This is a genomic window from Methylobacterium oryzihabitans (assembly GCF_004004555.2).
Lineage (GTDB): Bacteria > Pseudomonadota > Alphaproteobacteria > Rhizobiales > Beijerinckiaceae > Methylobacterium > Methylobacterium oryzihabitans.
Genome location: NZ_SACP01000035.1, coordinates 1 through 55,773 on the forward strand (window position 1 = coordinate 1; position 55,773 = coordinate 55,773).

The following is a 55,773-nucleotide window of genomic DNA, read 5'->3' on the forward strand; positions in this document are numbered from 1 at the left end:
CGCGAGGTCCGGCCGCCCGGCGAGCCCGGCGGCGGCGGCGGTCACCGACGCGACGTAGCGCGGCTCCCGGTCCGGCGGCTGGGCGAGCACCCGGCCCTCGTCGTCGTCCCCGATCGCCGGGACGCGGCCGGTCCCGTCCATCAGCGCCCCCAGGAAGGCGGCGCCGCGGGCGAGCCGCTCCTCGACGATGGGCGCCAGCGGCCGGCCGAGGTCGCGCCCGAGCCGCAACGCCAGCGCCAGCATCTCCATGGTGAACGCCTGGTAGGTCGGCGACTGCTCGGCGCCGACGCCGTCGGCGAGGATCTGACGGTCGGCCTCCTCCTCCAGGATGCGCCGGCCCGCCGCCTCCCAGGCGCCCCCGCCCTGCCCGAGGAGCAGGCCGGCGAGGAACAGGCCGAGACCCTCCGCGACCCGGTGGTTGTTGGCCGAGGAATGCAGCGAGGGGAAGTCGGCGAGGTGGTGGGCGCTCGCCGCGGCGAGACGTCGCACCAGGGCGCGGTCGTCCGGCGGCAGGCCCTCCGGTCCGGCCGCGGCGGCGAGCAGCAGCACGCCGACGAGGCGCATCGCCAGCTCGATCCCCGAGACCCAGTGCACCCCGCCATAGGGCGGGTTGGCGGCCGCGAAGCTGCGCAGCAGGGCGAGCGCGACAGTCCCGGCCGCGTCGTCGCCGGCGGCGAGCGCGCAGGCGAGCGGGTGGAGCATCTGCAGCCGGGCCGGCTCCCAGACGTACTTCACGTCGCCGAACCGTGCGTCATGCCCGGGCGTTGCACTCGTCGAGCGCACGTCGACCCGGAACGAGGACATGTCAGGACCCGGCCACGTGCCGCCCCCGATCGGATCGTGCAGCCAGAACGCCGCGTCGGCCTCGCCGAAGCGGGGACGCGGCCAGTCGCGGCCGAGGAAGCGCAGCCGGCCCTCGCGCGCCCGCGCCACGCTCTCGCGCACCGCCGGCAGGCCGGCCGCGGCGGCGAGGTCGCGGCGCAGGGCCGGGAAGGCGGGCAGGGGCGCCTGCGCATCGGCCGGATCCGGTCCCCAGCCCGCCGCGAGGGCACGCCAGTGACGCTTGCGCCGCGCCTCGCCGACCCGGTGCACGATCTCGACCGGCGACATCGTCCGCAGACGCCCGGCATACCAGCGCAACCGGGTCACAGTCCCGTTCAGGCGATGCCAGCCATTCATCGAATTTCTTTCATTCCCGAAACGAGACACGACAATCCCGCATTGAGATAGGCCCGACGCCCCGCGCGGATCGAAGACCCCCAGGAGTATCGCAAAACGACACTTCCAGGGAGTTTCGAGATGGATTCCGTTTTGCTCCCTGGAAGTTCATCTGGATGACGAACGCCGATCAGGATTAACAAGCCGATGAAGATTCTCTCCGTGTTCGGCACGCGGCCCGAGGCGATCAAGATGGCACCGGTCGTCGCGCGACTGCGCGAGACGCCGGGCGTGACCTCCCGGGTCTGCGTCACCGGGCAGCACCGGCAGATGCTGGACAGCGTCCTGTCGACCTTCGGGATCGTGCCCGACCACGACCTCGCGGTGATGCGCCCCGACCAGGGATTGTCGGACCTGTTCGCCCGGGTGATGACCGGCGTCGACGCCCTCCTGGCCGAGTGGCGGCCGGACTACGTCCTCGTGCAGGGCGACACCGCGACCAGCACCGCGGCCGGCCTCGCGGCGTTCTTCCGCAAGGTCGCGATCGGCCATGTCGAGGCCGGCCTGCGCACCGGCGACATCGCGAGCCCGTGGCCGGAGGAGGCCAACCGCCGGCTGACCGCCGTGGTGGCCGACCGGCACTACGCCCCGACCGCCCGCGCCCGCGCCGCCCTCCTGGCCGAGGGCACCGCCCCCGACAGCATCCTGGTCACCGGCAATACCGGCATCGATGCCCTGCTGCGCACCGCCGAGGCGGTCACGGCGCCCGGCCCGGCGCTGGCGGCGCGGGAGGCGCGGTTCGGCTGGCTCGACCCGCAGGTCCGCACGGTCCTCGTCACCGGGCACCGGCGCGAGAGCTTCGGCGCCGGTTTCGGCCGCATCTGCGACGCGGTCGCGGCGCTCGCCGAGCGCCCGGGCGTGCAGGTGGTCTACCCGGTCCATCTCAACCCGAACGTGCGCGGCCCGGTCTTCGCGCGCCTCGGCGGCCTGCCCGGCGTGCGGCTGATCGAGCCGCTCGACTATCCCGACTTCGTCTACATGATGACCCGCGCCGACCTGATCCTGACCGATTCCGGCGGGGTGCAGGAGGAGGCGCCGGTGCTGCGCAAGCCGGTGCTGGTGATGCGCGACACCAGCGAGCGCGCCGAGGCGATCGAGGCCGGGGTGGCGCGTCTCGTCGGCACCGATACCGCGGCGATCGTCGCGGCCGCCGTCCGGCTCCTGGAGGACGCCGCCGCCTACCGGGCGATGGCGACCGGCGCGAGCCCGTTCGGCGACGGGCATGCCAGCGCCCGCATCGTCGCCGACCTGCTCGCCCAGGGTGGCGGCCCGCTGCCCCTGCGCCGCTCGATCAAGACCCGCGACTTCGTCCCCGCCATCCGCCCCGTCGCGGCGGCCGGCCTGTCGGCCTGAATCCCCTCCCCCGCCCGCTCTTCAGTTCCGGAGTTCCGTCGATGACCCTCGCCCGCAAGACCATCTCGGTGATCGGCCTCGGTTATGTCGGCCTGCCGACCGCCGCGACCTTCGCCTCGCGCGGGATCGCGGTCGTCGGCGTCGACATCCGCGAGGAGGCGGTCGCCCGCATCCGCGCGGGCGCGGCGCACTTCATCGAGCCCGACCTCGACGCGGTGCTGAGGCGGGTCGTGGCCTCGGGCCACCTGCGCGCCACCACCGTGCCCGAGCCGGCCGAGGCGTTCCTGATCGCGGTGCCGACCCCGATCCGCCACGACCGCACCGCCGACCTCTCGGCGGTGACCGCGGCGCTGGCCTCGATCGCGCCGGTGCTGAAGCGGGGCGACCTCGTCGTCATCGAATCGACCTGCCCGGTCGGCACCACCGCGAAGGCGGCCCGCCAGTTGCGCGACCTGCGCCCGGACCTCAGCTTCCCGGACACGGCGCCGGAGGCCTCCGACGTGCTCCTCGCCTACAGCCCGGAGCGGATCCTGCCCGGCCAGACCCTGCGCGAGCTCGTCGACAACCCGCGCACCTATGGCGGCCTCGACCACCGCAGCGCCGTCGCGGCCCGCGACCTCTACGCCGCCTTCGCCGCAGGGCCGAGCCGCCTCACCTCGGCGCCGGAGGCCGAGCTGTCGAAGCTCGTCGAGAACGCCTACCGCGACGTGAACTGCGCCTTCGCCAACGAATTGTCGCTGGTCTGCGACGCCTTCGGGCTCGACGTGTGGTCGGTGATCGGGCTCGCCAACCTGCATCCGCGGGTCGATATCCTGTCGCCGGGCGCCGGCGTCGGCGGCCACTGCATCCCGGTCGACCCGTGGTTCATCCACGAGGCGCTGCCCGACCGCACGCCGCTGATCCGCGCCGCCCGCGAGGTCAACGACAACAAGCCGCTCTTCGTCGCCGGGCGGATCGCCGAGGCGGCCTCGCGGTTCGCGGCGCCGGTGATCGCGGTGCTCGGCCTCGCCTACAAGCCGAACGTCGACGACCTGCGCGAGAGCCCGGCCCTGCGCATCGCCCGCGAACTCGCCGCCGACGAGACCGGCCGGCTGATGATCGTCGAGCCGCATGTCCGCCACCTGCCGCCCGACCTCGCCGCCCGCGACGGGGTGACCCTCGCCTCCCTCGACGAGGCGCTGGCCCAGGCCGACGTGGTCGCGGTGCTGGTCGGCCACGACGCCTTCCGGTCGATCGACCGGGCGCTCCTCGCCGGCAAGGCGGTGGTCGACGCCGTCGGCCTGACCCCCGGCCTCGAAGCCGCCGCGGCCGCCGCCTGAGCGGCACGCCCCTCCCCTGCCCCTCCGGCCCCGCCTCGCTTCCCCCGCCGGCACGCCCCCCGCCCCGGCGGACGATCTCCAAGGAATCCGGTCATGCGCGTCGAACTCCTCGGCCTGCCGGTCGACATCCTCACCCGCCGGGAGACCCTCGGCCGGGCGCTCGCGGCGATGCGCGGCCGGACCCGCTGCCAGCACGTCGCCCTCAACGTCGCCAAGCTGGTCCAGGCCCGCCGCGACCCCGAACTCGACCGCGACGTGCGCGAGAGCGACATCGTCGGCATCGACGGCGCCGGGATCGCGCTGGCGCTCCGGCTGCTCGGCGAGGGCCGGGTCGAGCGGGTGGCGGGGATCGACCTGTTCCAGGATCTCGTCGGGCTCTGCGCCGCCGAGGGCCTGCGCCCCTACCTGCTCGGCGCCCGGCCCGAGGTGGTGGGCGAGACCGCGCAGGTCCTCGCCCGGCGCCATCCCGGCCTCGTCCTGGCCGGCTGGCACGACGGCTACTTCCGGCCCGACGAGGAGGAGGCGGTCTGCCGCGCCATCGCCGAGAGCCGGGCCGACTGCCTGTTCATCGCCCTGCCGACCCCGGCCAAGGAGCGCTTCATGGCCCGCCACCGCGACCGCCTCGGCGTGCCGTTCGTGATGGGCGTCGGCGGCTCGTTCGACGTCATCGCCGGCCGGGTCCGGCGGGCGCCGCGCCTCGTCCAGGCCGCGGGCCTCGAATGGTTCTACCGTCTCGCCCAGGAGCCGCGCCGCCTCGCCGCCCGCTACCTGCGCACCAACGCGGCCTTCGCGGTCCTGCTCGCGGGCGCGCTGCTGCGGCGCCTCGCCCACGGCCGTCCTGTCCTCCGCCGCGCCGACCACCGGGGCTGACGTCGATGGAGCGCGCCGCCTACATCCTCTACTTCCTGGCCAACCTCGCGCCCCGGGCGCTGATGTTCGTCCTGCTGATCGTGCTGACCCGGCTGATGCCGATGGGCGAGTACGGGCTGTTCGTGCTCGTCGTCACCACCGGCGAGATCTGCGACATGGCGCTCGGCAACTGGGTGCGGGTCTTCGCCCTGCGCAGCGAGGGCGCCGGCGGGCGGGTCCGGCCGCGCCGGCTCGGCCGGCTCGTGGCGCTGACCGCCGGGATGACCGCGGTCTCGCTCGTCTTCGCGATCGGCAGCGGGCTCCTGCGCCACGACCAGGGCTTCGCCTTCGCGCTCGCGGTCTCGGCGTACCTCCTCGCCTTCGCCCCCTTGCGGCTGTCGCTGATCCTGCTGCAGATCCGCCGGATGCACCGCACCTACGCGGCGGTGGAGGCGCTGCGCGCCGCCGGCACCCTCGCGGCGGCGAGCGCCGCCACCGTGCTCGCCGGCCCGGGCTTCCTCGCCGCGACCCTCGGGCTTGCCGGGGCGACGCTGCTCGCCGGCCTCGTCGGGCTGGTGCGGGCGATGCGCGGCGTCGCTCGGCCGCAGCGGGCGCGCACCGGCTACGGCGCCGCCATCGCGTTCGGCCTGCCGGTGATGCTCGCGAGCCTGCTCGCCTACACGATCGGCATCGTCGACCGCTACGCCGTCGACATGCTGATGGGGCCTCACGCCGTCGCGGTGCTGGCGGCGGCCTACTCCCTCGCCCGCCAGCCGGTCGACCTCTTCCTCGGCCCGCTCAACGCCTACGCCTTCCCCCACCTCGTGCGCCTCTACGAGCAGGAGGGGGCGGCGGCGACCGGGCGGGCCCAGGCCGGCCTCATCGCCACCCTGGCGATCGTCGGCGGCGCGATCGTGTCGGGCCTCAGCCTGCTCGCGGTGCCGCTGCTGGCGGTGGCGCTGCCGGCCGACTACCGCGAGGAGGGCGCGGTCCTGATCCCGTGGATCGCCGTCGGCTCGCTCGCCATCGCGACGAAGTTCTTCATCTTCGACAACGCCTTCCACCTCTCGAAGCGGACCTGGCTGCAACCGCCCGCGATGACGCCCCCGGCGCTGTTCGGCATCCTCCTGTGCTTCCTGCTGATCCCTCGTCTCGGGATCCTCGGCGCCGGCATCAGCTACGCGCTGGCCTCGCTGGCGGCCTGCACGGTCACGGCGCTCATCACCCGGCGGATCATCCCGATCCCGCTGCCCTGGCGAGCGCTGGGCCGGGTCGCGGCGGCCAATCTCGGCGGCTGCCTCGCGCTGGTGGCGGTCCGCGGCGCCGTCGATCCCCTCGGCCCGGTGGCGGTCCTCGTCGGCGGCACGCTGGCCTTCGTGGTGGTCTATGCCGGGCTGCTGCACCTGTTCGGCATCGCCGTGCGGCGGGTCGCCGAGACGCCGTGGGCGCCCCTCGGCCCGGGCGGCAGGGCCGGCCCCGGCCTCACGCCGGCCCTGGCGAAGAGCTGAGGCCGCCGTGCCCCACCCCCCCGAACAGCGCGAGGTAGTCGGCGACCACCCGAGCGGTGGCGTAGCGGGCGGCCCGGTCCCGGCGCGGGCCGGGCTCGCCCGGGCGCGCGAGGGCCTCGGCGAGGGCCGCCGCCAGGGCGGCCTCGTCGCCGACCGGCACCAGGGCGCCGTGACGGCCGTCGTCGAGGATCTCCCGCGGGCCGCCGCAATCGGTCGCCACCACCGGCAGGCCGGAGGCCAGCGCCTCGACCACGACGTTGCCGAAGCCCTCGCTGCGCGACGACAGGGCGAAGACCCGCGCCCCGGCATAGGCCGGCCACGGCGAGGCGGCGTAGCCCGGCAGGGCGACCCGGTCGCCGAGGCCGAGGGACCCGGCCAGGGCCTCGAGCGCGGCCCGCTCCGGCCCCTCGCCCAGGATGACGAGGCGCGGCTCCCCCGGCAGCCGGGCGAAGGCGCGGATCAGGGTCGGAAACTCCTTCTCGGGGGCGAGGCGGCCGACCGACAGGATCACGGGCGGGCGCGCCAGCAGCGCCGCCGCGTCGGCGGCCGGCAGCGCCGCCTCGACCGGGACGGCGTTGGGGATGACGGCGATGCGCGCCGCCGCTCCGCGCCACTCCTCGACGAGGTGGTGCGCGAGCGCCTGCGAGACGCAGACCGAGCGCGCCGCGAGGCGGGTGAGGACCGGGGCCAACCGGAACGCCAGCCCGCCGAGCAGGCCGCGGCCGACGTCGCTGCGGCCGTGATAGGACAGCACCACCGGCACGCTCGCGCGGGCGAGCAGGCGCGCGAGCGTCAGCTTCACGTTCGCCGCCCCGCCGACCGCCAGCACGACGTCGAGCCGAGCCGCCGGGTCGCCGCGCCCGGCGCGCAGGTGGCCGGCGAGCGCCCGCACGGCCGCGCCGTGGCCGCGCCCGAGGGCGGTGACCGTCACGCCCGGATCGAGGAAGCCGCGGTTCTCCGGCGCGTCGAAATCGACGAACAGCCGCACCCGGCACCCGGCCTCGCGGAAGCCCGAGGCGAGCACCGCCGCGGCCCGTTCCGCCCCGCCTCCCGCGAGGGCCGGCACGTAGAGCGCGACGCGGAGCGGGGATGCGGTCACGGCAGGGCTCCAGTCGATGCCGGCCGGCCGGACGGATCCCGCCGCGGGCGTGAAGCGAAACGCAACCTCCGGACCGCCATCCTGCGTCCTCCCGGGGATGCGACCCACCCTGCCTAGACCCGCCCCGGTTGCGGAGCGATGAAGATGCGGAGCCTCCCGTGAACGCCCTCGACGTCGCCCGCGGCGCCTATGCGCGCCTGCCCGTGCGGGCCCGGCTCGGCCTCGGCCGGGTGCTGCGCCACCTTCCGGCCTCGTTGAAGTACGGCGGCACCTACCGGTCGTGGCGCCGGCGGATCGCCGCGGCGGCGGGCGACCCCGCCGGCGCGGCCGCCGCGCAGGAGGCGGCCCTGGTGGCGGTCGTGACGCGGGCGCGGGCGGCGAGCCCGGCCCATCGCGAGCGGCTCGTCCCGATCCTCGGCGACGGCCCGCTCGACGCCGCCGCCCTGCGGGCCGCCTGGGCGAGGGTCCCGGTCCTCACCGCCGCCGAGGTGATGGCGCAGGGAACCCGGCTGTGCACCGTCGACCCGGCGACGCTCGACGAATGCGCCACCGGCGGCTCCTCGGGCCGGCCGGTGAGGTTCCTGCTCGACCGCGGCCGCTCGCCGGTCGAGGTCGCCTTCGTGCACGAGGCCTGGGCGCGCGCCGGCTTCCGCCCCGGCGACGCGCGCGCGGTGTTCCGCGGCGTCGAGGTGCGGGGCGCCGGCCACATGCAGGACGAGCCGGCGCTCGGCGAGTTGCGCTGCTCGGTGTTCCACCTCTCCGACCCGGTGATGGCCGGCTACCTCGCCGAGATCCGCCGGCGCGGCATCGCGTTCCTGCACGGCTACCCGTCGGCGCTGAGCATCTTCGCGGCCTACGTCCTGCGCGCCCACGGGCCGCTGGCGCAGATCCGCGGCGTGCTGCCGACCTCCGAGCGCATCCCGGAGCCGTTCCGGGCCACCCTCGCGCGCGCGTTCCCGGGCGCGGTGCTGGCGCCGTTCTACGGCCTGAGCGAGAAGGTCGCCTTCGCCACCGAGGTCCCGGGCGAGCCCGACCACTACGTCTTCGATCCGCTCTACGGCCATGCCGAGATCGTGGACGAGGCCGGCACCCCGCTCTCCCGGCCGGGCGAGCGCGGGCGCCTCGTCGCCACCGGCCTGCTGTTTCCGGGCATGCCGCTGATCCGCTACGAGACCGGCGACGAGGCCGAGGTCGTGGCGGCCCCGACCCGGGAGAACGGCGCCCGCCTGACCGTGCGGGCGATCGTGCCGCGCCACGGCCACGACTACCTCGTCGGCCGCTCCGGCATCCTGGTGCCGCTCTCGGCGATGCTCCAGGTCGACGAGGAGATCTTCGGGGTCGGCGAGTTCCAGTTCGTGCAGGAGGAGCCCGGCCGGGTGATCCTGCGCATCGTCCCGCGCGGCGGGGCGGTGCCGGACTTCACCGGCTACCTGCTGCGGGCCAACCGCAAGGCGGCCGGCGAACTCGACCTGCGGCTGGAGATCGTCGACGGGCTGCCGACCACCGTGCGCGGCAAGCGCAAGTTCATCGACCAGCGCCTCGACGTCGCCCGCGAGGCGGCGCGCCTCGCCGAGGAGCCGGTGGTCGCCTGAGACGGAATCCGCATCGCGAAAGCGACCGCTTGCGGTCGCCGGAAGCGATCCCGCAGGGATCGCCGAGCGATCGATCGAAAATCGTATGACGAGCCCGCGCGGCGCCTGAGCGAGGCCGATTTTCGCATCGCGAATGCGATCCCGCAGGGCTCGCATTCGCGATCGATCGAAAATCGTATGACGCGGTGGCCAGCCCGGACCCGCCGGCGCCGCGGGTCGGCGTCCGCGCCGCGCCATGCCGGGCGCCACGACGGCACTTCAGGAAAAAGTCATCGTCGGCCCATGGCGGTGCCGTGTCCCCGTGCGGCCCGGCTGCCGCGTCGTCAGGCTTTCCTCAAGGTCTATGCCGGATGCTTCCCCGCATCCACCGGGTCGTCCACGCCATGTCGCCTCAGCACGGTGCCGCCCCCGAGGTCCCGGTCCGGTGCCCGGCACCTGCGCCGTCCCGGCCGGACCGGACCTCCCCGCGACCCCGGGGAACCGGAACCTCCGCCCGGCATTGCGGCGGGCGCCGACGGCCGGCAAACATGGCGGCCCCTGCAATCGGAGACCAGACGGTCATGATCCGCTGCGTGAGACTATGGACCGGTGACGACGGCAATTCCTGCTTCGAGGAAGGGCACATCGAGATCGGCGAGGGTCTGCACGGGAAGGCGTCCGGGCTGCCGATCGCGGTCACCGAACTGTCGTTCCAGGAGACGGCGTCGGGCGGCTCGTTCGCGTGGCACCAGGATCCGCAGCCGCAATTCGTCATCACCCTGTCGGGAACGCTCGAATTCGAGGTGAAGTCGGGAGCGACCTTCACCATCCGCCCGGGCGACGTGCTGCTGGCCCAGGACGACACCGGCTCCGGGCATCGCTGGAAGCTCGTCGGCGACGAGCCGTGGCGCCGCGCCTACGTCGTCTATCGACCGGACACCGAGATCCGCTTCGTGCCCGCGAGCCGGGCTGCCGCCTGACGCAACTGGAGCTGTGCATGTCCCTGGGATCGATCGATCGTCCCGACGTCGTCCTGATCGGCGCCGGCATCATGAGCGCCACCCTCGGCACGGTGCTGAAGGAGCTCGACCCGTCCCTGTCCGTCGTGATGGTCGAGACCCTGCACGACTGCGCGCAGGAATCCTCGCAGGGCTGGAACAACGCCGGCACCGGCCACGCCGCGAATTGCGAGCTGAACTACACGCCCCAGCGCCCCGACGGCACCGTCGACATCTCGCGCGCGCTCGAGGTGAACACTGAGTTCGACGTCTCGCGTCAGCTCTGGGCGCATCTGGTGCGGAAGGGCACGATCCCCGACCCGCGCGCCTTCATCCATCCCTGCCCGCACATGAGCTTCGTCTGGGGTGCCGGGAACGTCGCCTTCCTGCGCGAGCGCTACAAGGAGATGTCGGCCCACCACTGCTACCACGGCATGGAGTACACCGAGGACGGCAGGACGATCGCCGAGTGGGCGCCGCTGGTGATGGAGGGCCGCGAGGACGGCGAACCTCTCGCGGCCACCCGCATCGTCACCGGCACCGACGTCGATTACGGCGCGCTGACCCATCTGCTGGTCAGGCAGCTCGCCGATCAGACCGGCTTCGAGGTGCACTACAACCGCAAGGTCGTCGATCTCGCGAAGGGCGATGACGGGCGCTGGACGGTCACGGTCGAGGACACCGGCGACGCGACGCGCCAGACCGTCTCGGCGAGGTTCGTGTTCATCGGCGCCGGCGGCGGCTCCCTGCCGCTGCTGCAGAAATCCGGCATCCCGGAAGGCAGGGGCTACGGCGGCTTCCCGGTCTCCGGCATCTGGCTGCGCTGCGACGTCGACGCGGTGTCCGAGCGCCACCACGCCAAGGTCTACGGCAAGGCCGGGGTCGGCTCGCCGCCGATGTCGGTACCCCACCTCGACACCCGGATCGTCGGCGGCAAGCGCTCGCTGCTGTTCGGGCCCTATGCCGGCTTCTCGTCGCGCTTCCTCAAGCACGGCTCGCTCGCCGACCTGTTCACCGCCCTGACCCACGACAACGTCGGGCCGCTGCTCGACGTCGCCAAGGACAACGTCAAGCTCACGGAATACCTCGTCGGGCAGGTCCTGCAGAGCTCCAGCCGGCAATTCGCGACGCTGAAGCAGTTCTTCCCCCGCGCCGCGAAGAAGGACTGGCAGGAGGCGGTCGCCGGCCAGCGCGTCGAGACGATCCGGCCGTCCGGCCATGGCGGTCTGTTCGCGGGCGGCGAGCTCGAATTCGGCACCGAGGTGGTGGTCGCGGGCGACAAGTCGCTGTGCGCGCTGCTCGGCGCCTCGCCGGGCGCCTCCACCGCCGCGGTCATCGCGCTCCAGGTGCTCCAGGACTGCTTCGCCGACCGGCTCACCGAGGATGCCTGGCTGCCGGCGCTCAAGCGCGTGATTCCGACCTACGGCATCGACCTGAAGACCGACGCCGGGGCCTGCCGCCGGACCCGCGCCGACACGGCCGCGGTCCTCAGGATCGAGAACGTCTAGAGCGCTTCACGATTGCGATGCGATCGCGAAGCTTCTCCAGGTCTTTGATTGTGCCGCATTTTCTACGACGAACCGGTCTCCGCTTCGTCGGAAAATGCTCGAGAGCGGGGTCCACACGGTGCCATCGGATCCGTCTCCGGGTCGCTGGTCTTGCGGAAGTGTCGACGACCGGGCGGTCTCCGCCCCGTCGCAGGGCCGCATGCCCGACGAACCTGGAACCGGATCCGGTCGCACCCCGATCCGATGCCGTCGGGAGCCTCCGTCATGTCGCAGACCGTCGCCGACCTCGTCACGCGGCCCGGCACGGTTTCGGTGCCGGGGGCAGGGCCGGGCCCGACGAGCGCCCCTTCTGAAGCGGGGGCGTCGCCCGACCTCGCCGCGCATCTCGCCCTGCGCGTGGGACGGCTGCTCCTCGTCAACGGGGCCGACACCCGCAGCGCGCTCGCCCGGATGGAGGAGGTCGGTGCCCTGGCCGGGCACCGCGTCCGCGCGCTGGCCCTGCCGGAAGGCGTGATCGTGACGGCCGGCGACGGCCCGGCGGAGCGCACCCGTCTCGGCCGGACGATCCCGGCGCTGGGCGTCGACATGGCCCGGCTCGGCGCGGTCGAGGGAGCCCTGGACGAGGTCCGGGCCGGCACCCTCGACGCCACCGGCCTCGATGCCCGTCTCGATGCGGCCGAGCGCGCGCAGGGCCATCCGGGCTGGCTGGTGGCGGCCGGCGTCGGCGTCACCGCCGCCGCGCTGGCCCGCCTCTTCGGTGCGGACTGGCCGGTGGTCGCCGCCGCCTTCGCGGCGGGTCTCGTCTCGACGGTCCTGCGCCGCCGGTTCGCCGCCGGCGGGCTCAACCCCTTTGCCGCGACGCTGGCCACCGCGCTCGTCAGCGGCCTCGTCGCGGTGCTGCTGATCCGGCTCGCCCCCGGCACCTCGGCCGTGCTCGGCCTCACCGCCGCCGGGATGATCCTCGTGCCCGGCGTGCCGCTGGTCAACGGCGTGCGCGACCTCGTCACCGGCCATGTCGGCACCGCGGTGGCGCGGCTCGCCACCGGTGCCGCGACCGTGCTGGCGATCGGCTTCGCGCTGGTCCTCGCCGCCGGCCTGACCGGCGCCGCCCTGCCGGTCGGCGAGGCGCCGGGCCGGCTGCCGGTGTGGCAGGATCTCGTGTTCTCGGCCGCGGCGGCGATCGGCTACGCGCTGCTGTTCAACGTGCCGGCCCGCCTCGTGCCGATCTGCATGGCCTGCAGCATGGCGAGCCACGGGCTGCGCACCGCGCTCGCGGAATCCGGCGTCGATCTCCTCGCCGGCTCGGCGCTCGGGGCGCTCGCGGCGGGCGTCGTCGCCGGCCTCGCGGCCACGCGCTGCCGCGTTCCCGCCGTCACCTTCGCGTTTCCCGGCATCGTCGCGATGATCCCGGGCTCCTACGGCTTCCGCGCCGCGATCGGGGGCCTGCATCTGATGACGGAGGGTGCCGGCACCTCCGCGGCGCTCGTCGCCGAGACCGTCTCGCTGAGCCTGACCACCGCGGCGATGACGGTCGCGATCGGGATCGGCCTCGTCGTGGCCCTCGCGCTCGTTCCCGGGCGGCCGGCCTCCTCCCACCTCCCGCCCCACGGAGCCTGACCGATGCCCGACGCCACGCAAGACCATCCGGTGATGAAGGACCTGCCGATCGGCATCGATGCCGCCGGGATGCGGGAGGAGTTCGACTCGATGGGCCAGGTCGCGGTGCCCGCCGACAAGTACTGGGGCGCGCAGACCCAGCGCTCGCTGCAGCACTTCTCGATCGGCCACGACCACATGCCGAAGGAGGTCTACCACGCCTACGGCATCGTCAAGAAGGCGGCGGCGCTGGTGAACCGGGAGGCCGGACGGCTGCCGGCGTGGAAGGCCGACGCCATCGTGAGGGCCGCCGACGAGGCGATCTCCGGGAAGCTCGACGACCACTTCCCGCTGTTCGTCTGGCAGACCGGCTCGGGCACCCAGTCGAACATGAACGTCAACGAGGTGCTGTCGAACCGGGCGATCCAGCTCCTCGGCGGCACGCTCGGCAGCCAGCACCCGGTCGGCCCGAACGACGACGTCAACATGGGCCAGTCCTCCAACGACAGCTTCCCGACCGCGATGCACGTCGCGGCGGTGACGCTGATCGACGAGCGCCTCGTGCCCGAACTGGCGAAGCTCGCCGCGACCATCGAGCGGAAGGCCGCCGGCTGGATGGACGTGGTGAAGGTCGGGCGCACCCATCTCGAGGACGCCACGCCGCTGTCGGTCGGGCAGGAATGGTCGGGCTGGGCGGCGCAGTTGCGGGCGGCGGTGGCCGAGATCGAGCGCAGCCGCGAGGGCCTCTACGAACTCGCCCTCGGCGGCACCGCGGTCGGCACCGGCCTCAACGCGCCGCAGGGCTTCTCGAAGAACGTCGCCGCCAGGATCGCGGAACTGACCGGCCGGCCGTTCGTGACCGCGCCGAACAAGTTCATGGCCCAGGGCTCGCTCGACGCGATGGTGCGGGCCTCCGCCGCCCTGCGCGGCGCCGCCGTCGCGCTGATGAAGATCGCCAACGACATGCGCTGGCTCGCCTCGGGCCCGCGCTGCGGTCTCGGCGAGCTGAAGCTGCCGGCCAACGAGCCCGGCTCGTCGATCATGCCCGGCAAGGTCAACCCGACCCAGTGCGAGGCGATGGTGATGATCGCGATCCAGGTGATCGGCGAGGACACGGCGGTCGCCTTCGCGGGCTCGCAGGGCAACTTCGAGCTGAACGCGATGCGCCCGATCATCATCAACAACGTCCTGCACTCGGCGACCATCCTGGCCGACGGGGCGGAGAAGTTCCGGACCTATTCGGTCGAGGGCACCGACATCGACCGCGACAGGATCGGCGGCTACGTCGCCAACAACCTGATGCTCGTCACCGCGCTGTCGCCGGTGATCGGCTACCAGAACGCCGCCCACATCGCCGAGGACGCCCAGGCCACCGGCTCGACCCTGAAGGCCGCCGCGCTCAAGTCGGGCCACGTGACCGAGGCGGAGTACGACGAGATCATCGTTCCGCGGAGCATGATCGGCGAGGGCGTCGCCGGCGCCTGAGCGACGCCGACATCCGCATCGCGAAAGCGATCCGGCAGGATCGCCAGAAGCGATCATCCGGATTCCGGATGACGGCGCCGGGAGGGGGCCGCCCGGCCGGCGCCTGCGCTACAGCCCGGCATACATCCGGCCCGGGTTGAACAGCCCGGCCGGATCGTGGGCGGCCTTGAGGCCGGCCGAGACCCGCATCAGCGGCTCGGCGAGCGGCTCGAACACCGGCACCGCCGCCCGCACCGCGTCGGGCGCCCGCACCAGCGTCGCGTGGCCGCCGCCCGGCCGCAGGGCGGCGCGCACGGCCTCGGCCCCGGCATCGCCCGAGGCCGGGGTGAGAACCCAGATCAGCCCGCCGCCCCAGTCGAAGAACCAGCGCGCCTCGCGGGCGGCGGCGATCGCGGCGGCCACCGCCGGGCCGCGGCTCGGGGCGGTGGAGAGGCGCCACACCGCTCCGTCCGCCGCCGCCGCCGCGAACGGCCGCACGTCGCGCACGCCGGCCCACAGGGCGGCGGCCTCGTCGCCCTCGACCAGGGCCGGGCCCCCGAAGGCGCGCAGCAGGCGGCGCAGCTCCCCGAGCCGGTACTCGACCGAGGCGGAGAACCCCTCGATGCGCAGCAGCGTGCGCGCCTCGCCGCCGTCGATTCCCGCCGGCAGGTGGGCCGCGCCGGTGATCTCGAACGGCGAGCCGAGGGCGAGGCTCATCGCCGCGACCGCGCGCGCGTCGTCGAGGCCGGCGAGGACCAGGGTCGCCGTGCGCTCGGGGATCGGCAGCACCTTGAACGTCACCTCGGTGAGGAAGCCGAGGGTGCCCCAGGAGCCGGCCATCAGCTTCACGAGGTCGAGGCCGGTGACGTTCTTCATCACCCGGCCGCCGGACTTCACCGCCTCGCCGCGGCCGTTGATGAAGCGCACCCCGATCAGGCTGTCGCGGGCCGCGCCGCCGGCGATCCGGCGCGGGCCCGAGACGTTGCCGGCGGCGACGCCGCCGATCGTCGGCTCGCCGGCCGAGCCGAGGAGCGCGCGGTGGTCCATCGGCTCGAACGGCAGCATCTGGCGGCCGGCGGCGAGCCGCTCCTCGATCTCGGCCAGCGGAGTGCCGGCGCGGGCGGCGATGACGAGCTCGGCCGGCTCGTAGAGCGTGATGCCGCGCAGGGCCGCGGCCGAGAGCGTCGCCTCGTCCTGGGCCGGCCGGCCGAGTCCGGCGCGGGTGTTGCCGCCGACGAGCCGCAGCCGCTCCCGCCGCGCCGCCGCGGCGCTGACCACGGATGCCGCCTCGGCCTCGTCGCGGGGCTGGTAGGTGCTCATCGGGTGGGTCTCGCAGGGGGATGCCGGGCGCCGGCGGGGGCGCGCATCCTGGCGAAGCCGCCCCGGCTTGCCCAGCCCACCGGGCCCGAAAAACGCGCCGGATTCAGGCGGCCGATGCCCGCGCCCGGCGCTGGGTCTCGACCGCGCCGCGCAGGCCCGCGATGTCGAAGCGCCAGACCAGGGCGCCGTAGACCGCCGCACCCAGCCCGACGCAGGCCGGCAGGGCGAGCCACGGGTCGAGGCCGCGCAGGGGCAGCACGGCGGCGAGCATGGCGAGCGTCGCGGCCGCCGCCGCCGCGAGGTCGCGCCAGGGCAGGTGCAGCCGCCCCTTCCCGGTGAGCGCCCGCGCGGCCAGGAAGGCGGCGGCGGCGAGGAAGCCGAGGGTCTGCGCCACCGCGACCCCGATCGGCCCGAGCGGGCCGGGCAGCGCGACGAGCCCGAGCGCGTTGACGGCGGCGCCGACGACGGCGGCGACGATCACCGGCAGGGTGCGGCGGCGGATCTGGAACACCGGGTTGAGGGCGTAGTTCATCGCCGCGAAGGCGACGAGGCCGGGCAGCATCGGCAGCAGGTAGCGCGAAAAATGGCCCTGGAAGGCGGCCGGCACCGCGATCGCCTCGATCGCCGGCAGCACGGCCCAGAACCCCGCGGCGCTCGGCAGGATCAGCGCCGCCACCACCGCGACGTTGCGCGCCACCTGCTCCTCCCCGGCGGCGTGCCCGCCCTCCTCCTCGGCTCGCACGGCGATCTGGAACAGCAGCACGTCGAGGGCGGCGCCCAGCGTGCCGAACACCCGGGTGCCGATGTCGGAGGCGAGGGAGAAGTAGCCGGATTCCGAGAAGCCGCCGAAGGCCGCGATGACGCTGCGGTTGGCGAACGGCATCAGCTGGTAGACGACGTTGGCGGCGATCAGCGGCAGGCCGTAGGCGATGAAGACCTGCAGGGTGGTGCGGCCCCGGCCGGTCTCCGGGCGGTGGCGCGGGTCGGTGAGGCCGCGGTGGATCAGCACCGCGGCGAGGAACTGGCTGATGCCCGCCGCCGCGATGACCGCGGTGGCGTCGCCGGTGAGCCAGGCGGTGGCGACCATCAGCACCAGGGCGAGGCCGCTCTTCACCAGGACCAGCTTGAGGTAGAGCCCGCCGATGAACCGGGCCCGGGCCAGCGTGGTCTGGTAGTCGAAGAACCCGATCCCGACCGCGGTCGCCACCGCCGCCGCCGCGAGGGTGGCGGGCGGACCGGCGACGGGCCGCCCGGCGAGGCACAGCAGGGCCGCCGCCGTGAGGCACAGGGCGGTGACCGCGTAGGCGCGGTCGAGCATCGCGCGGATCCACGGCTCCTCGCCGCGGACCCGCTCGGAATAGAACCGCGTCGCCGACAGCCGCAGCCACTCGAAGAACAGCGTGGTGAGCACCACCGAGCCGGCGATGCCGAGGGCGAACCGGCCGAAATCCGCCGGCCCGAGGATCTGCGCCAGCAGCAGCCCGAGGGCGAGGTTCAGGACCGCGTTGACCACGTAGGCTGCGATGACCGCCATCGGATGACACTATCTCTCGCGGCAGGGGCCGCCGGAACCGGGCGGGTGGGCCACGTCTCTGTGGCGGCATCACGTCGGAGGGGGAGGTCGGGTTCTCGATCTCCCCGCGGGCGCAGGGCGGCCCCTAAAAATTCCTTCCAGAATCAAGCGCGGGATCCCCTCTCCCGAGTGGGAGAGGGGTAGGGGTGAGGGTGGCTCGGGTTCCGGAATAGACATCAAGCGTCGAGCTGCGCAGCTCAACCGTCGGCGCTTTGTTCTGGACGCGAGCCACCCTCACCCCCGGCCCCTCTCCCACTCGGGAGAGGGGAGGCGCGCCACTTCCTGTCGACGAACAGCCCCGCTGGCCACGCGAGCCGGCCCCCGAACCCCGGCCAGCACCTCGCGATAGACCCGCTCGATCCGGTCGAGATGGCGGTCGAGGGTCAGGGGATCGGCCCAGAACCGCTCGTAGGCGGCCTGCCCCATGCGGCGGGCGGTGGCGTCGTCGGACAGCCGCGTCATCGCGGCGGCGAGGGAGGCGGGATCGCCGGAGCGGAACCACAGGCCGTCGACGCCGTCGGCCACCGCCTCGCGCCCGGCGCACAGGTCGCTGACGATCACCGGCGTGCCGAGGGCGAGGGATTCGAGCACGGTGAGCGGCTGGCCCTCGTACCAGACCGAGGGAAACACCAGGGCGCGGGCCTCGCGCAGGCGCCGCTTCACCCCGGCCGGGTCATGCCAGCCGAGAAACGCCGCCTCGGGATGGGCCGCCTCCAGCTCCGCCCGCTGCGGTCCGTCGCCGACGAACACCGCCCGCCGGCCGCTCAGCCGCGCCGCCTGCGCGAACAGGCCGGCGCCCTTCTCGGCCGAGAGGCGGCCGACGAACACGAAGTCGCCGGGCGGCCCGTCGTCCTTGGGCCCGAGCGGCGCGACGTCGACCGGGTTCGCCACGTCCTCGAACCGGGTGTCCGGCGGCAGGTGAGGCGCCAGCACCTCGCGCTGGAGCCGGCTGATCGTCACCACCGCCGCGAGGTTGTCGATCATCCCGGTATGCCGCATCAGCCCATGGCGGGCGACCCGCATCAGCTTGCGGGCGTAGCCGCGCGAATCGCAGTTGTGCGCGATGCAGGCGGCCGAGAGCGGCGCCCGGTGGCAGGCGGCCGAGACCGGGTAGTCGTAGAACCCGCCGTTTGGGCAGGCGAGGTAGTATTCGTGCATGGTGAACACCACCGGGGCCCGGCTCGCCGCCAGGACCGGGCCGATCGACGGCGACAGCGCCTTGGCCCAGGCATGGACGTGGACCACCGTCTCGCGCGGGTCGTGCCGGGCGATGATCTCGCCGAGCGCCGCCGCGGCGGCCCGGTTCCACAGCCACTGCACCCCGAACCGCGCCAGCGAGGCGGCCCGGGTCACGTCGGTCTGGCCGAGGACGACCGTCTCGATCCCGGCCGCCGCGAGGCGCTCGTCGGCCGGGCCGACCGCGGCGAGGAACACCACCGCGTGACCGCGGGCGGCGAGTCCGAGCGCGCTCTCGATCGCGACCTTGGCCTGTCCGCCGTTGATGTGGGCGTGGTCCGCCACGAGGATGACCGTCACCGCCGACCCCTACTTGCGCACGACGACGTAGGCGAAGCTGGTGAAGGTGCGCCAGTCGCGCGCCCGCGCCAGCCGGGTGAAGGCGGCGTCGACCTGCTTCAGCCCGGGGATCTTCCAGAAGTAGCTGGTGCCGTAGAACGGCAGCACCACGACCTCGCGAAAGCCGATCTCGCGCAGGACCGGCGCCAGGGTCTCCTCGCGGCCGCGGCAGAGGTCGTAATGGGCCGGGAATTTCGGGTTGTCGCCGTCGTCGCGCCGGTCGGGGAACAGGGTGTGCAGCACCGCCCGCGACAGCCGCTCCGGCATGAGCTGGTTGGCGACGAAGGGCGGCGCGTAGAGGGTCGGGAAGAAGCTCAGCGCCACGCCGCCCGGCCGCAGCAGGGCGTGGACGTTGCGCCACATCCGCGTCACGTCGGGGACGTGCTCCATCACCATCCGGCAATAGGCGAAGTCGAAGCGGTCGCGCCCGGTCGCCTCCACCGTGTCGGGCGCGGCGATGTCGCAGCACAGCGTCGCGAAGCCGGCCGGGGCGAGGTCGAGCTCGCGCTGCGACAGGTCGTTGATCGTCACCTTGATGCCGTGGCCGGCGAGCTCGGCCGGGGTGAAGACGGGATCGCGCCCGCCGCCGATCTCGAGATGGTGGCGCAGGTCGTAGGCCTGGGTCAGCGCCAGGATCATCCGCTTGTAGTTGTCCCAGCTCCAGGCCCAGTCGGGGGTGTAGGCGAGGCCGTCGGCGACCGCCCGCAGCCCGCCCGGCGCCTCCGGCCCCGCGATCGGCCGCGACAGGGAAAAATCATGGCGAATGTTCATTAAACATTCCTCGAAACAGTCACGTCGATCCGCCCTCGCACGACCGACATGGAATGCCCCGACGATGGTCGGCGGCTGTTTCGAAAGAATTAATTCAAGTCTAGACATGCCGGAGAACCGGCATGGTCTGCGGGCAATGCGGCCGGATTGATGAAGCGTCGGTTTCGGGGTGACCCGCACCGGGTTCCGGCCTATCGGTGGCGGCCCCGGGGCCCAGGCCCCTCCGCCGGGTGCCCGCATGTCCCCGCCCCGTTCGCCGGCCGCGGCCGTGCTCCAGGCCGCCCTCGGCATCGCCCTGCTGTCGCTGATGGACGCGACCATCAAGGGGCTGGCCGACCGGCACGCCGTCGCGGTCATCGCCTTCGTCCGCTACGCCGTCGGCTCGGCGATCATGCTCGGGCTGGTGGCGGTGCTGCGCCCGGGCCGGCCCTCGGCCGAGACCCTGCGCACCAACGGGGTCCGGGCGGTGCTGGTCGTCGCCACCGCCCTGTGCTTCTTCCACGGCCTCTCGGCCCTGCCGCTCGCCGAGGCGCTGGCGCTGTCGTTCCTCAGCCCGGTCTTCATCGCGCTGTTCGCCGCCGGCTTCCTGCGCGAGCCGGTGCGCGGCGCCGTCTGGGCCGCCCTGGTGGTCGGGCTCGTCGGCGTCGCGGTGGTGGTCGGCGGGCAGGTCGGGGCGGAATCCGGCGGCTCGGCCTGGGGCGTCGCCGCGGTGCTCGCCTCGGCGCTCACCTACGCCCTGTCGATGGTGCTGCTGCGCGCCCGCGCCCGGCAGGACCCGGTCGTCACCATCGTGGCGATCCAGAACGTCGGCCCGGCGCTGATGCTGGCGGGGCCGGCGGCGCTGAGCTGGGGGCCGGTGGCGCCGTGGGACTGGGCGCTCCTCGTCCTCGTCGGCGCGCTCGGGGTCGCCGGTCACCTCGTGCTCGCCCGCGCCTATGCGAGGGCCGAGGCCGGCCGCCTCGCGGTGATGGAATACACCGCGCTGCTGTGGGCGATCGGCCTCGGCTTTCTCGCCTACGGCGAGGTGCCGGGCGTCGCCACCCTCGCCGGGGCGGCGCTGATCCTCGCCGGGTCGTGGCTCGCCCTGCGGGCGCGGCCGGCGCCGAAGGCGGCGCTCAGAACCAGCCCTTCAACTTGAAGTAGAGCGCCGGCGCCAGCGCGCTCGCGGCGATCAGGGCGAGGCCGTAGGGGTAGCCCCAGGTCCAGTCGAGCTCCGGCATCACCTTGAAGTTCATGCCGTAGATCGAGGCCACGAGGGTCGGCGGGATGCCGATCACCGACACCACCGTGAGCACCCGGAAGGTGTTGTTCTGCTCCATGTTGATGAGCCCGAGGGTGGCGTCGAGCAGGAACTGCACGGTCTCGGACAGCCGGGCCTCGAACTCGTCGAGGGAGCCGACGTCGAGGTGCAGGCTGTCGAGCCGGGTCTTCTCCTCGGGCCTGAGCCAGGATTCGGCCTCGCCGGCGACGTAGGGCAGCAGGCGGCCGAGCCCGAGCAGGGCGGCGCGCAGCTTGGCCAGGGCCTTGCCGCGGCGCCCGATGGTGCGCAGCAGGCGCCGCAGGGCGAGGTCGCGGCGCTTCGGGCGCGACTCGCCGTTGGCGCTGACGTCGAAGTTGAACACCCGGGTCGAGAGCGAGTCGAGCTCGTCGCTCATCGTCTCCAGGGTATCGGCCATGCTGTCGGTGAGCTGCTCGACCAGGGCGAGGAAGACCCCGGAGCTGGAGGCCGGCCCGTCGCGCTCGGCCTGGGCCGCCTTCACCGCCTCGAAGGCGGCGAGGCGCTGGAACCGCACGGTCAGCAGCCGGTCGCGGGTGAGCACGAAGCCGAGCGGGCGCAGCGACAGGTCGTTGGGGTCGAACGACACCATCGGGGTGCTGAGATAGAGCGCGTCGCGCCGCCGCCGCAGCCGGCTCGACGTCTGGATCTCGCTCAGCGCCGCCCGGGTCGGCACCGCGACGCCCATCGTCTCCTCCGCGAGCGCGGTCTCGGCCGGGCTCGGATCGTCGAGGTCGAGCCAGGTGGCGTGGTGGGGCACCGGACGCGCCCGGCATGCCTCCCCCTCCGCCACCACGCCGTCGGGCCCGTGCAGGGAGATCATCGAAAAGGTTCCGGAACGAGGAAAAACCGGCGCTGGCGCGCGGGTGAGGCGTCTTGACTCATCGCGGCCGGCCGCCTATCTCGCCGCCAGTCGTTGGCACTCATCGACAGCGAGTGCTAACGATCCGGGTCGGCGCTGCTCCGGCGCACCAACCCCAACTCGTTTTGCGAAGCAAGAGGGCAGCACATGCAATTCCGTCCGCTGCACGACCGTGTCGTCGTCCGTCGCATCGAGAGCGAGGAGAAGACCAAGGGCGGCATCATCATCCCGGACACCGCCAAGGAGAAGCCCCAGGAGGGCGAGGTCGTCGCCGTCGGCCCCGGCGCCCGCGACGAGGCCGGCAAGGTCGTGGCCCTCGACGTGAAGGCCGGCGACCGGATCCTGTTCGGCAAGTGGTCGGGCACCGAGGTCAAGATCGACGGCCAGGACCTCCTCATCATGAAGGAGTCCGACATCATGGGCGTGATCGCCTGAGGCTCCGCCTCTCGCTCCGCCCCTGACGCACGGCCCTGAGCCCCGCCGAGCGGGACGCTCGGGCATCCCCAACCCCCATTCCCCGAGAGGACTGCACATGGCAGCGAAAGACGTTCGTTTCGCCTCCGACGCCCGCGAGAAGATGCTGCGCGGCGTCGACATCCTGGCCGACGCGGTCAAGGTCACGCTCGGCCCCAAGGGCCGCAACGTCGTGATCGAGAAGAGCTTCGGCGCGCCGCGGATCACCAAGGACGGCGTCACCGTCGCCAAGGAGATCGAGCTCTCCGACAAGTTCGAGAACATGGGCGCCCAGATGGTGCGCGAAGTGGCCTCGAAGACCAACGACATCGCGGGTGACGGCACCACCACCGCGACCGTGCTGGCCCAGGCCATCGTCCGCGAGGGCGCCAAGTACGTCGCCGCCGGCATGAACCCGATGGACCTGAAGCGCGGCATCGACCTCGCCACCCAGGCCGCCGTGAAGGACATCCAGAGCCGCGCCAAGAAGGTGTCGGCCTCGGAGGAGATCGCCCAGGTCGGCACGATCTCGTCGAACGGCGACAAGGACATCGGCGAGATGATCGCCCATGCCATGCAGAAGGTCGGCAACGAGGGCGTCATCACGGTCGAGGAGGCGAAGACCGCCGAGACCGAGCTCGACGTCGTCGAGGGCATGCAGTTCGACCGCGGCTACCTCTCCCCGTACTTCATCACGAACGCGGAGAAGATGATCGCCGAGCTCGAGGACCCCTACATCCTCATCCACGAGAAGAAGCTGTCGTCGCTCCAGGCGATGCTGCCGGTGCTCGAGGCCGTCGTCCAGACCGGCAAGCCGCTGGTCATCGTGGCCGAGGACATCGAGGGCGAGGCGCTCGCCACCCTCGTCGTCAACAAGCTGCGCGGCGGCCTGAAGGTCGCGGCCGTGAAGGCGCCGGGCTTCGGTGATCGCCGCAAGGCGATGCTCGAGGACATCGCGATCCTGACCCAGGGCCAGATGATCGCCGAGGATCTCGGCATCAAGCTCGAGAACGTGACCCTCCCGATGCTCGGCCGCGCCAAGCGCGTCCGCATCGAGAAGGAGAACACCACGATCATCGACGGCGCCGGCGAGAAGTCGGAGATCGAGGCCCGCGTCCAGCAGATCAAGGCGCAGATCGAGGAGACCACCTCGGACTACGACCGCGAGAAGCTCCAGGAGCGTCTGGCCAAGCTCGCGGGCGGCGTCGCGGTGATCCGCGTCGGCGGCGCGACCGAGGTCGAGGTCAAGGAGAAGAAGGACCGCGTCGACGACGCCCTCCACGCCACCCGCGCGGCGGTCGAGGAAGGCATCGTCCCCGGCGGCGGCACCGCGCTCCTGCGCGCCAAGGCGGCCGTCCAGGGCCTGTCGAGCGACAACGCCGACGTCCAGGCCGGCATCAAGATCGTGCTGAAGGCGCTTGAGGCCCCGATCCGCCAGATCGCCCAGAACGCGGGCGTCGAGGGCTCGATCGTGGTCGGCAAGATCTCCGACAACACCGGCTCCGAGACCTACGGCTTCAACGCCCAGACCGAGGAGTACGTCGACATGATCCAGGCCGGGATCGTCGATCCGGCCAAGGTCGTGCGCACCGCGCTGCAGGACGCCGCCTCGGTGGCCGGCCTGCTGGTGACGACCGAGGCGATGGTCGCCGACGCGCCCAAGAAGGACTCGCCGGCTCCGGCGATGCCGGGCGGCGGCATGGGCGGCATGGACTTCTAAGTCCACGCCCCATCGGGTCATCGACGAAGGGGGTCGCCGCGAGGCGGCCCCCTTTTCGTTGCGAGCGGGACGGATCGCCCCGATATGACCGTGGTACCTCACGAGAGGCCGAGATGCGCGAGATCCCGTTGCCGGACGCCGAGGCGACCCTGTCCGCGATCATCGACGACGCCGTCCGCGGGGAGCCGAGCGTCATCACACGGCGCGGACAGCCGGCGGCTGTCGTCTTGTCCTTCGCGGAATGGCGGCGCCTCTCGGCGGTGCCGAATTTCGGCAGGCTCCTTGCGTCTTCGGGCCTGCGCGACGAAGACCTGCCCGAGCGCGACCGGACCCCGCTGCGTGACGTCGACCTAGACAGAAACTAACCACCTTGGATAGCAATTGGTGGCATGGTGCATCTGTAGGTTTCACCCAAGGCGGGTCGACCGAAGGTCGGTGTGGAAATAAATAGAAACTGGCCTCAAGTAATTGATGCAGTCGAAATTTTGAACGCGGGATCCCCTCTCCCGAGTGGGAGAGGGGTAGGGGTGAGGGTGGCTCGGTTCCAGAATCAGGCACCAACGGTTGAGCTGCGCAGCTCGACGCCGGGCGTTCATCTCGGAACCCGGGCCACCCTGCGCGATCTTCGATCGCCCCGGCCCCTCTCCCACTCGGGAGAGGGGAGCCGCGCCACGATGAAAGCCGCCTTCCACGGTTACAACGGCTGCAGGCGGACCACCGCCCGGTTTCATCCGCAAGGGACGGCCATGCCGGTGAGCAACTGATACGGTTTTCGGACGATTCGTTCCGAAAACCGTATCACCAGCCCGCGCGGTGGAGCCGAAGGCTCCACACGCTTGAGCGAAATCGATCCTCGCATTGCGTCAGCGGCCGTGCAGCACCGTCCGGTCACGGCCCCACAGCCCGCCTCGGCCGGATCAGGTCCGTCATCGAAGAAGCCCGGATGCCGTTCAGGCTCCTGACCGGCGCCGCGGCGGCGGCTTGGCCGACATCGCCGCGGACGACAGTGCGTCCACCGGCGCGGCGCGGCCGCCGGCCGGCGCCGCCTCGGCCGCCTCGGTCTTCGCCGCCCGGGGCTTGGTTGGTGCCGCCTTGCCCGGTGCCGCCTTGGCCGGCGCCTTCGCCTTCGCGACCGGCTTGGGCTTGCCGACTGGGTCGGTGCCGCCGGAGAGCTCGCGCAGGCGGCGGCGGTGCTCCAGCGGCGTGGCGGCCTTCAGCTCCGGGTGATGCTTGTCGAGGCGGGTGACGAGGCTCTTCACCTCAGCGTCCTTCATCCCGTCGAGGATCAGCGCCAGGGGCTGCGGCCCGAGTGCGGCCTCCACCTTGCGCAATCCCTCCACCGTGAGCGTCTTGGCCTTGAGCTGCGTCACCACGAGGGCCCGGGCGGCCTTGGTGACCTCGCTGCGGATCGCCGGGAACGCCTCGGGCGATTCCGCGATCGCGCACAGGACGGCGAGGCCGTCGATCTCAAGCGCCATGGAGGGCTTCCTTCAGTTCGGCCACGAGCGGCAGGATCACGCTGCCCACGAGGTCGCGGCTGGCGTCGCGGTACTTGTTGGCGAAGGTCTGGTGGTCGAGGGTCAGCGCGTTGGCGAGCGCCGCCGATTGCGGCACCCGGGTCTCGAACAGGCGGAACCGGGCCTCGGGCGCGTCGGCGCTGGCGCGCAGGGTCTCGTAGGTGCGCCATTGCAGCTTCGTCTCCTGCCAGCGCGTGACCAGCACGTGCGGCAGGGCCTTGGGCGCCAGCATGCTGCTGTCGTCGCTGTCGGCGCCCCAGATCGTCTTGTAGAACGCCTTGAGGCCGTAGGTGGACAGGAAGTCGGCGATGCAGGCGACCACCACGAGGTCGCTCGCCCGGATCGCCACCTCGGTCATCGGCGAGATGCCCGGCGCGCAATCGAACAGGATGTAGTCGTAGGTCTCGCGCAGGGGCACGAAATCCTCGTGGAACAGCTTCCACAGGTGGCCCTCGATCGCGTGCATCGAGTATTTGCGCTTGGTGAGCGCATAGATGATCTCGCGCTCGACGATGCGCAGCGACGGGCCCGACGGCAGCAGCGATAGCGGCAGCCGCTCGCCGAGATGGCTGGTGCTGCTGACGTCGCCGCGGATGAAGTCCGGCAGGTTGGCCTTGTCGCGGTCGACGATGCGCAGGCCGAGATAGTAGTCGAGGGTGCGCCCCTGCGTGATGAGCTCGCCGAGGATCTCGTCGCCGGCAAAGCACACCGAGGCGCTGGCCTGCGGGTCGAGGTCGACCACCAGCACGGAGGCGCCGCCGGCCGCGAGCGCGTCGGCCAGCATCACCACGGTGGTGGTCTTGCCGACGCCGCCCTTCATGTTGGCGACCGCGATCAGCTTGCCGGTCATCGGCGAATCCCCGCCGCGGGAAGACGGGAGATCGCGCACGACCCGGAAGCGGGGGCAACGGCGTCACGGAACGGGGGCGGCGTCATGCGGGACCTCGGCGGCGGCCCGTTCGACCATTCCCGCCGGGATGTCGTCAAGAGCAGTCGCGGGCCTCGACTTGGTTTCTATCCGGCGACGCGCAACCGCCCGCGCGGGTCGGCGCCCGGATCGCGGGCGCCGGGCCCGCCGAGCGCCGTGCACAGGTCGGCCATCGCCGCGAGGCTGTGGATCGGCCGGAAGTCGTGGACGTGCGGCAGCATCGCCCGGATGCCGGCGGCGCGGGCCTCGAAGCCGTCGAAGCGCAGCAGCGGGTTGAGCCAGACCAGCCGCCGGCACGAGCGCTTGAGCCGGTCCATCTCGAAGGTCAGGTCCGGCGTCACCTCGCGCTCCAGCCCGTCGGTGAACAGCAGCACCACGGCGCCGCCGCCGAGCACCCGGCGCGACCAGTGCCGGTTGAAGTCGTGCAGCGCCCCGGCGATGCGGGTGCCGCCCTCCCAGTCCTGGGCCCGGTGGCTCGCCCGCGCCAGCGCCTCGTCGGGGTCGCGGCGGGCGAGCTCGCGGCTGATGTTGGTCAGCCGCGTCGCGAACACGAAGGCGTGGACCCGCCGCCGCTCGCCGAGCGCGTGCAGGAAGTGCAGGAACAGGCGGGAATACTCGGCCATCGAGCCGGAGATGTCGGCGATGGCGACGAGCGGCGGCGGCCGCTCGCGGGGCGCGCGGAACGCGAGGTCGATCAGGCCGCCGCTGCGCACCGTGCGCCGGAAGGTGCGGCGCGGGTCGATCCGCCCCCGCGGCGTCGGGGTGAAGCGGCGGGTCGGCGTGGCGTCGTCGGGCAGCCGCAGGCCGGCGATGAGGCGGCGGGCCTGCGCCACCTCGTCGGCGCTCATCTGGGCGAAGTCCTTCGCCTTCAGGGCCTCGCGCTCGGAGACGGTGAGGACCGCGCTCGCCTCGGCCTCCTCGGAGGGTTTTTCGGGAGAAGGCGGCGGCTTCGGCGCCATCGCCTGCTGCACCCGCAGGGCGCCGGGCCGCGGCGCCTCGGCCGGGCGCTGCCCGGGCGAGAGCGGCGACATCTGGGCGATGAGCTTCTCGATGAGATCGCGCCGGCGCCAGAACAGCCGGAACGCCTCGTCGAACAGCACCGAATGCTCGTGGCGGCGCACCAGCACCGCGTGCAGGGTCCAGTAGAACTCGTCGCGGCCGCCGATCCCGGCGGCCTCCACCGCCGCGACGGCGTCGAGGACGTCGCCCGGCCCGACCGGCAGGCCGGCGGCGCGCAGCGCCCGGGCGAAATACGCGATGTTGTCGGCGAGGCGGCCGGGCACGCTCATCGGGGCGCCGACCGCACCTCGTCGAGCAGCGCCTTGGCCCGGCCGCCCTGCATCGCCTGGATGTCGTCCTGGTACTTCAGCAGCACGCCCAGCGTGTCGGAGACCAGCGCCGGGTCGAGGGCGACGGCGTCGAGTTCGACGAGCGCGGTGGCCCAGTCGAGGGTCTCGGCGACGCCGGGCGCCTTGAACAGGTCCTCGCGGCGGATCGCCTGCACGAAGGCGACCACGTCCCGCGACAACCGCTCGGGCGCACCGGGCAGGCGGCGATGCAGGATCGCGAGTTCGCGCCCGGCGTCCGGGTAGTCGACCCAGTGGTAGAGGCAGCGGCGCTTGAGGGCGTCGTGGATCTCGCGGGTGCGGTTCGAGGTCACGATCACCACCGGCGGCTCGGGCGCCCGCACGGTGCCGAGTTCGGGAATGGTGACCTGGAAGTCGGAGAGGATTTCGAGCAGGTAGGCCTCGAACGCCTCGTCGGTGCGGTCGAGTTCATCGATCAGCAGCACCGGCGCCCCGCCCTCCCCCGGTTCCAGCGCCCGCAGCAGCGGCCGGCGGATGAGGTAGCGGTCGGAGAACAGCTCGGATTCGAGCCGGTCGCGGTCGAGCCCGCCGCCGGCCTCGGCGAGGCGGATCGCCATCATCTGCCCGGCATAGTTCCACTCGTAGACCGCCGCCGCGACGTCGAGCCCCTCGTAGCATTGCAGCCGGATCAGCGGCCGCCCGAGGCTCGCCGCCAGCACCTTGGCGATCTCGGTCTTGCCCACCCCCGCCTCGCCCTCGAGGAGCAGCGGCCGGCGCAGGCGCAGCGACAGGAACACGACGGTCGCCAGCGCCCGGTCGGCGACGTAGCCGCCGGAGGAGAGCAGGGCGTGGGTCTCGTCGATGGAGGTGGGCAGGGGCATGCGGGGGTCCGGGGGATGTTTCGGAGAGGTGCGCGGTCTTCAAAGGGCGTATCCGCCCATGACGACCTCCCCTTTCCCGGACGACTAAAACGAAGTGGAAGGAGATCCGGGATCCAGCACAACAAGCCGCGAAGCGTCCGTACTCACCCACGGTGCCGACAGACTGAGCCGCTCCGCGGCACTTCCTTCGCTGGATCCCGGATCTCCTTCCGCTGACGCTTCAGTCGTCCGGGAAAGGGGTGGGAGTTCGGTTAGCGGTTCAGGTCCTCCGTCAGATCGCGCCAGTCCGGGTTCATGGTCTCGATCAGCGCGAGCTTCCAGGCCCGCCGCCACTTCTTGATCGCGTATTCGCGCTGGCGGGCTTCGACGATGCGGTCGTAGCCCTCGTACCAGACCAGGGCCCTGACCCCATAGCGGGTGGTGAACCCCTCGGCGAAAGCCTGCTGATGCTCGTGAACCCTTCGGGCCAGATCGACCGTCGAGCCCACGTAGAGCGTGCCGTTGCGCCCGCTCGCCAGCATGTAGACGAAGCCGCCCGGCGCCATCGCCCGCTCCCGGCCCTGTTCGCGCCGGGAGCATAGCAAGAACCTGCCGCAGCGGCAGCGTCCTACCGGTCCGCCGCCTTCTGCACCGCCCGCCGGGCCATCACGCCGATGAGGTGCGCCCGGTAGGCCGCATCCGCGTGCAGGTCGCTGTTGAGCCCGTCCGGCGAGGCCGACATGCCCTCCAGCGATTTCGGCGAGAACCGCTTGGCCAGGGCGTCCTCGGCTTCGGTCCAGCGAAACACCCCGTTCGAGCCCGAGCCGGTCACCGCGACCCGGATGTCGCTCGGGCGCTTGGCGACGAAGACGCCGACGAGGGCGTAGCGCGAGGCCGGGTTGCGGAACTTCTCGTAGGCCGCCTTGTGCGGGATCGGGAAGCTCACCCCGGTGACGATCTCGCCCTCCTCCAAAGCGGTCTCGAACAGGCCGAGGAAGAACTCCTCCGACGACAGCTTGCGCTTGTTGGTGAGGATGGTGGCGCCCAGCGCGAGGCAGGCCGCCGGGTAGTCGGCCGCCGGGTCGTTGTTGGCGACCGAGCCGCCGATCGTGCCGCGGTGGCGCACCGCCGGGTCGCCGATCAGGGCGGCGAGTTCGGCGAGCGCGGGGATCGCCTCCTTCACCTCGGCCGATTCGGCCACCGCGCCGTGGGTGGTCATCGCCGCGATGGTGAGCGAGCGCGGCGTGCGCTCGATGCCGACGAGGTCGGGGATGCGGCCGAGGTCGATCAGGCTCTCGGGCGCGGCGAGGCGCTGCTTCATCGTCGGCAGCAGGGTGTGCCCGCCGGCCACGATCTTGGCGCCGTCGGTGAGGAGGCCGACGGCCTCCTTGACGCTGGTCGGACGGTGATAGTCGAAGGCGTACATCGCGGAGACCTCCTGTTATTCGGCGGCGAGCGGCTGCGGGCGGCTGGCCTGGGCGGCGCGCCAGACGGCGAGGGGCGTCGCCGGCATGGCGATGCCCTCGTGGCCGAGGGCGTCCGTGAGGGCGTTCATCACCGCGGCCGGCGCGGCGATCGCCCCGGCCTCGCCGCAGCCCTTGATCCCGAGCGGGTTCGACGGGCAGGGCGTCACGGTCATGCCGACCGCGAAGGACGGAAAATCCTCGGCGCGCGGCATGCGGTAATCCATGAAGCTCGCGGTCACGAGCTGGCCGTCGGCATCGTAGACCGCGCCCTCGTAGAGCGCCTGTCCGACCCCCTGCGCGATGCCGCCGTGGACCTGCCCCTCGACGATCATCGGGTTGATGACGGTGCCGAAATCGTCGACCGCGGTGAACCGCGCGATGGTGACGTGCCCGGTCTCCGGATCGACCTCCAGCTCGCAGATGTGCATCCCGGCCGGGAAGGTGAAGTTGGTGGGATCGTAGAACGCCCCCTCCTTCAGCCCCGGCTCGAGGTCGGCGCCGGAGAACTTGTGGGCGACGTAGGCCTGGAGCGCCACCTCGCCGAAGGCGAGGGAGCGGTCGGTGCCGGCGACCCCGAAGCGGCCGTCCTTGAACTCGATGTCGCCCTCGCCGGCCTCCAGCACGTAGGCGGCGACCTTGCGGCCCTTGGCGATCACCTTGTCGATCGCCTTGGCGATGGCCGACATCCCGACCGCGCCGGAGCGCGAGCCGTAGGTGCCCATGCCGAACTGCACCTTGTCGGTGTCGCCGTGCACGATGGTGACGCTGTCGATCGGCACCCCGAGCCGGTCGGAGACGAGCTGGGCGAAGGTGGTCTCGTGGCCCTGGCCGTGGCTGTGCGAGCCGGTCAGCACCTCGATCGAGCCGGTCGGGTTCACCCGCACCTCCGCCGATTCCCACAGGCCGACGCCGGCGCCGAGCGCGCCGACCGCCTGGGACGGCGCGATGCCGCAGGCCTCGATGTAGGACGAGTAGCCCAGGCCCCGCAACTTGCCGGTGCGGGCGCTCTCGCGGCGGCGCTTCGGGAAGCCCTTGACGTCGGCGATCTCCAGCGCCTTGTCGAGGGAGGCGCCGTAATCGCCGCAATCGTAGTTCATGATGACCGGCGTCTGGTGCGGGAAGCTCCGGACGTAGTTCCGGCGCCGGAACCGGGCGGGGTCCTGGCCGAGCTGGCGCGCCGCGACCTCGACGATGCGCTCGATGACGAAGGTCGCCTCCGGCCGCCCGGCGCCGCGATAGGCGTCGACCGGCGCGGTGTTGGTGTAGACGCCGTCGACCTCGCAGTAGATCGCCGGGATGTTGTACTGGCCCGACAGCAGCGGCGCGTAGAGGTAGGTCGGCACCGACGAGGCGAAGGTCGAGAGATACGCGCCGAGATTGGCGATGGTGTGGACCTTGAGGCCGAGGATCTTGCCGCCCTCGTCGAGCGCCATCTCGGCCCGGGTGACGTGGTCGCGGCCGTGGGCGTCGCACAGGAACGCCTCGGTGCGGTCGCAGGTCCACTTCACCGGCCGGCCGACCTTCTTCGCCGCCCAGACGCAGACCGTCTCCTCGGCGTAGATGAAGATCTTCGAGCCGAACCCGCCGCCGACATCGGGGGCGACGACCCGCAGCTTGTTCTCCGGCGCGATGCCGATGAAGGCCGACAGCACCAGCCGGGCGACGTGGGGGTTCTGGCTCGTGGTGTAGAGGGTGAACGCCTCCTCGGCGTCGTCGTACTCGCCGACCGCGGCCCGCGGCTCGATCGGGTTGGGGACCAGCCGGTTGTTGACGATGTCGAGGCCGACCACGTGGGCGGCGCGCCCGAAGGCGGCGTCGACCTCCGGCTTGTTGCCGAGGTGCCAGTTGAACACGACGTTGTCGGGCGCCTCGTCGTGGACCGTCGTGCCGGCGCCGGCGGCCCTGGCGGTCTCGACCACCGGGGTGAGCACGTCGTACTCGACGGTGATCGCCTCGACGGCGTCCTTGGCCTGGTTGAGGGTCTCGGCCACCACCACGGCGACGTGGTCGCCGACGTAGCGCACCTTGCCCTGGGCCAAAGCCGGGTGCGGCCCGGCCTTCATCGGCGTGCCGTCCTTGGAGTGGATCATCCAGCCGCAGATCAGCCCGCCGACCTTGTCGGCGGCGAGGTCCTCGCCGGTGAGGACCGCCAGCACCCCGGGCATCGCCCGCGCCGCCGCCGCATCGATGCCGCGGATCGCCGCGTGGGCGTGCGGCGAGCGCAGGAAACAGGCATGGGCCTGTCCCGGACGGTTGATGTCGTCGACGTACCGGCCCTTGCCGGTGATGAAGCGCTGGTCCTCCTTGCGGCGCACGGGGGCGCCGATGCCGGTGGCGGTCATGCGTGTCTCTCCCATGATGGGCCGGGTCACGCCGTGGCTGGGGCCCCGGGGCCGGCGCTCGTTCTTGTGTGGTGGGGGTGTCGTCGGGGCGCGGCCCTCCCCCTTTGCGGGGGCTGTCTGGGAAAAGAAGGGGCGCGCCTCCCCTCTCCCACCCGGGAGAGGGGATCCCGCGCTCGAGCTTGAAAGGAATTTGCCCTAAACAGCTTGGGGCTGAAGGGGGAGGGTCGGCGCGTGATCCTACTCCGCCGCCTCGCGCACCGGCTCGGCCGCCATCGCCTCGGCTCCGGCGGCGATCGCCTTGACGATGTTGTGGTAGCCGGTGCAGCGGCAGATGTTGCCCTCGAGCTCGTGGCGGATCGTCGCCTCGTCGAGGTGGTGGCCCTTGCGGCGCACGAGGTCGACCGCGGTCATGATCATGCCGGGGGTGCAGTAGCCGCACTGCAGGCCGTGATGCTCGCGGAACGCCGCCTGCATCGGGTGCAGCGTGCCGCCGGGGGCGGCCAGCCCCTCGATCGTGGTGACGGTGCGGCCGTCGCACTGGACCGCGAGGGTCGTGCAGGCCTTCACCGCCTCGCCGTCGAGGTGGACGACGCAGGCGCCGCACTGGCTGGTGTCGCAGCCGACATGGGTGCCGGTGAGGCGCTGCCCCTCGCGCAGGAACTGGACCAGGAGCGTGCGGGGTTCGACGTCGGCGGTCACGGCCTTGCCGTTCACCGTCAGGCTGACGGATGTCATGGTGCCTTCCTCCTCTCGGGCCGGACCGGGGGAGCCCTCGTCGGGTCCCGCGGCGGCGGATCGCCGGGCCGTTCGCCCGCGTTCTTGGAATTGCTCGAATTCGAGTGTCAACCGCCGCCCGCGGGCGGTCAAGCCGTCCCAAGCGGCATCTTTCGCCCCCGAAATCGGCCGCGATGCCGCATCACGCCGCGCTGCGGGCCGCCTCCACCTCCTTGGCGCATCAGGCGGCGCTGCGGGCCGCCGCGACCTCCTTGGCGAAGGTGTCGAAGAAGCCGTCGGCGTACTTCTTGGCCACCCCGTTGATGAGGCGGCCGCCGAGCTGCGCGATCTTGCCGCCGACGCTGGCCTCGACGTCGTAGGTCATCCTGGTCTGGCCGTCCTCGGCCGGCTCCAGCCGCACCGTCGCGCCGCCCTTGGCGAAGCCGGCGACGCCGCCCTGGCCCTCGCCGGAGATGCGGTAGCCGTTCGGCGGGTCGATGTCGGACAGCGTCACCTTGCCCTTGAACGTCGCCTTGACCGGGCCGACCGCGATCTTGGCCGCGGCCTGCAGCTCGTTGTCGGCGGTGCGCTCCAGGCTCTCGCAGCCCGGGATGCAGCGCTTGAGCACCTCGGGGTCGTTGAGCGCCGCCCACACCGTCTCCTGGTCGGCCGGCAGCACGACCTCGCCGGTCATCGTCATCGCCATGGCGTTCCCCCCGCTCTCCTGTTGTGGTGACGACCTCAGGATAGCGGAGCAGTGGGGTGCGGGCCAGCCGGACGGACCCCCACGCTCCACATCCGCGCTCCACCCCATGCGCGGAGCGAAACCCTGCATTGTGGTGTGGTGCGGGGCTTGCTAGGACTTCGCCGAGAGGGCCGGACCCGAGAAGAACCGCCGGCCGGACAGGGACATCGCGCGCCGGTCGCCGCCACGAGCGACGCCGCCGCAGGGGGGCAGAGGGACCGCATGGAGGTCTTCGTTCAGCAGCTCATCAACGGGCTGACACTGGGCTCGATCTACGGGCTCATCGCCATCGGCTACACGATGGTGTTCGGCATCATCGGCATGATCAACTTCGCCCACGGCGACGTGTTCATGCTCTCGGCCTTCATCGCGCTCATCACCTTCCTGGTGGTCACGACCTGGCTCGGCATCTCGTCGATCGCGCTGGCGCTGCTCGTCGTGCTGATCGTCGCGATGGTGCTGACCTCGCTGTGGAGCTGGACGATCGAGCGGGTCGCCTACCGGCCGCTGCGCGGCTCGTTCCGGCTCGCGCCGCTGATCTCGGCGATCGGCGTCTCGATCTTCCTGTCGAACTTCGTCCAGGTCGTGCAGGGCGCCCGCAACAAGCCGACCCCGCCGATGATGCGCGAGGTGATCGTGCTGTTCGAGCGCAACGGCTACGCGGTCGCGATCTCGTACCGGCAGATCGTCATCATGGTGGTGACCACATTGCTCCTCGCCGGGTTCTGGTACCTCGTGCAGCACACCTCCCTCGGGCGGGCGCAGCGCGCCTGCGAGCAGGACCGCAAGATGGCGGCCCTGCTCGGCATCGACGTCGACCGCACGATCTCGATCACCTTCGTGCTCGGGGCCGCGCTCGCCGCCGTCGCCGGCACGATGTACCTGCTCTACTACGGCGTGATCTCGTTCTCGGACGGCTTCGTGCCCGGCGTGAAGGCGTTCACCGCAGCCGTCCTCGGCGGCATCGGCAGCCTGCCCGGGGCGGTGCTCGGCGGGCTCATCATCGGCCTCGTCGAGACCTTCTGGTCGGCGTACTTCTCGATCGAGTACAAGGACGTGGCGGCGTTCTCGATCCTCGCCATCGTGCTGATCTTCATGCCCTCCGGCATCCTCGGCCGGCCCGAAGTCGAGAAGGTGTGATGAGCGCCCCCGCGATCACGGCGGCCCCCGCCGCCACCCGCCCGGCGGTCGACGCCGGCGCCATCGTCAAGGACGCGCTGCTGTTCGCGCTCGTCACCTTCGGCCTGTGCGTGCCGGTGGTGGCCCTGCGCACCGATCTCAGCGCCACCAGCGCCCTCGACCTCAAGCCGCGCTGGGGCCTCGTTGCGATCCTGTGCGGAATCGTCTTCGTGGCCCGGCTCGCCCAGCGCTTCGTGCTCGCCAACCGCGACGCCCGCCGGGCGCTGACCCCGTCGCCGGCCCAGGCGACCGAGGCAGTCGGCGCGGCGCCGAACGCCGCCCAGCGGATCTCGGGCTTCGGCCTGCCGCTGTTCCTCGGCATCGCCGTGACGTTCCCGCTCCTCGTCGTGCTCGGCACCGGGGGCCTGGGCGAATCACGCTACTGGATCGACCTCGGCATCCTGATCCTCACCTACGTGATGCTCGGCTGGGGGCTGAACATCGTGGTCGGCCTCGCCGGCCTGCTCGACCTCGGCTACGTCGCGTTCTACGCCGTCGGCGCCTATTCCTACGCGCTGCTGTCGACGACGTTCGGGCTGTCGTTCTGGGTCTGCCTGCCGCTCGCCGGGCTGTTCGCCGGCCTGTGGGGGATGATCCTCGGCTTCCCGGTCCTGCGCCTGCGCGGCGATTACCTCGCCATCGTGACGCTGGCCTTCGGCGAGATCATCCGGCTGGTGCTCATCAACTGGACCGACTTCTCGGGCGGAGCCGCCGGCATCTCGTCGATCCCCCGCGCCACCTTCTTCGGCCTGCCCTTCACCGCCGACGAGGACGGCTTCGCGGCGACCTTCGGGCTCGAGTTCAACCCGATGCAGCGGGTGATCTTCCTGTACTACCTCATCCTGGTGCTGGCGCTCGTCACCAGCCTCGTGACGATCCGCCTGCGCCGGCTGCCGATCGGCCGCGCCTGGGAGGCCCTGCGCGAGGACGAGATCGCCTGCCGCTCGCTCGGCATCAACACCACCAACACCAAGCTCACCGCCTTCGCGCTCGGCGCGATGTTCGGCGGCTTCGCCGGCTCGTTCTTCGCCGTGCGCCAGGGCTTCATCAGCCCGGAGAGCTTCAACTTCCTCGAGAGCGCCATCATCCTCGCCATCGTGGTGCTCGGCGGCATGGGCTCGCAGATCGGCGTCGCGATCGCCGCGGTCGCGATGGTCGGCGGGCCCGAATTGCTGCGCAACCTCGGCTTCCTCAAGGCGGTGTTCGGCGAGGGGTTCGACCCCAACGAGTACCGCCTGCTGCTGTTCGGCCTCGCCATGGTGGTGATGATGATCTGGCGCCCCCGCGGCCTGATCTCCGAGCGCTCGCCCTCGGTGGTGCTCAAGGAGCGCAAGCGCATCTCCGGCTCGCTGGTGAAGGAGGGGCACGGCTGATGGGCGCCCCCGCCTCCCCCCGCCTCGCCGACCCGGTCCTGCGGGTCGAGCACCTGACGATGCGCTTCGGCGGCCTCGTCGCGGTCAACGACCTGTCGTTCCTCGTCGGGCGCGGCGACATCACCGCGCTGATCGGCCCGAACGGTGCGGGCAAGACCACGGTCTTCAACTGCATCACCGGCTTCTACAAGCCGACCGAGGGCATGATGACCCTGCGCCAGCCCGGCGGGGCCGAGTACCTGCTGGAGCGGCTGCCGGGCTATCAGGTCAACCGCCGCGCCCGGGTCGCCCGCACCTTCCAGAACATCCGCCTGTTCACCGGCATGACCGTGCTGGAGAACCTGCTGGTGGCCCAGCACAACCCCTTGATGCTGGCCTCGGGCTACACCATCGCGGGCCTGCTCGGGCTGCCGGGCTTCCACGCCGCCGAGAAGGCGGCGATCGCGAAGGCGACGGCGTGGCTGGAGCGCATCAACCTCATCCACCGCGCCGACGACCCGGCCGGCGACCTGCCCTACGGCGACCAGCGCCGGCTGGAGATCGCCCGGGCGATGTGCACCGACCCGGTGCTGCTGTGCCTCGACGAGCCGGCGGCCGGCCTCAACCCGCGCGAGTCGCTCGAACTCAACACCCTGCTGCGGGCGATCCGCGACGATCACGACACCTCGGTGCTGCTGATCGAGCACGACATGTCGGTGGTGATGGAGATCTCCGACCACGTCGTGGTGCTCGATTACGGCACCAAGATCGCCGACGGCACCCCGGCCGAGATCCAGAGCGACCAGAGCGTCATCGCGGCCTATCTCGGCGTCGAGGACGAGGAGGTGGAGAAGGTCGAGGAGGAGGTCGGGATATGACGCTCGCCACCTGGCTCGCCTTCGCCGGCACCTCGGCGGTGCTGCTGGTGATCCCCGGGCCGACGATCCTGCTCGTCGTCTCCTACGCCCTCGGGCGCGGCACCCGGGCGGCCGTGCCGGCCGCCATCGGCGTCGCCCTCGGCGACCTCACCGCGATGACGCTGTCGATCCTCGGGCTCGGGGCGCTGCTCGCCACCTCGGCCGCCCTGTTCGGCGTGCTCAAGTGGTGCGGCGCCGCCTACCTCGTCTGGCTCGGGTTCAAGCTGTGGCGGGCCGGCGACGGCGCGCTGGCGGCGGCGCGGCCGGGCACCGCCCCGGCCCTGCGCATGGCCGCCCATGCCTGGCTCGTCACCGCGCTCAACCCGAAGAGCCTCACCTTCTTCATCGCCTTCCTGCCGCAGTTCGTCGATCCCGCGGAGCCGTTCCTGTCCCAGATGCTCGTGTTCGAGGCGACCTTCGTCGCCCTCGCCTTCGCCAACGCCCTCGGCTACGCGCTCGTCGCCTCGCGGCTGCGCGGCGCCGTCGCCCGGCCCGGGCGCCTGCGGCTGCTCAACCGCCTCGGCGGCTCGCTGCTGATCGGCGCCGGCATCGCCACCGCGAGGACCGCATGAGCGTCGCCGGCATCAACGTCCTGGTGGACGAGACCCGCGCCCGCGCCGCCGGCGCCCGCGCGCCGCTCCTCACCATCCGCGGGGTGAAGACCTATTACGGCAACATCATCGCCCTGAAGGGGGTCGACCTCGACGTCAACGAGGGCGAGATCGTCACCCTGATCGGCGCCAACGGGGCCGGCAAGTCGACCCTGATGATGACGATCTTCGGCTCGCCGCGGGCGCGCGAGGGCACGATCACCTATGCGGGCCGCGACATCACCAAGATGCCGACCCACGAGATCGCCCGGCTCAACCTCGCGCAGTCGCCGGAGGGACGGCGGATCTTCCCGCGCATGACCGTCTACGAGAACCTCCAGATGGGGGCGGCGGTCAACGGCGGCGGCCACTTCGCCCAGGACCTCGACAAGGTCTGCACCCTGTTCCCCCGTCTCAAGGAGCGCCTGCACCAGCGCGGCGGAACGATGTCGGGCGGCGAGCAGCAGATGCTCGCCATCGCCCGCGCCCTGATGAGCCGGCCGCGGCTGCTGCTGCTCGACGAGCCCTCGCTCGGCCTCGCGCCCCTGATCGTCAAGCAGATCTTCACCGCCATCAAGGATCTCAACCGCCAGGAGGGCATGACGGTGTTCCTGGTCGAGCAGAACGCCTACCACGCCCTCAAGCTCGCCCATCGCGGCTACGTGATGGTGACCGGCACGATAACGATGTCGGGCAGCGGCCAGCAGCTCCTCAACGACCCGTCGGTGAAGGCGGCCTACCTCGAAGGGGGGCGGCACTGATGCAGGGCATCCTCTACGAGGAGAGCACGATCTGGCTCTTCCTGCTCGTCACCGTGGTCATGGGCGGCTGGATGGCCTGGATGATCGCCCGCGGCGTCGCGCTCGGCTGGCGGCCGTACTGGCAATGCGTGCTGGCGCTGCTGGTGCTCGGCCTCGCGGTGCGGTTCATCCACTTCGCGCTGTTCGAGGGCACGCTCCTGTCGCCGCGCTACTACCTCGTCGACACGGTCGTGCTGCTGCTGGTCGGCTCGGCCGGCTTCCGCGCCACCCGCGCCCGGCAGATGACCCGGCAGTACCGCTGGCTCTACGAGCGGGCGGGCCCGTTCTCCTGGCGCCAGAAGGGCGCCGGCTGAGCGCCGCGACGGTTTCACCGGTTCCGGGGGGAGCGTGCCCCCGGTCCACGGCCGGCGAACGGCCGTGACGACGTCCGATCCCAGAGGAGTTCACCCATGAAGAGCACGCGACTGGCAGGCCTCGCCCTGGTGGCCGGCCTCGCCTGGACCGGCACGGCCCAGGCCCAGATCAAGATCGGCGTCGCCGGTCCGATCACCGGCCCCAACGCCGCGTTCGGCGCCCAGCTCAAGAACGGCGCCGAGCAGGCGGTGGAGGACATCAACAAGGCCGGCGGCATCAACGGCCAGAAGATCGTCCTCGTCGTCGGCGACGACGCCTCCGATCCCAAGCAGGGCGTCTCGGTGGCCAACAAGTTCGCCGCCGAGGGCGTCAAGGCGGTGGTCGGCCACTTCAATTCGGGCGTGTCGATCCCGGCCTCGGACGTCTACGCCGAGTCGAACATCATCGAGATCACCCCGGCCTCGACCAACCCGAAATACACCGACCGCAAGCTGTGGAACACCTTCCGCACCTGCGGCCGCGACGACCAGCAGGGCGCGGTCGCCGGCGCGTGGCTCGCCGAGAAGTTCAAGGGCAAGAACGTCGCCTTCGTGCACGACAAGACCCCCTACGGCCGCGGCCTTGCCGACGAGACCCTCAAGTCGCTCAAGGCCAAGGGCGGCAAGGACGTGCTGTTCGAGGGCGTGAACCCGGGCGAGAAGGACTATTCCGCCCTCGTCTCGAAGCTGAAGCAGGCCAAGGTCGACGTGGTCTACTTCGGCGGCCTGCACACCGAGGCCGGCCTGATCGTGCGCCAGATGCGCGACCAGGGCCTCAACGCCCCGCTGATGAGCGGCGACGGCATCACCGACAAGGAATTCGCCCAGATCGCCGGCCCCGGCGCCGACGGCACGCTGATGACCTTCTCGCCTGACGCCCGCAAGAACCCCAACGCCAAGGACGTGGTCGCGGCCTTCAAGGCCAAGAACATCGACCCCGAGGCCTACACCCTGTACTCCTACGCCGCTGTGCAGATCCTGAAGCAGGCGATGGAGGCCACCAAGTCCACCGACGCCAAGAAGGCCGCCGCCTTCATGCACGAGGGCAAGCCGTTCAAGACCGTGATCGGCGACATCTCCTACGACAAGAAGGGTGACATCACCCGTCCGGACTACGTGATGTACATGTGGAAGAAGGGCGGCGACGGCCGCATCGACTACACCGGCAACGAGATGACCCAGTAAGTCCGACCCGATCCCCCCGGCCCCGGCGCCGGGGGGAGCCCCCCGCGTGGAATCTTTCCGACGAAGCGGTGCATCCGTCGCCAGGGCAATCGCTCTGAAGCGATTGCCCTTGTTTTCTGCTTGGCCTCAGGCGCCGGCGTTCGCGTCCGCTCACTTGGCTCTCGCTCCGCTTACGCGTTCGAGGGGACATTCGTCCCCTCGAACCCGCTCCGCGGGTCGCTCTTCGCGCCCGCCATCGAGCGTCGCCCTGCGGGCGACCGCAGGACAATCGCTGAAGCGATTGCTCTGCATCCGTCGCCGCGGCGACTTGCGCGCTCCTGCGCGCCAGCCTACATGCACATCCACGCGTTCGATGGCTTCTCGCGCCCGGCTGGTGGCCGAGCCCCGCCGGCCCGGGCGCCTCGCGCAAGAGTTGAGATGTCGCTCCCGGTACCCCGCCCGCGACGGTAACCCGGGTGGAGAGTGTGGATGGCGAAAGAAGAGTTGATGCAGTTCGACGGTCTCGTGCTCGAGATCCTGCCGGACGCACGGTACCGCGTGCAGCTCGACCAGGGCCACGAGATCGTGGCCTACACGGCCGGCAAGATGAAGAAGAACCGCATCAAGACTCTGGCCGGGGATCGGGTCACGGTCGAGATGTCGCCCTACGATCTCGAGAAGGGCCGCCTCGTCTTCCGTCACAAGGACGAGCGCGCCTCGGGCCCGCGCCCGCCGTTCCGTGGCGGCAGCCAGTTCCGCCGCCGCTGATCGGTTTCCCTCTCGCATGCCTGAACGGGCCGGGCCGGATTCGTCCGCTGCCCGGCTTTTTGCCGTCGCCGGCCCACGGAGCCCTGCCATGACGCGCCCGCTGCGGATCGCCCCCTCGATCCTGTCCGCCGACTTCGCCCGCCTCGGCGAGGAGACCCGGGACGTGGTCGCGGCCGGCGGCGACTGGGTCCATCTCGACGTGATGGACGGGCATTTCGTGCCCAACATCACCTTCGGGCCCGCCGTCGTGAAGGCCCTGCGGCCGCACACCGACGCGGTGTTCGACGTCCACCTGATGATCGCGCCGGCCGACCCCTATCTCGAAGCCTTCGCCGAGGCGGGGGCCGACGTCATCACGGTGCATGCCGAGGCCGGGCCGCACCTGCACCGCTCGCTCCAGACCATCCGGGCGCTCGGCAAGCGGGCCGGGGTCGCGCTCAACCCGGGGAGCCCCGCCGCCCTGGTCGAGCCGGTGCTCGACCTCGCCGACCTCGTCCTGTGCATGACGGTGAATCCGGGCTTCGGCGGCCAGAGCTTCATCGCCTCGGCCTGCGAGACCGTGAGCCGCGTCAGGGCGATGGTCGGCGGGCGCGACATCGACATCGAGGTCGACGGCGGCGTCACCGCCGAGACGGCGCCCGCCGTGGTGCGGGCCGGCGCCAACGTGCTGGTCGCCGGCTCCGCCACCTTCAAGGGCGGCCGCGACGCCTATGCCCGCAACATCGCGGCGATCCGGCAGGCGGCCGAGGACGCCAGGAGCGTGTGGGTCTGAACGGACTGCTTCGCGACGCGAAGACCGGCTTCGCTCGGGCGTGTGGAGCCGAAGGCCCCACCGCGCGGGCTTCGATCCGATTTTTGGAACTGATCGTCCGAAAATCGGATCACAGCTCGGCCCAGCGGCGCAGGAGGTTGTGGTAGCAGCTCGTCAGCGCCACCGCCGCCGGGTCGTCGTCGGTGAGCCGGCCGCGCACCCCGGTGATGCCCTGGTCGAGGTCGAACAGCAGCGCCCGCTGCCCGTCGTCCTTGACCATCGATTGCGACCAGAAGAACGCCGACCAGCGCGAGCCGCGGGTGATCGGCTCGACCCGGTGCAGCGACGTCGCCGGGTAGACGATCATGTCGCCCGCCGGCAGCTTCACCGCGTGGTGGCCGAAGGTGTCCTTGATCACCAGCTCGCCGCCATCGTACTCCTCGGGCGCGGTGAGGAACAGGGTGGTCGAGACGTCGGCCCGCATCCGCATGTTGAGGCCCGGGATCGCCCGCACCGCCCCGTCGACGTGGTTGCGAAAGCCCATCCCCACGTCGTAGCGGTTGAACAGCGGCGGCAGCACCCGCAGCGGCAGGGCGGCGGCGTTGAACAGCGGGCTGCGGCCGAGCGCCCGCAAGATCAGGTCGCCGAGTTCGCGCGCGGTGGCGGAATCCTCGGGGATCTGCAGGTTGTGCTTGGCCCGCGCCGCCTGCGGCCCGGCGGTGGCGCGGCCGTCGATCCACTCCCCCGCCTCCAGCCGCGCCCGGCAGAGCGCGACCTCGTCGGGGGTGAGGACGCCTGGGACGTGGACGAGCATGGCGGCCTCAGAACCGGGTGCCGAGGCTGACCAGCACCGTGCGGCCGGAGAGCGGCACGGCGCGGGTCGAGAAGGTCGAGCCGTAGTTCAGCGCGTCGGTGAGGTTGTAGACGTTGACCGCGACCCGGTAGCCGTCCTGCTCGTAGGACACGAGCCCGTCGAGGGAGAAGCTGCCCGGAATGCGGGTGATGTTGTCGCTCGCCGGGAAGTAGCCGTCGTCGAAGGTGACGCCGCCGCCGACCGTGAGCGTGCCGGGCAGGTTCCAGGCCGACCGGCTCCACACCGAGAGGTCGTAGGTCGTCCACAGGCTGAACGAATTCTCGGGCACGAACGGCGCCACGTTGCCGCGATTGGCGCCCGACAGGACCTTGCCCTGGAGGTAGGTGTAGCCGGCGAGCAGGCTCCAGTTCTCGGTCAGCTTGCCGGTGGCGGTGAATTCGAGGCCCTGGACGCGGCGCTTCTCGCCGGCATCGAGCGCGCCGAGGATCAGGCCGCCGGTGACCGGGTCGACGTCGAAGCTGTTGCTCTTGTCGACCTTGAACAGCGCGCCGGCGAGGCCGAGCCGGCCGTCGAGGAGCGAGACCTTGGCGCCGGCCTCGTAGAGGTTGCTCTCCTCGGGCTTGAGGGCGTTGACGCTCGGCACCTCGATGCCGGTGCTGTTGGCGACGTAGGCGCCCTGGGGCGTGAAGCCCTTGGAATACGAGATGTAGAAGGTCTGGTCCTTCGACGGCTCCCAGATCGCCGCGACCTTCGGGCTGACCGCGTTCGAGTCGGCGTGGATGCGCGGCCCGAACAGGCCGGTCGTGGTGGCGGCGTAGCTGCTGGTGAAGCGGTCGTAGCGGAAGCCGCCGAGGATCGAGAACTGGTCGGCGAACCACACCCGGTCGCTCAGGAAATAGCCGAGATTGGCGCCGTCGCCGACCCGGCGGTTGCGCGGATCGCGCACCAGCGCGTAGCCGGTCGCCGAATGGTCGGGGGTCAGCAGGCGCTGACGGGCCCGGGTGCCCACCACCGTGGAGTTGATGCGGTCGTCGTTCTGGTAGAACAGGTCGAGTCCGGTCACGACCTCGTGGCGCAGGAATCCGGTGTGGAAGCGGGCGATCGCCGTGGTGATGGTCTGGGCACCCCAGGCGTCCTGGTCGAAGGTCTGGCCGCCGCCGGCGCTGTAGGTGACGAGCGGGTTGCGGCCGGCGAAGAAGTCGTTGACGCAGGCGGTCGGGGGCGTGCCGGTCGGCGCGTTGACGCAGATCGCTGCCGTCGTCGAGAAGGCGCGGTCGTAGAACGACAGCCGCGAATCGTTCGTCACCGTCAGCCACGGCGCGACCTGCCACTTCATCAGCGAGGTCAGCATGTGGACGTCGGCGACGTCGCGGTCGGTGGCGCGCACGTAGGAGGTCGAGCGGTCGACGCCGAACTCGGTCAGCGGCCGGGCGTAGCGGTCGCCGGGGCGGCGCACGGTCGGCACGCCGTAATCCGGCGTGCGCTCGCTGTGCTGGTAGAGGTAGTTCAGGTGCCAGGTCGTGTCGGTGCCGAGGCCGAAGCCGAGCGAGGCGGCGAAGCCCGCCCGGTCCGACTTGACGCGGTCGCGGTCCTGCACGTCCTGGCGGTGGACCATGCCGTTGAGGCGGATCGCCGTGGTCTCGTCGATGCGCCGGTTGATGTCGAAGGTGCCGCGCGCCGTCGGGCCGCTGCCCCCCACGCCGTCGACCGCGGTGAAGTCGGTGCGCCCGGCCTTCTTGGTCAGGATGTTGATGGCGCCGCCGGCGGTGCCGAGGCCGAAGGTCTCGGAGGACGGACCCTTGATGACCTGCACGTCCTCGATGTTGAAGCTGTCGCGGGCGTAGACGCCGAAGTCGCGCAGGCCGTCGAGGTAGATGTCGTTCTTGGCCTGGAAGCCGCGAATGCGGAACTGGTCGCCGTTGAGCCCGCCATTGCCCTCGCCGGCCGAGACCGTGATGCCCGGCACGTTGCGCAGGGCCTGTTCCAGGGTCGTGGCCTGCTGCTGGCGGATCACCTCGCCCGGCACCACCGTGATCGCCTGCGGGGTGTCCTGGACCCGGCCCGGCAGCCGCGACAGGCCGGTGCCCTGGTCGAGGGTGTTGGGCTGGCCGGTGCCCCAGCCGCCGACCTCGATGGTCGAGAGCGCGAGGGTGTCGGGGTCCTGCGCCGCCGCGCCGGTCACGATCGTGCCGAGCGTCGCCGCGAGGCTCACGCCGAGGGCCGATTGCGTTCCTGAACCGAAGACCGTACCGCGCGCGCTCATCGCCGCCCCCGAAGCTGTGCTGTCGTTTCAGGCCGCATAGCAACAATCGTCACGATCCCGCAATCGTGTTTCCTGTACGTTTCCCATGAATTCGGTCGTCTGTAGCGTTTCCAGGCAATCGACATGCAGATTTTACTTATTCTAAGAACGATCGACTTCGCGCTTCCGTGGTTGGACGCCGCCGTCTGGCGCTCGCCCGACCGGCCATGATAGGCGGATACGCTTGCGCGTCCGGACTGACGCTGCGGCGGAACGGAGGCGGTGGATGGCGGGCGGGCGGATCGCGCGGTGGGGCGAGGCGGACGGAACCGGGCCCACCCTGGAGCGCCTGCGCCGCCTGACCCCGGCGGAGTGGACCACCCTGCTGGCGCGGGACGGGGAGGCCCTGGACTGGATCCGCCTCGCCGCCGGTCACGGTTTCCGCGCGGCGCAGGTCGTGCTCGGACAGGTCTGCCTCGACGGCGTGCGCGTGCCGCGCGATCCCGACGCTGCGTTCGGGTGGTTCTCCCGCGCCGCCCGCCTCGGCAGCCTCGACGCGGTCAACATGGTCGGCCGCTGCCACGAACTCGGCTGGGGGGTGCCGGCCGACCACGCCGAGGCCCTGCGGCACTACCGCCGGGCGGGCGAGGCCGGCCATGCCTGGGGCCAGTACAATGCCGGCACGCTGCTGCTCTACGGCGAGGTCGCCCGCGACCACGCTGCCGCGCGGGCGTGGTTCGCCCGCGCGGCGGACCAGGGCCACGCCAAGGCGATGGGGATGCTCGGCCGCTGCTGCGAGGAGGGCTGGGGCGGGCCGGTCGAGCCCGGCGCCGCCCTGCGCTGGTACCGCCGCGCCGCCGAGGGCGGCGACGGCTGGGCGCAGTTCAACCTCGGGCGTAGGCTCGCCGGGGCGGGCCGCCGCGACGAGGCGCTGGCGTGGATCGGGCGCGCCGTCGCCGGGGGCGAGGCCAACTGCCTGCGGGCGATCGGTCCGGTCCTGCTCCGGCACGACGACCCGGCCTTCCGGGCCCTCGGCGCCCGGGCGCTCGGGACCGGACCCGCCGCCGCGGCGTCCCGGCCCGGCCGGGCGCGGCGCCCCGTGGCGGCCGCGGCCGGGCTGTGGATGCTCGCCGGGCTCCGGCGGACGGCCGGGCCGCCTGAGCGGACTTGCGTCGGCAAGCCGACGCTTCGTCTGCCTGGTTCCTCGTCTTGTTGTGGTGTTGTTTCGCAGAAGCGGCCGCCACGTCTGCGAAACCTGCTCAGGCGAAGGTGAAGCTCGCCGCCGAGAGCGCGCCGAGCTGCACGCCCGCGAGCGTCAGGGCGTCGCCCGCCCCGTACGCGATCACGAGGTCGGCGCCGTCCTGGCGGCTCGCCGCCTGCACGCCGGCGAAATCCGCGAAGGCGCCACTGTTGAACGCGATCACGTCGGCCTCCGCGCCGCCGAGCACGAAGTCGAGGATCCGGTCGAGCCCGTCGCCGGCCCCGAAGGCGAAGACGTCGATCCCGGCCCCGCCGGTCAGCACGTCGTCGCCGCTGTTGCCGAACAGGAGGTCGGCGCCGGTGCCGCCGTCGAGCGTGTCGTTGCCCGCCCCGCCCGACAGATCGTCGCCGCCCGCGCCGCCGGAGAGCCGGTCGCCGCCATCCTCGCCGAACAGGCGGTCGCGGCCATCCTCGCCGGACAGCCCGTCGTTGCCGGTGCCGCCGTACAGGCGGTCGGCGCCGTCGTCGCCCTCGAGGACGTCGTCGTCCTCGTCGCCGAACAGCAGGTCGTCGCCGGACCCGCCGTGCAGGTCGTCGCGGCCGTCGCCGCCGGAGGCGAAGTCGTCGCCGTCGCCGCCGCCGAGGGTGTCGGCGTCGGCGCCGCCGTAGAGAGCGTCGTCGTCGTCGCCGCCCTGGAGCCTGTCGCGGCCGTCGCCGCCGAACAGCGTGTCGCGGCCCGGGCCGCCGTCGAGGGTGTCGTCGCCGGCCTCGCCGTAGAGGCCGTCGTCGCCCTCGTCGCCGAACAGCCGGTCGTTGCCGCCCTCGCCGTGGACCTCGTCGTTGCCCGACCCGCCGGAGGCCCGGTCGTTGCCGTCGCCCGCGCCGATGAAGTCGTCGCCGCTCTCGCCCTGCACGGTGTCGTTGCCGAGGCTCCCGAACACGGTGTCGTTGCCGGCGCCGCCGGACACGAGGTCGTCGCCGTCGCCGCCATCGGCGAAGTCGCCGTCGTCGCCGCCCGCGAGGGTGTCGTTGCCGGCCTCGCCCCAGAGCCGGTCGGTGCCGGCGCCGCCGCTCACGCTGTCGTGGCCGGTGCCGCCGTAGACGAGGTCGTCGCCCGCCCCGCCCTCGACCGTGTCGTCGTCGTCGTCGCCGAACAGCAGGTCGTTGCCGCCCCCGCCGAGCACGGTGTCGCGGCCCCAGCCGCCGGAACCGAAATCGTCGCCCTCGCCGCCCTGGACCGAGTCGTCGCCGTCCGAGCCGAGGAGCAGGTCGTTGCCGGCGAGCCCGTTCAGGGTGTCGTTGCCGGCGCCGCCCGCGAGGGTGTTGCCGGCGAGATTGCCCGTGAGCGCATCGTTGCCGCTCCCGCCGGTGGCGTTCTCGATCAGCGACGAGGCGTCATCCTGGTAGAGCAGCGCGTTGGCGAGGTTGCCGCGGGCGACATAATCGCTCTCGCGCTCGCCGGTGTTGCCGAGATCGGCGAGCTGGACCGTCGAGAACGTCGACCACTGCCCCGGGCCGAGGTCGATGGTGAGATTCGTGCCGTAGTTCGACAGGTCGTAGGTGTCGGTGCCGCCGCCGTCCCACAGGGTCATCAGGATGAAGTTGCGGTCCGGCGCCCCTTGCGCGACGCCGTCGACCGATTCCTCGCCGGTCAGCGGGTTCCAGGTATAGACCGTGTTGCCGGCGTTGGTGCCGTAATTGGCGCCGTAGAGGTATTGCAGGGCCGCGATGTCGTCCTGCATGAAGGTCGTCGGGTGGTTGGGCGCACCGTCGCCGGCCTCGGTGTCGGACCCCGGATACTGGCTGTAGGTCATCACCGAGTATTCGTACGAGTTGTGGTCGTACGGCAGCGTCGGGAACGTCACCCCGTGGCCGTCCTGCTCGGCGTGGCCGTGCTTGAGCCCGAGATTGTGCCCGGTCTCGTGCATCAGGCCGGCGGCGTAGGCGAAGCTGCCCAGCGCCGGCGCGGTGTAGCCGGGGGAGAACCAGCCGTCGCCCTGGGCGTAGGGGGCGCTCGTCGGCGGGTTGCCGCCGTAGGGGAGTTCGGGCGGGTTGGCTTCGGCGCTGGTGCTGCCGGGGACGTGCAGCCCGGTCTCCCCGCTGAGGACGCTCGGGTCGTTCGAATAGTTGATCTCGCCGACATTGGCGAAGCGCAGGTCGGCCCCCGCCGCGGTGGTCTCCGTGAAGGTGAGGCCGGCCACCGCCGAGACGTTGGCCAGAAGCCGCCTGACCGCGTCCTGCTGCGAGGCGTTGAACGTCCTGAACCCCTCGATGGCGGCGTAGGAGGTGTATTCCGCCGGGCCGGTCGGGAACGAGTAGGTCAGGGTCGTGGTGTCCCACTTCCATCCCCACAGGATGCCATCGATGTCCCGTCCGCCGGTCGGCGCGACGACGCTGATATCGACCACCTCGGTCTCTCCCCGCACGTTCAGGATGCGCGGCTCATTGTTCGCAACCGGGCCGCTATGCGGGTTTATGGGTCGGATCGTGCCAAATGCTTAAGGGCCGGCTCACGGGCCCGCCGGCAGGCACGGGTCGATCTCCCGCCAGGTCCGGGCCGCGTGGGCGTCCGGCTCGGCGCTGGCCGGGTCGGTGACGATCGCCACCTCGGCGCCGCGGCCGGCCCGGCGGATCTCCATCAGGAAGGCCGGGCTGGTGCCGCCGAGGCCGAACAGGCCGGTCGAGCGCTCCTCCGCGGCGAGGCGGACCACGCCCGGCCCGGCCGGCTCGCCGTAGCGGACCCGGGCCGGACGGCGCTGGTTCAGGGTGGCGAGGATGCAGGCGCCGAGGGCGGCGGGCTCGACCCGCACGGCGCGGCGGAACTCGGCGCGGGCGCCGGGAACGGCGAGGCCGAGGGCGAGCAGGCTCAGGAGAACGGGGCGCGCGGGCATGGCGCCAGCAATCACGGGCGGCCGGGCTTCGCAAGCCGGCGGGTCCCCGCCGCGGCCGGACGCGGGCCGGGCGGCCCGGTCCGGTCCGCGGGTCACGCCGCCTCGGCGATCGGCGCCGGACGGGGCGCGTCCATCGCCCGCATGTAGACGTCGAGCAGGGTCTCGTGCTCGTCGCGCTCGTCCTTGTCCTGCTTGCGCAGCTTGATGATCTCCTTGAGGATCTTGACGTCGAGCCCCTCGCCCTTGGCCTCGAGGAAGATTTCCTTCTTGGCCTCCATCAGGTCCTTGATCTCCTCCTCGACCTTCTCGACGCGCTCCACGATGGTGCGGATGCGGTCGCCTGCGATGCCCACGGTGTCGTCGGTCATGGTTGCCTCTTGCCTGAGGAGCGGAGCCGCAACTTCGACCAAACCGGTAAGCGAGGCGTTAACCGCGTCGGGGCGCCGTCGGACGTGGTAGGGGAGAAGGGGGGACGGAGGCGGCATGCGAACGATCGAGACCGATGTCGGCCGGAGCCTGCGCGAGGCGGCGGCCGACGTGGCCGAGGCCTGGAAGGCGGCCGAGGCCGGCCGGCCCGGCGCCGGCGGCGACCGCATCCTGTTCCGGGACTGGGCCGCCCTGTGCGCCGTCCTGACGCCGAAGCGCTACGAGCTGCTGCGCCATCTGCGGCGCTCGCCCGAGGCCGGCATCCGCCCGCTGGCCCGGGCGCTGGGCCGGGACGTGCGGCGGGTGCACGAGGACGTCATCGCCCTCGCCGAACTCGGGCTCGTGCTCCGCGGGGAGGACGGCGGCCTGTCGAGCGAGGTGGACGAGATCACGTCCACGATCCGCATCGCGGCCTGAACCTGGGCGTCCGGAAGGCAGGGCCATCGCTTCAGCGATTGCCCTGAGGTCGCCCGCAGGGCGACGCTCGATGGCGGGCGCGAAGAGCGCCCCGCGGAGCGGGTTCGAGGGGACGAATGTCCCCTCGAACGCGTAAGCGAAGCGAGAGCCAAGGCCGCGGAGGCGGCCGCCGGCGCTTGAGGCAAGGCAAAAACCCAGGGCGATCGCTCTGAAGCGATGGCCCTGGTCCGGAAGGCTCGACCATCGGCCGATGGAACGGCTATGCCTGCCGGTGCAGAACACAGCCGCCCGCCGACGCCTTGACCGCCGAAGGATCCGCCATGGACGATCTCCCGCTCGCCGCCGCGTTTCCCGCCGCCACAAGCGAGCAGTGGCGCGGCCTCGTCGAGGGCGTGCTGAAGGGCGCCGAGTTCGACAGGCGCCTCGTCCACCGCAGCCGCGACGGCATCCGGGTCGAGCCGCTCTATCCCGCCGCCGGGCCGGCGCCCCAGCCGCAGCGCGAGCGGGCTGGGCCGTGGCGCATCGCCCAGCGGGTCGACCATCCCGATCCGGCCGAGGCCAACGCCCTCGCGCTCGCCGACCTCGACGGCGGCGCCGACGCCCTCGTGCTGGTCATGGAAGGCGCGCCCGCCGCCCGCGGCTTCGGCCTGCCGGGACCGGCCGCCCTGGAATCCGCCCTCGACGGCGTGATGCTGCCGCTGATCGGCCTGCGGCTCGATGCCGGGCCGGGCGGCGTCGAGGCCGCGCAGGCGCTGGTCGCGCTCGCGGCCCGGCGCGGCGACGCCCTGCCGGGCCTCGACCTCGATCTCGGCCTCGACCCGATCGCCGGGCTCGCCGCGACCGGCGCCCTGCCGGCATCCTGGCCCGAAACCGGCGGGCGCCTCGCCCGGCTCCTCGCGGATCTCGACGAGGCGGGCTTCTCCGGCCGGCTCGTCCTCGCCGATGCCCGCCCCTACCACGAGGCCGGCGCCACCGAGGCCGGCGAACTCGCCGCGGTGCTGGCGAGCGCGGTCGCCCACCTGCGGGCGCTGGAGGCCGGCGGCCATGCCCTCGAGCGGGCCCGCGACGCGGTCGGCTTCCTGCTGGTGGCCGACGCCGACGAGTTCATGACGGTGGCGAAGTTCCGCGCCCTGCGCCGGCTGTGGGCGCGAGTCGAGACCGCCTGCGGCCTCGACCCGAAGCCGGTGCGGATCCAGGCCGAGACGGCGTGGCGCACGACCACCCGGCGCGACCCGTGGGTGAACATGCTGCGGGCGACCTCCGCGGCGTTCTCGGCCGGCCTCGGCGGCGCCGACGCGGTCGCGGTCCTGCCCTTCACCGCGGCGATCGGCCTGCCCGACGCCTTCGCCCGCCGCTGCGCCCGCAACATGCAGCACGTCCTGCTCGAGGAGGCGAATCTCTGGCGCGTCGCCGACCCGGCCGCCGGCGCCGGCGGGTTCGAGGCCCTCACCGACGCGCTGTGCGAGCAGGGCTGGGCGCAGTTCCAGGCGATCGAGCGCGAGGGCGGCCTCGTGGTGAGCCTCGAATCCGGCGCGCTCCCGGCCCGGCTCGCCGCCGCCCGCGAGACCCGCGACCGCGACCTCGCCACGCGGCGCCAGCCGATCACCGGCACGAGCGAGTTCCCCGACCTGCGCGAGAGCCCGGTGGCGGTGCTGCGGCCGGCGCCGGAGGCGCCCGAGCCTGCCGCCGGCGCCCTCCCCTCCCGCCGCCTCGCCGAGCCGTTCGAGCGCCTGCGCGACGCCTCCGACCTGAAGGCGGAGCGCACCGGATCGCGCCCGAAGGTGTTTCTGGCCAATCTCGGGCCGATCGCAGCCTTCAACACCCGCGCCACCTTCGCCCGCAACGCCTTCGAGGCCGGCGGCATCGAGGCGGTGACCAACGACGGCTTCCCCGACCACGCCGCGATGGCGCGGGCCTTCGCCCAGGCCGGCACGCCGCTCGCCTGTCTGTGCTCGTCGGACGAGATCTACGCCGAGCAGGCGGTCGCCGCCGCCGCTTCCCTGCGCGAGGCCGGCGCCCGCACCCTCTACCTCGCCGGCCGGCCGGGCGCCCTGGAGGCGGCCCTGCGCGAGGCCGGGGTGAGCCGCGACCTCTATGCCGGCTGCGACCTGCTGCGGCTTCTGGAAGAGGCGCACGGCCTCGCCTGACGCGGGGACCGTCACGCTGAGGAAACCCGGCCGCGCTAGGGACGTTTTGAGGAACGATTCATCCGGGACACGAGGTTCATGACGCGCACTACGATCACGACGGCGGCTCTCGCCGCCGCCCTCCTCGCCGCGGCCGGCCCGGCCCTGGCCGCCAAAGGCTCGTCCAAGTCCCCGAAGCGGTTCGACGGCACCTGGAGCGTCGAGGTCATCACCGAGAAGGGCTCCTGCGACCGCGCCTACCGCTACGGCATCGTTATCGAGAACGGGCAGGCGCGCTACGCCGGCGGCAGCGACTTCACGGTGTCGGGGCGGGTCCAGGGCAGCGGCGCCGTGCGGGCGATCATCAGCCGTGGCGACGCCGCCGCCCGCGTGGTCGGCCGCCTCGCCGAGGGCTACGGTAACGGCACCTGGAACACCGACGGCGCCGGCAATTGCAGCGGCCGTTGGAACGCCGAGCGCCGCGGCTGATCGCATTTCGCGAACCGCGAAAAGGTTCCGGATTTTCGGCCACACCGGCGAGAAAACCGCGAAAGCGCCCGCTTTCGCCGCAGAACCGCCCTCACCTCCGGTTCATCTTCCGTCGAACACCCCGTGATTCGGCGGAGCCCGGATGATGAAGCCAGCCTCTTACGGCCTCGTTTGCGCCCTCGTGACGGCGTGCCTCGGCACCGCGGCGCAGGCTCGCGAGCCGGTCCGGACCGAGCGTCGGGCCGCCCTCGCGCAGCGCGAGGAGGCGGCGACCGCCTGCTTCGCCGACACCATCGGCAACAACCCGGCGGCGCTGGCCCATGCCCGGGCGGCGCGCTGGTACGAGGCGGCCGGGATCATCGGCTTCCTGTGCCGCCCGGAGGTCGACGCCATGGCGCAGGCCTACGACGCGATCCACGGCCGCGGCAGCGGCGGGCGCTACTTCACCGGCGCCTATGCCCGCAACCTCGGCCGGGACCTCGCGACGCGCCTGAAGCCCCTCCTCGAGACCACCACCGTCGCCCATGCCGAGCCGCGGCCCGACGCCGAGGCCCGGGTGGAGCCGGTCTCGGCCCCCTGAGACGGAATCTGGACGATCACGTCCGGATCCCGTCTCCCCAGCCTGCGCGGCGCCTGAGCGAAGCCGGTTTCTGCATCGCCAAGCGATCCCGCAGGGATCGCCAAGCGATCAATCAGAAACCGTATCACCAGCCCGCGCGGCGCCTGGCCGAAGCCGATTTTCGTATCGCGGTGCGATTGCGCAGCAATCGCCGAGCGATCAATCGAAAATCGTACGAGGCCGCGTTCGGGCTCGCGGACGAGAGCGCCCGGCCCCGGCATCGCGACCCCGGCGGTCATCCGGGCCGACCGGCCGCCGGCCCTGGCCGAGACGCTCACCGACCGCCGGCGAGGCCGAACCGCGTCAGGCAGACATGCTTGGCAAGCGAGGCCGGGGCGATCGTGACGGCCGGCGTCGTCCCGTAGGGCTGTCCGGTCTCGACATCCTCCGGATCCTTGTAGGCACCCTGCTCGTACCGGGTGTCGCACTGTTCGAACTTGTTGCAGACTTCGAGCTTGGTGCAGATCGTCTGCCCGTCCCGACCATAGATGTAGTAGGTCGCGCCCGAATAGGGTGGCCGTGGATAGTTCTCGGTCCGGACCGTGATGGCGCCGGCCGCGTGGGCGTGCAGGGGCGGGAGAAGAAGGGCGGCGGCGAACACCAACACGCGCATGGGACGGGACCTCCGATCGCGAACGGAGCCGGGCCGGGTGTCCGGGCACCGATCCGTCATCAGCCGGCGGCATACCGCAGGGAGGTGAATCCGATCCTCCCGGATCGCCGCGCCATCGAGTCGGGGCGATGCCGGGATCACTCGGCCGCCTCGCGCCGGTGCGCGCCGGGGGCGGCGGCGAACAGCGCCCGCGTGTAGGCGTGCTGCGGGTCGGCGAAGACCGCGGCGGTCTCGCCCTCCTCGACCACCCGGCCGTTCAGCATCACGATCAGCCGGTCGCACAGCCGCGCCGCCACCCGCAGGTCGTGGGTGATGAACAGGATCGCGAGGTTCAGCCGCTCGCGCACGCTCTCCAGGAGGTCGAGCACCTGGGCCTGGACCGACACGTCGAGGGCCGAGACTGCCTCGTCGGCGATCAGCAGGTCGGGCTCCATCGCGAGCGCCCGCGCGATGGCGATGCGCTGGCGCTGGCCGCCGGAGAATTCGTGCGGATAGCGCTCCAGCGCCGAGGGGTCGAGCCCGACGAGGTCCATCAGCGAGCGGGCGCGCTCCCACGCGACCGCCGCCGGCGTGCCGTAGTTGCGCGGCCCCTCGACGATCGAGGGCCCGACCCTGCGGCGCGGGTTGAGCGACCGGTACGGGTCCTGGAAGATCACCTGCACCCGGCGCCGGTAGGGATGGAGCGCGCGGCCCCTCAGCCCGGCGATGTCGGCGCCGTCGAGGCGGATCGCGCCGGCGCTCGGATCGACGAAGCGGGCGATGCAGCGCGCCAGCGTCGACTTGCCCGAGCCGGATTCGCCGACCACCCCGAGGGTCTCGCCGGGACGGAGCGAGACGCTGACCCGGTCGAGGGCGTGCACCACCCGGCCGGGCCTGCCGAACAGCCCGCCGAGCCCCGAGGCGACGCCGCCGCCATAGGTCTTGGCGAGGCTCTCGACCTCCAGCACCGGCGGCTTCGCCGCCGGGCGCGGCCGCGGCGCCGGTGGGGTCGCCGAGGGCACGGCGTCGATCAGCATGCGGGTGTAGGGGTCCTGCGGCCGCGACAGCACCGCCTCGGCGGTGCCCTCCTCGACGAGGCGGCCCCGGCGCATCACCGCGACCCGGTCGGCGATCTCCGCCACCACGCCGAAATCGTGGGTGATGAACAGGATGCCGGCGTCGCGGCGGGCCTGGAGCTCGCGCATCAGCTTCAGGATCTGGGCCTGGGTGGTGACGTCGAGCGCCGTCGTCGGCTCGTCGGCGATGATCAGCGCCGGGTCGTTGGCGAGCGCCATCGCGATCATCACCCGCTGGCGCTGGCCGCCGGAGAGCTGGTGGGGATAGGCCCGCACCATCCGCACCGGGTCGGGCAGGTGGACGTCGCGCATCAGCGCCAGCACCCGCTCGTGGCGGGCGCGGCCGGACGGTCCCTCGGCATGGGCCTCCAGCACCTCGGCAAGCTGGGCGCCGACCGTCAGCACCGGATTGAGCGCCGTCATCGGCTCCTGGAACACCATCGCCATCCGGCCGCCGCGCAACGCCCGCAGCCGCGACGGGCTCGCCGCCAGCACGTCCTCGCCGAGGAGCCGGATCTCGCCCCCCGAGGGCTTCAGCACCGGGGGCAGCAGGCCCATCACCGCGTGGGCGGTGACCGACTTGCCCGAGCCCGATTCGCCGACGACGCAGACGATCTCGCCGGGGCCGACCGTGAGGCTCAGGCCCTCGACCGCGTGGGCGCGGTCGCCGGAGCCGGGCAGCGGCACCGACAGGCCGCGGATCTCGAGGACCGGGCTCATCGCAGGCTCCCGAGGCGGCGGGCGAGGCGGGGATCGAGGGAATCGCGCAGGCCGTCGCCGAGGATGTTGACCGCCAGCACGGTGGCGGCGACGCACAGGCCCGGGAACAGGATCACCCACGGGGCGAGCTGGAACGCCTGCCGGCCCTCGGCCATGATGTTGCCCCAGCTCGGCACCTCGGTCGGGATGCCGGCGCCGAGGAAGCTCAGGATCGCCTCGGTCAGGATCGCGGAGGCGCAGACGTAGGTGCCCTGGACGATCAGCGGCGCGATGGTGTTGGGCAGGACGTGGCGGATCAGCAGCAGCGGCAGCCGCGTGCCGGCGCCGATCGCCGCCTCGACGTAGGGCTCCTCGCGGACGGTGAGCACGACGCCG

General features: G+C 72.2%; 51 protein-coding genes (1 of these 51 only partly in view). 27 read left to right on the top strand and 24 right to left on the bottom strand.

Going from position 1 to position 55,773, the window contains the following annotated elements; all coding sequences use genetic code 11:
- A partial coding sequence (locus EOE48_RS24420; protein ID WP_187371530.1) for a heparinase II/III family protein occupies positions 1-1,179 on the bottom strand: 1,179 nt, incomplete at its 3' end.
- A 186-nt stretch (positions 1,180-1,365) separates the two neighbouring features.
- Between EOE48_RS24420 and wecB the strand changes: the two genes are divergently transcribed.
- The 4 genes from wecB to EOE48_RS24440 all read left to right on the top strand — a co-directional run bounded on the left by wecB (position 1,366) and on the right by EOE48_RS24440 (position 6,247).
- Positions 1,366-2,571, top strand: a complete 1,206-nt coding sequence (gene wecB, locus EOE48_RS24425; protein ID WP_127733494.1) for a non-hydrolyzing UDP-N-acetylglucosamine 2-epimerase — start codon at positions 1,366-1,368, stop codon at positions 2,569-2,571.
- Positions 2,572-2,612: 41 nt separating this feature from the next.
- Positions 2,613-3,890 (top strand): UDP-N-acetyl-D-mannosamine dehydrogenase, encoded by a 1,278-nt coding sequence (gene wecC, locus EOE48_RS24430; RefSeq protein ID WP_127733495.1) that lies wholly within the window; start codon positions 2,613-2,615, stop codon positions 3,888-3,890.
- Between the two features lie 93 nt (positions 3,891-3,983).
- Entirely contained in the window at positions 3,984-4,760 is a 777-nt protein-coding gene (locus EOE48_RS24435) for a WecB/TagA/CpsF family glycosyltransferase (RefSeq protein ID WP_127733496.1), read from the top strand.
- A gap of 5 nt (positions 4,761-4,765) precedes the next feature.
- Positions 4,766-6,247 carry a polysaccharide biosynthesis C-terminal domain-containing protein gene (locus tag EOE48_RS24440; protein WP_127733497.1) on the top strand — a complete coding sequence of 494 codons (1,482 nt, stop codon included), beginning with the start codon at positions 4,766-4,768 and terminating at the stop codon, positions 6,245-6,247.
- On the opposite strand, the gene EOE48_RS24445 is transcribed toward EOE48_RS24440, so the two are convergent.
- The gene (locus EOE48_RS24445; RefSeq protein WP_187371531.1) at positions 6,222-7,346 is read right to left on the bottom strand and encodes a glycosyltransferase; all 1,125 of its coding nucleotides are present in this window, start codon (positions 7,344-7,346) and stop codon (positions 6,222-6,224) included. The two genes, EOE48_RS24440 and EOE48_RS24445, sit on opposite strands and share 26 nt — an antisense overlap.
- A 158-nt stretch (positions 7,347-7,504) precedes the next feature.
- Here EOE48_RS24445 and EOE48_RS24450 point away from each other — a divergent pair, with 158 nt between their 5' ends.
- From EOE48_RS24450 to fumC, 5 genes are all read left to right on the top strand, one after another.
- On the top strand, positions 7,505-8,938 hold the full coding sequence (locus tag EOE48_RS24450) for a phenylacetate--CoA ligase family protein (protein WP_127733499.1): 1,434 nt from the start codon (positions 7,505-7,507) through the stop codon (positions 8,936-8,938).
- Between the two features lie 560 nt (positions 8,939-9,498).
- Complete coding sequence (locus tag EOE48_RS24455; RefSeq protein ID WP_127733500.1) at positions 9,499-9,897, top strand: cupin domain-containing protein; 399 nt, start codon at positions 9,499-9,501, stop codon at positions 9,895-9,897.
- Positions 9,898-9,914: 17 nt separating this feature from the next.
- Positions 9,915-11,423 (top strand): malate dehydrogenase (quinone), encoded by a 1,509-nt coding sequence (gene mqo, locus EOE48_RS24460; RefSeq protein ID WP_127733501.1) that lies wholly within the window; start codon positions 9,915-9,917, stop codon positions 11,421-11,423.
- Between the two features lie 264 nt (positions 11,424-11,687).
- Positions 11,688-13,040: a threonine/serine exporter family protein gene (locus tag EOE48_RS24465; RefSeq protein ID WP_127733502.1), complete on the top strand. Its 1,353-nt coding sequence runs from the start codon at positions 11,688-11,690 to the stop codon at positions 13,038-13,040.
- Positions 13,041-13,043: 3 nt separating this feature from the next.
- On the top strand, positions 13,044-14,504 hold the full coding sequence (gene fumC, locus EOE48_RS24470) for a class II fumarate hydratase (protein WP_127733503.1): 1,461 nt from the start codon (positions 13,044-13,046) through the stop codon (positions 14,502-14,504).
- Between the two features lie 108 nt (positions 14,505-14,612).
- On the opposite strand, the gene glcE is transcribed toward fumC, so the two are convergent.
- The 4 genes from glcE to EOE48_RS24490 all read right to left on the bottom strand — a co-directional run bounded on the left by glcE (position 14,613) and on the right by EOE48_RS24490 (position 19,722).
- On the bottom strand, positions 14,613-15,803 hold the full coding sequence (gene glcE, locus EOE48_RS24475) for a glycolate oxidase subunit GlcE (protein ID WP_127733504.1): 1,191 nt from the start codon (positions 15,801-15,803) through the stop codon (positions 14,613-14,615).
- A gap of 103 nt (positions 15,804-15,906) precedes the next feature.
- A complete protein-coding gene (locus EOE48_RS24480) occupies positions 15,907-17,337 on the bottom strand; it encodes a lipopolysaccharide biosynthesis protein (protein WP_127733505.1) in 1,431 nt (476 codons plus the stop codon).
- Positions 17,338-17,610: 273 nt separating this feature from the next.
- Positions 17,611-18,912 carry a glycosyltransferase family 4 protein gene (locus EOE48_RS24485; RefSeq protein ID WP_127733506.1) on the bottom strand — a complete coding sequence of 434 codons (1,302 nt, stop codon included), beginning with the start codon at positions 18,910-18,912 and terminating at the stop codon, positions 17,611-17,613.
- 9 nt (positions 18,913-18,921) lie between these two features.
- Positions 18,922-19,722: a class I SAM-dependent methyltransferase gene (locus tag EOE48_RS24490; protein WP_127733507.1), complete on the bottom strand. Its 801-nt coding sequence runs from the start codon at positions 19,720-19,722 to the stop codon at positions 18,922-18,924.
- Positions 19,723-19,960: 238 nt separating this feature from the next.
- Between EOE48_RS24490 and EOE48_RS24495 the strand changes: the two genes are divergently transcribed.
- A complete protein-coding gene (locus tag EOE48_RS24495) occupies positions 19,961-20,860 on the top strand; it encodes a DMT family transporter (protein ID WP_127733508.1) in 900 nt (299 codons plus the stop codon).
- Here the strand turns inward: EOE48_RS24495 and EOE48_RS24500 are convergent.
- A complete protein-coding gene (locus EOE48_RS24500; RefSeq protein ID WP_127733509.1) occupies positions 20,838-21,821 on the bottom strand; it encodes a CorA family divalent cation transporter in 984 nt (327 codons plus the stop codon). The genes EOE48_RS24495 and EOE48_RS24500 overlap by 23 nt on opposite strands.
- Before the next feature lie 186 nt (positions 21,822-22,007).
- Here EOE48_RS24500 and groES point away from each other — a divergent pair, with 186 nt between their 5' ends.
- From groES to EOE48_RS24515, 3 genes are all read left to right on the top strand, one after another.
- Positions 22,008-22,295 (top strand): co-chaperone GroES, encoded by a 288-nt coding sequence (gene groES, locus EOE48_RS24505; protein WP_127733510.1) that lies wholly within the window; start codon positions 22,008-22,010, stop codon positions 22,293-22,295.
- 97 nt (positions 22,296-22,392) lie between these two features.
- Complete coding sequence (gene groL / locus EOE48_RS24510) at positions 22,393-24,033, top strand: chaperonin GroEL (protein WP_127733511.1); 1,641 nt, start codon at positions 22,393-22,395, stop codon at positions 24,031-24,033.
- A 113-nt stretch (positions 24,034-24,146) separates the two neighbouring features.
- Positions 24,147-24,398, top strand: coding sequence for a type II toxin-antitoxin system Phd/YefM family antitoxin (locus tag EOE48_RS24515; RefSeq protein WP_127733512.1), 252 nt, complete (start codon positions 24,147-24,149; stop codon positions 24,396-24,398).
- Between the two features lie 585 nt (positions 24,399-24,983).
- Here EOE48_RS24515 and EOE48_RS24520 read toward each other — a convergent pair.
- From EOE48_RS24520 to EOE48_RS24560, 9 genes are all read right to left on the bottom strand, one after another.
- The gene (locus EOE48_RS24520; protein ID WP_127733513.1) at positions 24,984-25,511 is read right to left on the bottom strand and encodes a hypothetical protein; all 528 of its coding nucleotides are present in this window, start codon (positions 25,509-25,511) and stop codon (positions 24,984-24,986) included.
- A complete protein-coding gene (locus tag EOE48_RS24525; protein WP_127733514.1) occupies positions 25,501-26,400 on the bottom strand; it encodes a ParA family protein in 900 nt (299 codons plus the stop codon). The genes EOE48_RS24520 and EOE48_RS24525 overlap by 11 nt, the downstream gene beginning before the upstream one ends.
- Positions 26,401-26,564: 164 nt before the next feature.
- Complete coding sequence (locus EOE48_RS24530) at positions 26,565-27,767, bottom strand: vWA domain-containing protein (RefSeq protein WP_187371532.1); 1,203 nt, start codon at positions 27,765-27,767, stop codon at positions 26,565-26,567.
- Positions 27,764-28,666, bottom strand: a complete 903-nt coding sequence (locus tag EOE48_RS24535) for an AAA family ATPase (RefSeq protein ID WP_127733515.1) — start codon at positions 28,664-28,666, stop codon at positions 27,764-27,766. The genes EOE48_RS24530 and EOE48_RS24535 overlap by 4 nt, the downstream gene beginning before the upstream one ends.
- Positions 28,667-28,917: 251 nt before the next feature.
- Complete coding sequence (locus tag EOE48_RS24540) at positions 28,918-29,211, bottom strand: GIY-YIG nuclease family protein (RefSeq protein ID WP_127733516.1); 294 nt, start codon at positions 29,209-29,211, stop codon at positions 28,918-28,920.
- A gap of 62 nt (positions 29,212-29,273) precedes the next feature.
- Positions 29,274-30,071 (bottom strand): FAD binding domain-containing protein, encoded by a 798-nt coding sequence (locus tag EOE48_RS24545; protein ID WP_127733517.1) that lies wholly within the window; start codon positions 30,069-30,071, stop codon positions 29,274-29,276.
- A gap of 15 nt (positions 30,072-30,086) precedes the next feature.
- Complete coding sequence (locus EOE48_RS24550; protein WP_127733518.1) at positions 30,087-32,453, bottom strand: xanthine dehydrogenase family protein molybdopterin-binding subunit; 2,367 nt, start codon at positions 32,451-32,453, stop codon at positions 30,087-30,089.
- A gap of 237 nt (positions 32,454-32,690) precedes the next feature.
- Complete coding sequence (locus tag EOE48_RS24555; protein ID WP_127733519.1) at positions 32,691-33,188, bottom strand: (2Fe-2S)-binding protein; 498 nt, start codon at positions 33,186-33,188, stop codon at positions 32,691-32,693.
- A 220-nt stretch (positions 33,189-33,408) separates the two neighbouring features.
- The gene (locus tag EOE48_RS24560) at positions 33,409-33,873 is read right to left on the bottom strand and encodes an SRPBCC family protein (RefSeq protein WP_127733520.1); all 465 of its coding nucleotides are present in this window, start codon (positions 33,871-33,873) and stop codon (positions 33,409-33,411) included.
- A 261-nt stretch (positions 33,874-34,134) separates the two neighbouring features.
- On the opposite strand from EOE48_RS24560, the gene EOE48_RS24565 reads away from it, so the two are divergent.
- The 9 genes from EOE48_RS24565 (at position 34,135) to rpe (ending at position 41,807) form a co-directional block, all read left to right on the top strand.
- The gene (locus EOE48_RS24565) at positions 34,135-35,052 is read left to right on the top strand and encodes a branched-chain amino acid ABC transporter permease (protein ID WP_127733521.1); all 918 of its coding nucleotides are present in this window, start codon (positions 34,135-34,137) and stop codon (positions 35,050-35,052) included.
- The gene (livM, locus tag EOE48_RS24570) at positions 35,052-36,464 is read left to right on the top strand and encodes a high-affinity branched-chain amino acid ABC transporter permease LivM (RefSeq protein ID WP_127733522.1); all 1,413 of its coding nucleotides are present in this window, start codon (positions 35,052-35,054) and stop codon (positions 36,462-36,464) included. The genes EOE48_RS24565 and livM overlap by 1 nt, the downstream gene beginning before the upstream one ends.
- On the top strand, positions 36,464-37,321 hold the full coding sequence (locus tag EOE48_RS24575; protein ID WP_127733523.1) for an ABC transporter ATP-binding protein: 858 nt from the start codon (positions 36,464-36,466) through the stop codon (positions 37,319-37,321). Before livM ends, EOE48_RS24575 begins: the two co-directional genes overlap by 1 nt.
- The gene (locus EOE48_RS24580; RefSeq protein ID WP_127733524.1) at positions 37,318-37,932 is read left to right on the top strand and encodes a LysE family translocator; all 615 of its coding nucleotides are present in this window, start codon (positions 37,318-37,320) and stop codon (positions 37,930-37,932) included. Before EOE48_RS24575 ends, EOE48_RS24580 begins: the two co-directional genes overlap by 4 nt.
- Complete coding sequence (locus EOE48_RS24585) at positions 37,929-38,711, top strand: ABC transporter ATP-binding protein (RefSeq protein ID WP_127733525.1); 783 nt, start codon at positions 37,929-37,931, stop codon at positions 38,709-38,711. The genes EOE48_RS24580 and EOE48_RS24585 overlap by 4 nt, the downstream gene beginning before the upstream one ends.
- Positions 38,711-39,064 (top strand): DUF6867 family protein, encoded by a 354-nt coding sequence (locus EOE48_RS24590; protein WP_127733526.1) that lies wholly within the window; start codon positions 38,711-38,713, stop codon positions 39,062-39,064. Before EOE48_RS24585 ends, EOE48_RS24590 begins: the two co-directional genes overlap by 1 nt.
- A gap of 96 nt (positions 39,065-39,160) precedes the next feature.
- On the top strand, positions 39,161-40,288 hold the full coding sequence (locus tag EOE48_RS24595; RefSeq protein WP_127733527.1) for a branched-chain amino acid ABC transporter substrate-binding protein: 1,128 nt from the start codon (positions 39,161-39,163) through the stop codon (positions 40,286-40,288).
- 468 nt (positions 40,289-40,756) lie between these two features.
- Entirely contained in the window at positions 40,757-41,035 is a 279-nt protein-coding gene (infA, locus tag EOE48_RS24600) for a translation initiation factor IF-1 (RefSeq protein WP_127733528.1), read from the top strand.
- An 88-nt stretch (positions 41,036-41,123) separates the two neighbouring features.
- A complete protein-coding gene (gene rpe / locus EOE48_RS24605; protein ID WP_127733529.1) occupies positions 41,124-41,807 on the top strand; it encodes a ribulose-phosphate 3-epimerase in 684 nt (227 codons plus the stop codon).
- A 109-nt stretch (positions 41,808-41,916) separates the two neighbouring features.
- Here the strand turns inward: rpe and EOE48_RS24610 are convergent, their stop codons facing one another.
- Together EOE48_RS24610 and EOE48_RS24615 are read right to left on the bottom strand one after the other, a co-directional pair.
- The gene (locus EOE48_RS24610; protein WP_127733530.1) at positions 41,917-42,600 is read right to left on the bottom strand and encodes a Fe2+-dependent dioxygenase; all 684 of its coding nucleotides are present in this window, start codon (positions 42,598-42,600) and stop codon (positions 41,917-41,919) included.
- Between the two features lie 7 nt (positions 42,601-42,607).
- Positions 42,608-44,863 carry a TonB-dependent receptor gene (locus EOE48_RS24615; protein WP_127733531.1) on the bottom strand — a complete coding sequence of 752 codons (2,256 nt, stop codon included), beginning with the start codon at positions 44,861-44,863 and terminating at the stop codon, positions 42,608-42,610.
- Positions 44,864-45,128: 265 nt separating this feature from the next.
- Here EOE48_RS24615 and EOE48_RS24620 point away from each other — a divergent pair, with 265 nt between their 5' ends.
- The gene (locus EOE48_RS24620) at positions 45,129-46,115 is read left to right on the top strand and encodes a tetratricopeptide repeat protein (protein WP_127733532.1); all 987 of its coding nucleotides are present in this window, start codon (positions 45,129-45,131) and stop codon (positions 46,113-46,115) included.
- Here EOE48_RS24620 and EOE48_RS24625 read toward each other — a convergent pair.
- The 3 genes from EOE48_RS24625 to EOE48_RS24635 form a co-directional block, all read right to left on the bottom strand.
- Positions 46,102-48,450: a M10 family metallopeptidase gene (locus EOE48_RS24625; RefSeq protein WP_127733533.1), complete on the bottom strand. Its 2,349-nt coding sequence runs from the start codon at positions 48,448-48,450 to the stop codon at positions 46,102-46,104. The genes EOE48_RS24620 and EOE48_RS24625 overlap by 14 nt on opposite strands.
- Positions 48,451-48,552: 102 nt before the next feature.
- A complete protein-coding gene (locus tag EOE48_RS24630) occupies positions 48,553-48,933 on the bottom strand; it encodes a hypothetical protein (RefSeq protein ID WP_127733534.1) in 381 nt (126 codons plus the stop codon).
- 92 nt (positions 48,934-49,025) lie between these two features.
- Positions 49,026-49,301 carry a DUF2312 domain-containing protein gene (locus EOE48_RS24635; RefSeq protein WP_127733535.1) on the bottom strand — a complete coding sequence of 92 codons (276 nt, stop codon included), beginning with the start codon at positions 49,299-49,301 and terminating at the stop codon, positions 49,026-49,028.
- Positions 49,302-49,416: 115 nt separating this feature from the next.
- On the opposite strand from EOE48_RS24635, the gene EOE48_RS24640 reads away from it, so the two are divergent.
- The 4 genes from EOE48_RS24640 (at position 49,417) to EOE48_RS24655 (ending at position 52,971) form a co-directional block, all read left to right on the top strand.
- On the top strand, positions 49,417-49,776 hold the full coding sequence (locus EOE48_RS24640) for an HVO_A0114 family putative DNA-binding protein (protein WP_127733536.1): 360 nt from the start codon (positions 49,417-49,419) through the stop codon (positions 49,774-49,776).
- 320 nt (positions 49,777-50,096) lie between these two features.
- The gene (locus EOE48_RS24645; protein WP_127733537.1) at positions 50,097-51,923 is read left to right on the top strand and encodes a methylmalonyl-CoA mutase family protein; all 1,827 of its coding nucleotides are present in this window, start codon (positions 50,097-50,099) and stop codon (positions 51,921-51,923) included.
- Positions 51,924-52,001: 78 nt separating this feature from the next.
- A complete protein-coding gene (locus EOE48_RS24650) occupies positions 52,002-52,391 on the top strand; it encodes a hypothetical protein (RefSeq protein ID WP_246154817.1) in 390 nt (129 codons plus the stop codon).
- A gap of 145 nt (positions 52,392-52,536) precedes the next feature.
- Positions 52,537-52,971 carry a hypothetical protein gene (locus EOE48_RS24655; RefSeq protein WP_425463688.1) on the top strand — a complete coding sequence of 145 codons (435 nt, stop codon included), beginning with the start codon at positions 52,537-52,539 and terminating at the stop codon, positions 52,969-52,971.
- A 313-nt stretch (positions 52,972-53,284) separates the two neighbouring features.
- On the opposite strand, the gene EOE48_RS24660 is transcribed toward EOE48_RS24655, so the two are convergent.
- From EOE48_RS24660 to EOE48_RS24670, 3 genes are all read right to left on the bottom strand, one after another.
- The gene (locus EOE48_RS24660) at positions 53,285-53,623 is read right to left on the bottom strand and encodes a hypothetical protein (protein WP_127733539.1); all 339 of its coding nucleotides are present in this window, start codon (positions 53,621-53,623) and stop codon (positions 53,285-53,287) included.
- Positions 53,624-53,760: 137 nt separating this feature from the next.
- A complete protein-coding gene (locus EOE48_RS24665; RefSeq protein ID WP_127733540.1) occupies positions 53,761-55,398 on the bottom strand; it encodes an ABC transporter ATP-binding protein in 1,638 nt (545 codons plus the stop codon).
- Positions 55,395-55,773: the end of an ABC transporter permease gene (locus EOE48_RS24670; protein ID WP_127733541.1), read on the bottom strand. It continues 506 nt past the right edge of the window; only the last 379 of its 885 coding nucleotides appear in the window; the start codon falls outside the window, past its right edge — the gene reads right to left on this strand; the stop codon is at positions 55,395-55,397. The genes EOE48_RS24665 and EOE48_RS24670 overlap by 4 nt, the downstream gene beginning before the upstream one ends.

Bases quoted from the DNA above. Each gene is read 5' to 3' on its own strand.
- wecB (WP_127733494.1), top strand. From the start codon at position 1,366: ATGAAGATTCTCTCCGTGTTCGGCACGCGGCCCGAGGCGATCAAGATG.
- wecC (WP_127733495.1), top strand. From the start codon at position 2,613: ATGACCCTCGCCCGCAAGACCATCTCGGTGATCGGCCTCGGTTATGTC.
- EOE48_RS24435 (WP_127733496.1), top strand. From the start codon at position 3,984: ATGCGCGTCGAACTCCTCGGCCTGCCGGTCGACATCCTCACCCGCCGG.
- EOE48_RS24440 (WP_127733497.1), top strand. From the start codon at position 4,766: ATGGAGCGCGCCGCCTACATCCTCTACTTCCTGGCCAACCTCGCGCCC.
- EOE48_RS24455 (WP_127733500.1), top strand. From the start codon at position 9,499: ATGATCCGCTGCGTGAGACTATGGACCGGTGACGACGGCAATTCCTGC.
- mqo (WP_127733501.1), top strand. From the start codon at position 9,915: ATGTCCCTGGGATCGATCGATCGTCCCGACGTCGTCCTGATCGGCGCC.
- EOE48_RS24465 (WP_127733502.1), top strand. From the start codon at position 11,688: ATGTCGCAGACCGTCGCCGACCTCGTCACGCGGCCCGGCACGGTTTCG.
- fumC (WP_127733503.1), top strand. From the start codon at position 13,044: ATGCCCGACGCCACGCAAGACCATCCGGTGATGAAGGACCTGCCGATC.
- glcE (WP_127733504.1), bottom strand. From the start codon at position 15,803: ATGAGCACCTACCAGCCCCGCGACGAGGCCGAGGCGGCATCCGTGGTC.
- EOE48_RS24480 (WP_127733505.1), bottom strand. From the start codon at position 17,337: ATGGCGGTCATCGCAGCCTACGTGGTCAACGCGGTCCTGAACCTCGCC.
- EOE48_RS24490 (WP_127733507.1), bottom strand. From the start codon at position 19,722: ATGAACATTCGCCATGATTTTTCCCTGTCGCGGCCGATCGCGGGGCCG.
- EOE48_RS24495 (WP_127733508.1), top strand. From the start codon at position 19,961: ATGTCCCCGCCCCGTTCGCCGGCCGCGGCCGTGCTCCAGGCCGCCCTC.
- EOE48_RS24500 (WP_127733509.1), bottom strand. From the start codon at position 21,821: ATGATCTCCCTGCACGGGCCCGACGGCGTGGTGGCGGAGGGGGAGGCA.
- groES (WP_127733510.1), top strand. From the start codon at position 22,008: ATGCAATTCCGTCCGCTGCACGACCGTGTCGTCGTCCGTCGCATCGAG.
- groL (WP_127733511.1), top strand. From the start codon at position 22,393: ATGGCAGCGAAAGACGTTCGTTTCGCCTCCGACGCCCGCGAGAAGATG.
- EOE48_RS24515 (WP_127733512.1), top strand. From the start codon at position 24,147: ATGCGCGAGATCCCGTTGCCGGACGCCGAGGCGACCCTGTCCGCGATC.
- EOE48_RS24520 (WP_127733513.1), bottom strand. From the start codon at position 25,511: ATGGCGCTTGAGATCGACGGCCTCGCCGTCCTGTGCGCGATCGCGGAA.
- EOE48_RS24525 (WP_127733514.1), bottom strand. From the start codon at position 26,400: ATGACCGGCAAGCTGATCGCGGTCGCCAACATGAAGGGCGGCGTCGGC.
- EOE48_RS24530 (WP_187371532.1), bottom strand. From the start codon at position 27,767: ATGAGCGTGCCCGGCCGCCTCGCCGACAACATCGCGTATTTCGCCCGG.
- EOE48_RS24535 (WP_127733515.1), bottom strand. From the start codon at position 28,666: ATGCCCCTGCCCACCTCCATCGACGAGACCCACGCCCTGCTCTCCTCC.
- EOE48_RS24540 (WP_127733516.1), bottom strand. From the start codon at position 29,211: ATGGCGCCGGGCGGCTTCGTCTACATGCTGGCGAGCGGGCGCAACGGC.
- EOE48_RS24545 (WP_127733517.1), bottom strand. From the start codon at position 30,071: ATGTACGCCTTCGACTATCACCGTCCGACCAGCGTCAAGGAGGCCGTC.
- EOE48_RS24550 (WP_127733518.1), bottom strand. From the start codon at position 32,453: ATGACCGCCACCGGCATCGGCGCCCCCGTGCGCCGCAAGGAGGACCAG.
- EOE48_RS24555 (WP_127733519.1), bottom strand. From the start codon at position 33,188: ATGACATCCGTCAGCCTGACGGTGAACGGCAAGGCCGTGACCGCCGAC.
- EOE48_RS24560 (WP_127733520.1), bottom strand. From the start codon at position 33,873: ATGGCGATGACGATGACCGGCGAGGTCGTGCTGCCGGCCGACCAGGAG.
- EOE48_RS24565 (WP_127733521.1), top strand. From the start codon at position 34,135: ATGGAGGTCTTCGTTCAGCAGCTCATCAACGGGCTGACACTGGGCTCG.
- livM (WP_127733522.1), top strand. From the start codon at position 35,052: ATGAGCGCCCCCGCGATCACGGCGGCCCCCGCCGCCACCCGCCCGGCG.
- EOE48_RS24575 (WP_127733523.1), top strand. From the start codon at position 36,464: ATGGGCGCCCCCGCCTCCCCCCGCCTCGCCGACCCGGTCCTGCGGGTC.
- EOE48_RS24580 (WP_127733524.1), top strand. From the start codon at position 37,318: ATGACGCTCGCCACCTGGCTCGCCTTCGCCGGCACCTCGGCGGTGCTG.
- EOE48_RS24585 (WP_127733525.1), top strand. From the start codon at position 37,929: ATGAGCGTCGCCGGCATCAACGTCCTGGTGGACGAGACCCGCGCCCGC.
- EOE48_RS24590 (WP_127733526.1), top strand. From the start codon at position 38,711: ATGCAGGGCATCCTCTACGAGGAGAGCACGATCTGGCTCTTCCTGCTC.
- EOE48_RS24595 (WP_127733527.1), top strand. From the start codon at position 39,161: ATGAAGAGCACGCGACTGGCAGGCCTCGCCCTGGTGGCCGGCCTCGCC.
- infA (WP_127733528.1), top strand. From the start codon at position 40,757: ATGGCGAAAGAAGAGTTGATGCAGTTCGACGGTCTCGTGCTCGAGATC.
- rpe (WP_127733529.1), top strand. From the start codon at position 41,124: ATGACGCGCCCGCTGCGGATCGCCCCCTCGATCCTGTCCGCCGACTTC.
- EOE48_RS24610 (WP_127733530.1), bottom strand. From the start codon at position 42,600: ATGCTCGTCCACGTCCCAGGCGTCCTCACCCCCGACGAGGTCGCGCTC.
- EOE48_RS24615 (WP_127733531.1), bottom strand. From the start codon at position 44,863: ATGAGCGCGCGCGGTACGGTCTTCGGTTCAGGAACGCAATCGGCCCTC.
- EOE48_RS24620 (WP_127733532.1), top strand. From the start codon at position 45,129: ATGGCGGGCGGGCGGATCGCGCGGTGGGGCGAGGCGGACGGAACCGGG.
- EOE48_RS24630 (WP_127733534.1), bottom strand. From the start codon at position 48,933: ATGCCCGCGCGCCCCGTTCTCCTGAGCCTGCTCGCCCTCGGCCTCGCC.
- EOE48_RS24635 (WP_127733535.1), bottom strand. From the start codon at position 49,301: ATGACCGACGACACCGTGGGCATCGCAGGCGACCGCATCCGCACCATC.
- EOE48_RS24640 (WP_127733536.1), top strand. From the start codon at position 49,417: ATGCGAACGATCGAGACCGATGTCGGCCGGAGCCTGCGCGAGGCGGCG.
- EOE48_RS24645 (WP_127733537.1), top strand. From the start codon at position 50,097: ATGGACGATCTCCCGCTCGCCGCCGCGTTTCCCGCCGCCACAAGCGAG.
- EOE48_RS24650 (WP_246154817.1), top strand. From the start codon at position 52,002: ATGACGCGCACTACGATCACGACGGCGGCTCTCGCCGCCGCCCTCCTC.
- EOE48_RS24655 (WP_425463688.1), top strand. From the start codon at position 52,537: ATGAAGCCAGCCTCTTACGGCCTCGTTTGCGCCCTCGTGACGGCGTGC.
- EOE48_RS24660 (WP_127733539.1), bottom strand. From the start codon at position 53,623: ATGCGCGTGTTGGTGTTCGCCGCCGCCCTTCTTCTCCCGCCCCTGCAC.
- EOE48_RS24665 (WP_127733540.1), bottom strand. From the start codon at position 55,398: ATGAGCCCGGTCCTCGAGATCCGCGGCCTGTCGGTGCCGCTGCCCGGC.